48 protein-coding genes, 1 pseudogene and 1 riboswitch are annotated in these 50,273 nt (G+C 67.8%); of the genes and pseudogenes, 18 read left to right on the top strand and 31 right to left on the bottom strand.

Going from position 1 to position 50,273, the window contains the following annotated elements; genetic code table 11:
- Positions 1 to 65: 65 nt before the first annotated feature.
- Positions 66 to 1,475 carry a peptidylprolyl isomerase gene (locus tag PMI12_RS17080; protein ID WP_007834884.1) on the bottom strand — a complete coding sequence of 470 codons (1,410 nt, stop codon included), beginning with the start codon at positions 1,473 to 1,475 and terminating at the stop codon, positions 66 to 68.
- Positions 1,476 to 1,492: 17 nt separating this feature from the next.
- Positions 1,493 to 4,072, bottom strand: a complete 2,580-nt coding sequence (locus PMI12_RS17075) for an LPS-assembly protein LptD (RefSeq protein WP_007834882.1) — start codon at positions 4,070 to 4,072, stop codon at positions 1,493 to 1,495.
- Between the two features lie 238 nt (positions 4,073 to 4,310).
- Between PMI12_RS17075 and PMI12_RS17070 the strand changes: the two genes are divergently transcribed.
- The 6 genes from PMI12_RS17070 (at position 4,311) to PMI12_RS17045 (ending at position 12,366) form a co-directional block, all read left to right on the top strand.
- Positions 4,311 to 5,408 (top strand): aminoglycoside phosphotransferase family protein, encoded by a 1,098-nt coding sequence (locus PMI12_RS17070; protein WP_007834881.1) that lies wholly within the window; start codon positions 4,311 to 4,313, stop codon positions 5,406 to 5,408.
- Between the two features lie 35 nt (positions 5,409 to 5,443).
- Entirely contained in the window at positions 5,444 to 6,169 is a 726-nt protein-coding gene (locus PMI12_RS17065; protein ID WP_007834878.1) for a 16S rRNA (uracil(1498)-N(3))-methyltransferase, read from the top strand.
- 91 nt (positions 6,170 to 6,260) lie between these two features.
- The gene (locus tag PMI12_RS17060) at positions 6,261 to 7,619 is read left to right on the top strand and encodes a M20/M25/M40 family metallo-hydrolase (protein ID WP_007834877.1); all 1,359 of its coding nucleotides are present in this window, start codon (positions 6,261 to 6,263) and stop codon (positions 7,617 to 7,619) included.
- 100 nt (positions 7,620 to 7,719) lie between these two features.
- Positions 7,720 to 8,172, top strand: coding sequence for a YidB family protein (locus PMI12_RS17055; protein ID WP_007834874.1), 453 nt, complete (start codon positions 7,720 to 7,722; stop codon positions 8,170 to 8,172).
- A gap of 103 nt (positions 8,173 to 8,275) precedes the next feature.
- Positions 8,276 to 11,188, top strand: a complete 2,913-nt coding sequence (locus PMI12_RS17050; protein ID WP_007834872.1) for a DUF4132 domain-containing protein — start codon at positions 8,276 to 8,278, stop codon at positions 11,186 to 11,188.
- Positions 11,185 to 12,366: an MFS transporter gene (locus tag PMI12_RS17045; RefSeq protein WP_007834870.1), complete on the top strand. Its 1,182-nt coding sequence runs from the start codon at positions 11,185 to 11,187 to the stop codon at positions 12,364 to 12,366. The genes PMI12_RS17050 and PMI12_RS17045 overlap by 4 nt, the downstream gene beginning before the upstream one ends.
- On the opposite strand, the gene PMI12_RS17040 is transcribed toward PMI12_RS17045, so the two are convergent.
- Together PMI12_RS17040 and PMI12_RS17035 are read right to left on the bottom strand one after the other, a co-directional pair.
- Positions 12,338 to 13,195, bottom strand: coding sequence for an alpha/beta hydrolase (locus tag PMI12_RS17040; RefSeq protein WP_007834869.1), 858 nt, complete (start codon positions 13,193 to 13,195; stop codon positions 12,338 to 12,340). The two genes, PMI12_RS17045 and PMI12_RS17040, sit on opposite strands and share 29 nt — an antisense overlap.
- On the bottom strand, positions 13,192 to 14,703 hold the full coding sequence (locus PMI12_RS17035; protein ID WP_007834867.1) for a M20 family metallopeptidase: 1,512 nt from the start codon (positions 14,701 to 14,703) through the stop codon (positions 13,192 to 13,194). Before PMI12_RS17035 ends, PMI12_RS17040 begins: the two co-directional genes overlap by 4 nt.
- A 91-nt stretch (positions 14,704 to 14,794) precedes the next feature.
- Between PMI12_RS17035 and PMI12_RS17030 the strand changes: the two genes are divergently transcribed.
- Positions 14,795 to 15,580 carry a DUF72 domain-containing protein gene (locus tag PMI12_RS17030; RefSeq protein ID WP_007834864.1) on the top strand — a complete coding sequence of 262 codons (786 nt, stop codon included), beginning with the start codon at positions 14,795 to 14,797 and terminating at the stop codon, positions 15,578 to 15,580.
- Here the strand turns inward: PMI12_RS17030 and PMI12_RS17025 are convergent.
- On the bottom strand, positions 15,577 to 16,095 hold the full coding sequence (locus PMI12_RS17025; RefSeq protein WP_007834862.1) for a bactofilin family protein: 519 nt from the start codon (positions 16,093 to 16,095) through the stop codon (positions 15,577 to 15,579). The two genes, PMI12_RS17030 and PMI12_RS17025, sit on opposite strands and share 4 nt — an antisense overlap.
- 114 nt (positions 16,096 to 16,209) lie before the next feature.
- Here PMI12_RS17025 and PMI12_RS17020 point away from each other — a divergent pair, with 114 nt between their 5' ends.
- Positions 16,210 to 17,136: an ion transporter gene (locus tag PMI12_RS17020; RefSeq protein ID WP_007834860.1), complete on the top strand. Its 927-nt coding sequence runs from the start codon at positions 16,210 to 16,212 to the stop codon at positions 17,134 to 17,136.
- On the opposite strand, the gene PMI12_RS17015 is transcribed toward PMI12_RS17020, so the two are convergent.
- From PMI12_RS17015 to PMI12_RS17000, 4 genes are all read right to left on the bottom strand, one after another.
- Positions 17,081 to 17,668 (bottom strand): IMPACT family protein, encoded by a 588-nt coding sequence (locus PMI12_RS17015; protein ID WP_007834858.1) that lies wholly within the window; start codon positions 17,666 to 17,668, stop codon positions 17,081 to 17,083. The genes PMI12_RS17020 and PMI12_RS17015 overlap by 56 nt on opposite strands.
- A gap of 19 nt (positions 17,669 to 17,687) precedes the next feature.
- Entirely contained in the window at positions 17,688 to 18,278 is a 591-nt protein-coding gene (gene metW / locus PMI12_RS17010; RefSeq protein WP_007834857.1) for a methionine biosynthesis protein MetW, read from the bottom strand.
- Positions 18,275 to 19,438, bottom strand: a complete 1,164-nt coding sequence (gene metX, locus PMI12_RS17005; RefSeq protein ID WP_042673612.1) for a homoserine O-succinyltransferase MetX — start codon at positions 19,436 to 19,438, stop codon at positions 18,275 to 18,277. Before metX ends, metW begins: the two co-directional genes overlap by 4 nt.
- A gap of 224 nt (positions 19,439 to 19,662) precedes the next feature.
- Positions 19,663 to 20,226 (bottom strand): TMEM165/GDT1 family protein, encoded by a 564-nt coding sequence (locus tag PMI12_RS17000; RefSeq protein ID WP_007834845.1) that lies wholly within the window; start codon positions 20,224 to 20,226, stop codon positions 19,663 to 19,665.
- A gap of 7 nt (positions 20,227 to 20,233) precedes the next feature.
- A riboswitch (yybP-ykoY riboswitch) is annotated at positions 20,234 to 20,420 on the bottom strand.
- Between the two features lie 261 nt (positions 20,421 to 20,681).
- Between PMI12_RS17000 and PMI12_RS16995 the strand changes: the two genes are divergently transcribed.
- Positions 20,682 to 21,221, top strand: coding sequence for an RNA recognition motif domain-containing protein (locus PMI12_RS16995; RefSeq protein ID WP_007834844.1), 540 nt, complete (start codon positions 20,682 to 20,684; stop codon positions 21,219 to 21,221).
- Between the two features lie 83 nt (positions 21,222 to 21,304).
- On the opposite strand, the gene PMI12_RS16990 is transcribed toward PMI12_RS16995, so the two are convergent.
- From PMI12_RS16990 to PMI12_RS16975, 4 genes are read right to left on the bottom strand one after another with little or no spacing between them, the layout of a single operon-like run.
- Entirely contained in the window at positions 21,305 to 22,087 is a 783-nt protein-coding gene (locus tag PMI12_RS16990; protein WP_007834843.1) for an SDR family oxidoreductase, read from the bottom strand.
- A complete protein-coding gene (lptC, locus tag PMI12_RS16985; RefSeq protein ID WP_007834842.1) occupies positions 22,088 to 22,738 on the bottom strand; it encodes an LPS export ABC transporter periplasmic protein LptC in 651 nt (216 codons plus the stop codon).
- The gene (locus PMI12_RS16980) at positions 22,735 to 23,283 is read right to left on the bottom strand and encodes a KdsC family phosphatase (RefSeq protein WP_007834841.1); all 549 of its coding nucleotides are present in this window, start codon (positions 23,281 to 23,283) and stop codon (positions 22,735 to 22,737) included. The genes lptC and PMI12_RS16980 overlap by 4 nt, the downstream gene beginning before the upstream one ends.
- Entirely contained in the window at positions 23,283 to 24,284 is a 1,002-nt protein-coding gene (locus PMI12_RS16975) for a KpsF/GutQ family sugar-phosphate isomerase (protein ID WP_007834839.1), read from the bottom strand. The genes PMI12_RS16980 and PMI12_RS16975 overlap by 1 nt, the downstream gene beginning before the upstream one ends.
- Positions 24,285 to 24,461: 177 nt before the next feature.
- On the opposite strand from PMI12_RS16975, the gene PMI12_RS16970 reads away from it, so the two are divergent.
- Complete coding sequence (locus PMI12_RS16970) at positions 24,462 to 26,447, top strand: monovalent cation:proton antiporter family protein (RefSeq protein ID WP_007834837.1); 1,986 nt, start codon at positions 24,462 to 24,464, stop codon at positions 26,445 to 26,447.
- Positions 26,448 to 26,506: 59 nt separating this feature from the next.
- Here the strand turns inward: PMI12_RS16970 and PMI12_RS16965 are convergent, their stop codons facing one another.
- The 7 genes from PMI12_RS16965 to rpmH all read right to left on the bottom strand — a co-directional run bounded on the left by PMI12_RS16965 (position 26,507) and on the right by rpmH (position 32,222).
- The gene (locus PMI12_RS16965; RefSeq protein WP_007834836.1) at positions 26,507 to 27,466 is read right to left on the bottom strand and encodes a zinc ribbon domain-containing protein; all 960 of its coding nucleotides are present in this window, start codon (positions 27,464 to 27,466) and stop codon (positions 26,507 to 26,509) included.
- A gap of 93 nt (positions 27,467 to 27,559) precedes the next feature.
- Positions 27,560 to 28,021 carry a Crp/Fnr family transcriptional regulator gene (locus PMI12_RS16960; protein WP_007834835.1) on the bottom strand — a complete coding sequence of 154 codons (462 nt, stop codon included), beginning with the start codon at positions 28,019 to 28,021 and terminating at the stop codon, positions 27,560 to 27,562.
- A 90-nt stretch (positions 28,022 to 28,111) separates the two neighbouring features.
- Positions 28,112 to 29,518 (bottom strand): tRNA uridine-5-carboxymethylaminomethyl(34) synthesis GTPase MnmE, encoded by a 1,407-nt coding sequence (gene mnmE, locus PMI12_RS16955; RefSeq protein ID WP_007834834.1) that lies wholly within the window; start codon positions 29,516 to 29,518, stop codon positions 28,112 to 28,114.
- Between the two features lie 70 nt (positions 29,519 to 29,588).
- The gene (yidC, locus tag PMI12_RS16950; protein ID WP_007834833.1) at positions 29,589 to 31,298 is read right to left on the bottom strand and encodes a membrane protein insertase YidC; all 1,710 of its coding nucleotides are present in this window, start codon (positions 31,296 to 31,298) and stop codon (positions 29,589 to 29,591) included.
- On the bottom strand, positions 31,295 to 31,582 hold the full coding sequence (yidD, locus tag PMI12_RS16945) for a membrane protein insertion efficiency factor YidD (RefSeq protein ID WP_007834832.1): 288 nt from the start codon (positions 31,580 to 31,582) through the stop codon (positions 31,295 to 31,297). The genes yidC and yidD overlap by 4 nt, the downstream gene beginning before the upstream one ends.
- On the bottom strand, positions 31,579 to 32,001 hold the full coding sequence (locus PMI12_RS16940; protein ID WP_007834830.1) for a ribonuclease P protein component: 423 nt from the start codon (positions 31,999 to 32,001) through the stop codon (positions 31,579 to 31,581). The genes yidD and PMI12_RS16940 overlap by 4 nt, the downstream gene beginning before the upstream one ends.
- An 86-nt stretch (positions 32,002 to 32,087) precedes the next feature.
- Entirely contained in the window at positions 32,088 to 32,222 is a 135-nt protein-coding gene (gene rpmH, locus PMI12_RS16935; RefSeq protein WP_007834827.1) for a 50S ribosomal protein L34, read from the bottom strand.
- A 307-nt stretch (positions 32,223 to 32,529) separates the two neighbouring features.
- Here rpmH and dnaA point away from each other — a divergent pair, with 307 nt between their 5' ends.
- The 3 genes from dnaA to gyrB all read left to right on the top strand — a co-directional run bounded on the left by dnaA (position 32,530) and on the right by gyrB (position 37,862).
- Entirely contained in the window at positions 32,530 to 33,909 is a 1,380-nt protein-coding gene (dnaA, locus tag PMI12_RS16930; protein WP_007834823.1) for a chromosomal replication initiator protein DnaA, read from the top strand.
- 90 nt (positions 33,910 to 33,999) lie between these two features.
- On the top strand, positions 34,000 to 35,106 hold the full coding sequence (gene dnaN / locus PMI12_RS16925; RefSeq protein ID WP_007834821.1) for a DNA polymerase III subunit beta: 1,107 nt from the start codon (positions 34,000 to 34,002) through the stop codon (positions 35,104 to 35,106).
- Positions 35,107 to 35,240: 134 nt separating this feature from the next.
- A complete protein-coding gene (gene gyrB, locus PMI12_RS16920; RefSeq protein ID WP_007834820.1) occupies positions 35,241 to 37,862 on the top strand; it encodes a DNA topoisomerase (ATP-hydrolyzing) subunit B in 2,622 nt (873 codons plus the stop codon).
- A gap of 78 nt (positions 37,863 to 37,940) precedes the next feature.
- Here gyrB and PMI12_RS16915 read toward each other — a convergent pair whose 3' ends face one another.
- Together PMI12_RS16915 and PMI12_RS16910 are read right to left on the bottom strand one after the other, a co-directional pair.
- Positions 37,941 to 38,255, bottom strand: coding sequence for a hypothetical protein (locus PMI12_RS16915; protein WP_049965753.1), 315 nt, complete (start codon positions 38,253 to 38,255; stop codon positions 37,941 to 37,943).
- An 80-nt stretch (positions 38,256 to 38,335) separates the two neighbouring features.
- Positions 38,336 to 38,593, bottom strand: a complete 258-nt coding sequence (locus PMI12_RS16910) for a hypothetical protein (protein WP_007834816.1) — start codon at positions 38,591 to 38,593, stop codon at positions 38,336 to 38,338.
- Between the two features lie 310 nt (positions 38,594 to 38,903).
- Between PMI12_RS16910 and PMI12_RS16905 the strand changes: the two genes are divergently transcribed.
- From PMI12_RS16905 to PMI12_RS16895, 3 genes are all read left to right on the top strand, one after another.
- On the top strand, positions 38,904 to 39,422 hold the full coding sequence (locus tag PMI12_RS16905) for a hypothetical protein (protein WP_007834814.1): 519 nt from the start codon (positions 38,904 to 38,906) through the stop codon (positions 39,420 to 39,422).
- Positions 39,423 to 39,510: 88 nt separating this feature from the next.
- Positions 39,511 to 40,002 (top strand): hypothetical protein, encoded by a 492-nt coding sequence (locus PMI12_RS16900; protein ID WP_007834812.1) that lies wholly within the window; start codon positions 39,511 to 39,513, stop codon positions 40,000 to 40,002.
- Between the two features lie 134 nt (positions 40,003 to 40,136).
- Positions 40,137 to 41,384, top strand: a complete 1,248-nt coding sequence (locus PMI12_RS16895; RefSeq protein WP_007834810.1) for a metallophosphoesterase — start codon at positions 40,137 to 40,139, stop codon at positions 41,382 to 41,384.
- Between the two features lie 9 nt (positions 41,385 to 41,393).
- On the opposite strand, the gene PMI12_RS16890 is transcribed toward PMI12_RS16895, so the two are convergent.
- Complete coding sequence (locus PMI12_RS16890) at positions 41,394 to 41,891, bottom strand: polyhydroxyalkanoate granule-associated phasin (protein ID WP_007834809.1); 498 nt, start codon at positions 41,889 to 41,891, stop codon at positions 41,394 to 41,396.
- Positions 41,892 to 42,089: 198 nt separating this feature from the next.
- On the opposite strand from PMI12_RS16890, the gene PMI12_RS16885 reads away from it, so the two are divergent.
- On the top strand, positions 42,090 to 42,665 hold the full coding sequence (locus PMI12_RS16885; RefSeq protein ID WP_042673609.1) for an acyloxyacyl hydrolase: 576 nt from the start codon (positions 42,090 to 42,092) through the stop codon (positions 42,663 to 42,665).
- Here the strand turns inward: PMI12_RS16885 and PMI12_RS16880 are convergent.
- Genes PMI12_RS16880 through PMI12_RS16870 form a run of 3 tightly spaced genes read right to left on the bottom strand, consistent with a single transcriptional unit; the run spans position 42,662 to position 45,730 of the window.
- Positions 42,662 to 43,618, bottom strand: a complete 957-nt coding sequence (locus PMI12_RS16880) for a lysylphosphatidylglycerol synthase domain-containing protein (RefSeq protein WP_007834806.1) — start codon at positions 43,616 to 43,618, stop codon at positions 42,662 to 42,664. The genes PMI12_RS16885 and PMI12_RS16880 overlap by 4 nt on opposite strands.
- Positions 43,619 to 43,640: 22 nt before the next feature.
- On the bottom strand, positions 43,641 to 44,915 hold the full coding sequence (gene clsB, locus PMI12_RS16875) for a cardiolipin synthase ClsB (protein ID WP_007834804.1): 1,275 nt from the start codon (positions 44,913 to 44,915) through the stop codon (positions 43,641 to 43,643).
- Positions 44,916 to 44,935: 20 nt separating this feature from the next.
- The gene (locus PMI12_RS16870; protein WP_007834803.1) at positions 44,936 to 45,730 is read right to left on the bottom strand and encodes an endonuclease/exonuclease/phosphatase family protein; all 795 of its coding nucleotides are present in this window, start codon (positions 45,728 to 45,730) and stop codon (positions 44,936 to 44,938) included.
- 217 nt (positions 45,731 to 45,947) lie between these two features.
- Here PMI12_RS16870 and PMI12_RS16865 point away from each other — a divergent pair, with 217 nt between their 5' ends.
- On the top strand, positions 45,948 to 46,376 hold the full coding sequence (locus PMI12_RS16865; RefSeq protein WP_007834801.1) for a hypothetical protein: 429 nt from the start codon (positions 45,948 to 45,950) through the stop codon (positions 46,374 to 46,376).
- A gap of 88 nt (positions 46,377 to 46,464) precedes the next feature.
- Here PMI12_RS16865 and PMI12_RS16860 read toward each other — a convergent pair whose 3' ends face one another.
- From PMI12_RS16860 to PMI12_RS16840, 5 genes and pseudogenes are all read right to left on the bottom strand, one after another.
- Positions 46,465 to 47,037 carry a Spy/CpxP family protein refolding chaperone gene (locus PMI12_RS16860; RefSeq protein WP_007834800.1) on the bottom strand — a complete coding sequence of 191 codons (573 nt, stop codon included), beginning with the start codon at positions 47,035 to 47,037 and terminating at the stop codon, positions 46,465 to 46,467.
- 151 nt (positions 47,038 to 47,188) lie between these two features.
- Positions 47,189 to 48,262 (bottom strand): flavodoxin family protein, encoded by a 1,074-nt coding sequence (locus PMI12_RS16855; protein ID WP_007834799.1) that lies wholly within the window; start codon positions 48,260 to 48,262, stop codon positions 47,189 to 47,191.
- 77 nt (positions 48,263 to 48,339) lie between these two features.
- Complete coding sequence (locus PMI12_RS16850; RefSeq protein WP_007834798.1) at positions 48,340 to 49,236, bottom strand: pirin family protein; 897 nt, start codon at positions 49,234 to 49,236, stop codon at positions 48,340 to 48,342.
- 66 nt (positions 49,237 to 49,302) lie between these two features.
- Complete coding sequence (locus PMI12_RS16845) at positions 49,303 to 50,070, bottom strand: GNAT family N-acetyltransferase (protein ID WP_007834792.1); 768 nt, start codon at positions 50,068 to 50,070, stop codon at positions 49,303 to 49,305.
- Positions 50,067 to 50,273, bottom strand: a pseudogene (locus PMI12_RS16840) (biosynthetic peptidoglycan transglycosylase); the annotation flags it as partial. The gene PMI12_RS16845 and the pseudogene PMI12_RS16840, both read right to left, overlap by 4 nt.

Genomic DNA, 50,273 nt, shown 5'->3' with positions numbered 1-50,273 from the left:
GGTGTTGCCCCCTGCAAGGGGGTGGGCGAAGCGACACGAAGTGCGCGCAGCCTGGGGGTGTGCCATCAAGACTGGGGCGGATCGCGGTATTCGACGTAGGCGCGCGCACGCACTTCCTGTACCCAGGTGGTGAAGGCTTCGTCCACGCGCTGTTCGCGCAGCGCGGCGCGCGCGGCTTCGCGCTGCTCCGACTGGCTGAGCTTGGCATCGCGGCGGCCGACCACCTGGATCAGGTGCACGCCGAAGCGCGACACCACGGGGTCGCTGATCTGGCCCGGCGCGAGCCGGTCCATGGCTTCCTCGAATTCGGGCACGAACTGGCCCGGGCGCGACCAGCCGAGGTCGCCGCCTGCCTTGGCGCTGGCGTCCTGCGAGTTGTCGCGGGCCAGGCCGGCGAAGTCGGCGGTGCCGGCCTGCACGCGGCGCTTGAATTCGGCCAGTTGCGCCACCGCCTGCGCCGTGGTGCGCTTGGGATCGTTGAGCAGCAGGATGTGGCGCACCTGCGTCTGCGTGACCGTCGCGTCGCCCGAACCGATCTGCGCCTTGGCCAGCACCTTGAGCACGTGGAAGCCGGCGCTGGAGCGCACCGGCCCGGCGATGCCGTTTACCGCCGTCGATTGCGTGGCTTCGACGAACAGCGACGGATAGCGGTCGGCACTGCGCATGCCGATGGCGCCGCCATTGGCGCGGTCGGGCGAATCGGAGTTCTCGCGCACCAGCTTGGCGAAGTCTTCGCCGGAGCGGGCGCGCTGTGCGAGGTCCTGTGCCTTCTTCTGCGCCGCGGCCACCTGCGCGTCGGTGGCGTTCTCGGGAACGGCCACCAGTACCTGCGCGAGGTTGAGGTTTTCCAGCGCCGCATTCTTGACGGCGAGGTTGCGCTGGTCGCGCAGGTATTCGTCGGCCTCGGCGTCGCTGATCTTGATCTTCGATTCGACCTCGCGGTCGCGCAGGCGCGTGAGCAGCAGCTGATCGCGCAGGTCGTTGCGGAAATCCTGCAGCGCGATGCCCTCGTCGGCCACGCGGCGGCGCAGCTCGACGAGACTGATCTCGTTCTGGCGCGCCACGGTCTGCTCGGCCTGGTCGATGGCCACTTCGTCGACCTTGAGTCCGGCTTCCTTCGCGAGCTGAAGCTGCGCACGTTCCGTGATCAGCCGCTCGAGCACGAGCCGCGTGAGTTCGCCGCGGGGGACGCGTTCGGCGTCGGGGTTCTCCTTGATCAGCCGCGACACGCGCGTCTGCACGTCGGTGTTGGTGATCGGCTCCGAGTTGACCAGCGCAACGATGTATTCGGCCGAGCGCTGCACGGGCGCCGCAGCGGGCGCAGCCGCCGGCGCACGCGCTGCGGGCGGGCCCAGGCGCGGCCCGGCGCGCATGATGTCCGTGATGCCGCTGCCGGCTCGGTAGCCCTGCGCGCCCGAGCTTGCAGCGATTGCCGCGAGGCAGCCCAGGGTGATGATGGAACGGATGTATTTCATGGCGTCGCTCAGTCGTCTCAGTCGTAATTGGTGAAGCGGCTCGGCGCCTCGCCCGGTTGGCGCAAGGGTTCGTAGCGCTGGATGTTCTGCCGCAGGGCCTGCATGGGGCTGGAGCCGATGCTCGAGAAGCCGACGAATTCGAGCTGGAACATGATGCGGGTGTTCGCCGTCACCTGGCCCGTGGTGATGCGTTGCAGCACCACGCGCCCGATCCAGCAGCAGCCGTCGTACTCGAAACCGAGCACGCCGTCCGTGAGTTTCTTGTCCTGCAGGCTGTAGTTGAGCCGGCCGACCGCATACCAGCGGCCGCCGCCCTGGCCCTTGCCGGGGCCGAGGTTCTTGCCCTTGTCACCCCAGAGGTCGTTGATCGGCCATTGCCAGCCCACGTCGATCGATTTGTTGCCGTCGGTCGCGGTCGGGGTGCTGGGCGCCTGGTAGCGGAAGGCCGCGCTCAGGTTGTGGTACGGCTCGGGGTTGTAGCGCGCGCTGATGGCCGATCGCTCCGACTTGCGCGTGTCGGGGTTGTACTGCACGACGGTATCCAGGCTCCACTTGGGCGTCCAGTTGATCTGGGCGCCCACGAGCAGGTCGCTCTTGCGGTCGGTCACCGGCGTGCCGCCGGGCAGCGTGACCTTCTGGTCGCTGAAGCGCAGCCGCTGCGCGATGCCGAAGCGTGCGGCCTCGACGCCGGTTGCCGGATCGATCAGGCGCGAGGTCACGCCCAGCGTGAGGGCATTGGTGTCCGAGATGCGGTCGCCGCCCGAAAACGCGTTCTCGGTGTAGATGGTCGCGAAGCTGAAGTCGTTGGCCGCCGAGTCGTAGTTCGGCAGCATGCTCTGGTTGCGGTACGGCGTGTAGACGTAGTACGCGCGCGGCTCCAGCGTCTGGCGGAAGGCGCGGCCGAAGTAGCTGGCGTCGCGCTCGAAGATCAGGCCGCTGTCGAGGCTGAAGGTCGGAACCGTCCGGTTGCTGGAGGTCGGGAAGAAATACAGCGAGTTGGCGTTGTAGGGCACGCCATTGACGTACTGGACCCCGTTGAGCGTCAGCTTCGGAATGTCCGACTGCGGCAGGTAGTAGTTGTACGAGGCCGCGTTCAGCATCAGCTTGGGAATGACGAACGAACTCGGCGTGATGAACGGCCGGCTGATCGAGGCGACGGCCGAGGCGCGGTCGCCGTCGGGTTGCGACTGCTGGGTGGCGTCGTAGCCGGGCTGCCCCGCCAGGATCGTGTTCACGCGAAAGCGCGTGTAGTCCAGGTTGAGCGCCACGTCGAAGCCGTGCCAGTCGTACTTGTTGTAGTTGGCCGTGATCTGCGGCAGCCGGTCGTACGCGGGCACGATCGGTGACAGGTTGTACTGCAGGTTCTGGTACTTCAGAGTGCGGACCATGCCGCTCCAGTCGCCCTTGCTCCAGTTGAGCGATGCGTCGTTGGGCAATTGGCGCTGCGTGAGCGACGGCGTGCGCGTGAAGTCGCGCCAGTAGTCGTTGTCGCTCACCCTGTTGATGGCGATATTGGCGGACAACGAATCCAGGCCCAGCGCCTTGGCATCGAAGTCCTGGTGATGCGTGGCCCACAAGCCCCAGCGCTTGGTGCTGCCGGGCGCCGGGGTCAGGTCCTTGGCCTGAATCTCCCCTTTGGCCAGCTGCTGGAGCTGGCTGGCGCGCAGCTCGTTGTAGCGCTGACCCACGAGCCGGTCGCTGCCCATCAGGTCGAGGCGCATCGTTCCGCTGTAGCCCTTCTCGAGGTAGCGGAACTCGTTGCTGAAATCGACGCCGCGCTTGCTCATGACCGTCGGCGTGAACGTGGCGTCGCGGTTGGGCGCGATGTTCCAGTAGTACGGCTGCGCGATCTCGATGCCGTTGATGTTGTCGATGCCGATGGTGGGCGGCAGCAGGCCGCTCTTGCGCTCGTTCGACAGCGGGAAGCTCACGCTCGGAATCGGCGGCGTGGTGATGCCCATGAAGCTCAGCCGCGCATTCTTGGCCACGCCCTCGTTTTCCTCGGTGTCCGTGGTCATCGTGGTCGCGGTGAGCAGCCAGGCCGGCATCCAGCCCGGGAAGTCCTCGCGGCGGCAGGTGGTGTAGGTGGCTTCGCGGGCCACCGACACGTTGGCGTCGACGAAGTCGATGCGCTTGGCCTCGCCGTGCGCTTCGTTCGCGAGGAACTGGTAGCGCACGTTGTTGAAGAAACCCTCGAAGGTCTCGAGCTTGAGCTGCAGCTCGGGGCCTTCGTACACGTTGCCGGCCTGGTTGACCCGCACGTTGCCGGTGGCCTTGGCGCGGTCGTCCGGCTGGTAGTACTCGAGCCGGTCGGCAGTGATGGACACCGCGCCGCGCCGCAGCGTGGCGTTGCCTTCGACCACGGTCTCGAGGTCGGGCCGCCCGGAGATGCGGTCGCCGGTGATGATGCTGGGCATCTGGCTGCGGTCCGCGGGCGTCAGGGTTTCGGTCAGCAGCGGCGTGCGCTTCAGCGTGAGCGGCCCGTCGAGGTTGCCGGCCTGCTGCGCGGACGCGCCATGCGCGTGCATCAGGGCCAGCGACAGAACGGCCAGCGGCAGCGGCGGGGTGGAGCGCCGCAGGGCGACACGCCGGCGCATCAAGCCACCCGCCCCGCTGTTCCGAGGGAGGCCACCGACTCCCCGAGGGAGAGCGGCAGCGAGCGCACAAGGTGCCAAGCGTGGGGGCTTTGGGTCGTAGGCATCGGTTCGGAACGAAGGATCGTCGGGAGACGGCGCGGCAGGCCGGCGGGTTGCAGGGGCCGGCAGCAACCCGCATCGGCCGGAAGCTGGCCAAGGGGGATTGCCGCGCCAGGCGGATTTGTAGAATCGATTATCCATGACAGCACCCCCGCCCCCGGCCTCATTGGCCCCAAGCCCCGCCGAGACCATCCCCTGGACCGATCCGCAGCGGGCCGAAGCGTTCCGGGCCTGGGTGGCCGCCGTCGCGCCTGCCCACCGGCTGCTGCCCGACACGGTGCGGCTCGCCTCGGCCGACGCGAGCTTCCGCCGCTATTTCCGCCTCGACACCGCCGACCCCGCCGCGCCGACGCGGATCGTGATGGACGCCCCGCCGGACAAGGAAAACAGCGCCCCCTTCGTCCAGGTGGCGCAGCTGATGGCCGGCGCCGGCGTACTCGCCCCCACGGTGCTCGAATGGGACCAGCCCCGCGGCTTCCTGCTGCTCGACGACCTGGGCCGCCAGACCATGCTGGACGTGATCGATCCGGCCCGGCCCGACGCGAGCCGCCCGCTCTACGACCAGGCCATCGACGCATTGATCCGCTGGCAGCTGGCCTCCAAACCCGGCGTGCTGCCGCCCTACGACCGGGCGCTGCTGGAGCGCGAGCTGGCGCTGTTCCCCGAGTGGTACATCGGCCGCCACCGCGGCATCGCGGTCGAGGGCAAGCTGAAGGAGCGGCTGGAGCGCAGCTTCAAGCTGATCGTCGAGAGCAACCTCGCATCGCCCAGCGTCTACGTGCACCGCGACTTCATGCCGCGCAACCTCATGGCCGGCAACGGTCCCGCGCTCGGCGTGCTCGACTTCCAGGACGCGGTCTACGGCCCCATCACCTACGACGTCGCCAGCCTGATGCGCGACGCCTTCCTGAGCTGGGACGAGGAATTCGTGCTCGACGTCACCATCCGCTACTGGACGGCGGCGCGCAAGGCCGGCCTGCCGGTCGACGAGGACTTCGGCGCCTTCTACCGCGCAGTCGAGTGGATGGGGCTGCAGCGCCACCTGAAGGTGGCCGGCATCTTCGCGCGCCTCACGCTGCGCGACGGCAAGCCCAAGTACCTGGCCGACACGCCGCGCTTCATCGCCTACATCCGCGCCACCGCCAGCCGCTACATGGAGCTGACGCCGCTGCTGCGCGTGATCGACGAAGTCGAGGGCACCTCGGCCCTCACCGGCTTCGCCTACGGCCGCGTCTGAAGGAAAACGGCTGCCCACGCCATCGATTTCACAGCATGCCGCGTTTTCACTGTTCCGTGCCGCTGACCGCCGGCGCCAGCCTGGCGCTGCCGGCCGGCGCCGCACGCCATGTTCAGGTGCTGCGGATGCAGCCCGGCGATGCGCTCACGCTGTTCGACGGCGCAGGCGGCGAATACGCGGCGACGGTCGAGCGCATGGGCCGCAGCGAGGTCGCGGTGACGGTCGGCGCGCACCAGCCGGTGGAGCGTGAAGCCCCGCGCGCCGTGCATCTCGCGGTCGGGATGCCGGCGAACGAGCGCATGGACTGGCTGGTGGAGAAAGCCTCCGAGCTCGGCGTGGCGAGCATCCAGCCGCTGGCCACGGCCCACGGCGTGCTGCGCCTGTCGGGCGAGCGCGCCGAGAAGAAGCGGGCGCACTGGGAGGCGATCGCGGTCGCGGCCTGCGAGCAGTGCGGGCGCAACCGGGTGCCGGTGGTCCTTCCGGTGCAGTCCTTTTCGGGCTGGCTCGATGCGCAGCACGACACGGGATCGACCGCCGTGCGCCTCGTGCTGAGCCTCGCGGAGGGCACGCGCGCCCTTCCTGCGGTGCAGATCCCCGATGGCCATGGCGCGGTCGTCCTGAGCGGCCCCGAAGGCGGCCTGAGCAGCTCGGAAGAACAGCAGGCCATTGCCCGCGGCTTCGCTCCCGTCACCCTTGGCACGCGCGTGCTGCGCGCCGAAACCGCGGCGCTGGCCGCGCTGGTGTGCCTCGCCGGCCTCTAGGCAGGCCGCGCAAGGTGGTGTTTTCCGCAACGCGCGCGCGGAAAGCCTGAGAAACAATCGTTACTCTACTGAGACAAAAGAAGGACTTTCGATGTCCCGCTCGCCAGGTCCACTGCGCCTCGCCCCTCTCGTCCTTGCCGCGCTGGTGTGCGCCGCACAGGGCGCGCTCGCCCAGAGCCCGGCTGTCGCCCCCACGCCCGCGCAGGTCAGCCCCGATGTCGACAAGGCCTATGCCCAACTGATGGCAGCACCGGCCATCCAGAAGCTGCTCGACGCAGTCAGGGCCGACCACGAGCGCTCGGTCGAAGACCTGAAGATGCTCACCGAGATCGAGGCACCGCCCTTCAAGGAACAGAAGCGCGCCGAAGCCTTTCTCGCGCGCATGAAGGCGTTCGGCCTGACGCACGCGAAGATCGACGCCGAAGGCAACGTGGTCGGCCTGCGCAAGGGCACGGGCAACGGGCCGAAGCTGCTGATCTCCGCGCACCTCGACACCGTGTTTCCCGCCGGCACCGACGTGAAGGTCAAGGAGCGCGACGGCCGGCTCCACGCGCCGGGCATTGCGGACGACACCCGCGGGCTCGCCGTGCTGCTGTCGTGGCTCAAGGTGTTGAACGACAACAAGGTCCAGACCGTGGGCGACCTGCTGTTCGTCGGCAACGTCGGCGAGGAAGAGCTCGGCAACCTGCGTGGCATGAAGGCCGTCTTCAACGACCACCTCGACATCGACGGCATGGTGGGGCTGGAGCCGTCGCCGCCGGGCGCGGTGCTGGTGCTCGGCACCGCGAGCCACCGCTACGAGGTCACGTTCCAGGGCCCGGGCGGCCACAGCTTCGGCGCCTTCGGCCAGGTGCCCAGCGCCATCCACGGCATGGGCCGCGCCATCGCGAAGATCGCCGACGTGCACACGCCGAGTTTTCCCAAGACGACGTTCACCGTCGGCACCGTGGGCGGCGGGACCTCGGTCAACACCATCGCGCCGGACGCGCGCATGGCCATCGACATCCGCTCGGACGACATGGCCTCGCTGCTGGAGACCGAAAAGAAGATCCTCGCGGCCATCGACGAAGCCGTGGTCGAGGAAAACAAGCGCTGGAACGTCAACACGCTGAGCGTGAGCACCAAGCTCATCGGCAACCGCCCCGGCGGCCGCACGCCGCCCGACTCGGTGATCGTGGAGGCCGCCGTCCGCTCGAACAGCGCCTTCGGCCACAAGACCCTGCTGCGCGGCGGCAGCACCGACGCCAACGTGCCGATCTCGCTGGGCATTCCGGCCATCATCGTCGGCGGCGGCGGCAAGGGCTCGGGATTCCATTCGCTGAGCGAGTCCATCGACGTGACAGACGCGTGGAAAGGCGCGCAGAATTCGCTGCTCACCGTGCTGGGCCTGGTGGGAGTGCAAGGGGTCAGTCCCGCATTGCTCCCCAAACGGACAGCCCGTACCAAGTAATTTGTCACGTTGCCAGTTTGAAAGTGATGTTCCACTTTCAGCTTATGGCCCGCGGCGCCTAACAATGCTGTCGGTCTGTCACACACCAAAAGGAAAAGCCATGGGATTGCTCGATTCAGTACTCGGTCAGGTGCTCGGGGGCGCGGCCCAGCAGCAGCAACCGCAAAGCGGTGGACTGGGCGATCTGGGAGGCCTGGCCGGCGCGCTGGGCGGCCTGCTCGCCAACAACGGCGGGCAGGGCGGCCTGGGCGGTCTGGTCTCGAAGTTCGAGCAGGCTGGCATGGGCGACGTCATCGGCTCGTGGATCGGCAAGGGGGAAAACCAGCCGGTTTCGGGCGATCAGCTGCAAAACGCGCTGGGCAGCGACACCATCGCTGCCATCGCGTCCAAGCTCGGCATCAACGCGCAAACGCTGCTGCCGATGCTGGCCACCATGCTGCCAGCGCTGATCGACCAGCTCACGCCGCACGGCAAAGTCCCGGACCAGGGTCTGGGCAACCACGACGACCTGCTGGGTTCGCTCAGCGGCCTGCTGCAAGGCAGGCAGTCCTGACCGAAGGACTGTCTTCTCCTGAATTCATGCGCCCGCGAGGGCGCTTTTTTTTGGCCGCGCGTGTTGGCCGACAATCCCGCTGGCATCAATCGAGGGAAATGGCATGGCGGGCAGTCGCAAGTCGAAGGAAGAAGGTCTGGACGCGCAGCCCGATGGCACCGTGCGGTGGTCCAAGGGCATGCGCGAGGCGCTCGCGCAATTCAACGACCGGCCCTGCGGCCACTGCGGCGGCCTGCTCTGCGACGAACGCCGCCTCTGCGACAGCCTCGACTTCTTTCGCCGCCACCGCTCCCGCTTCTACCCCCCGCGCGCCGCGCGGCTGCGCATGCTCGACATGCACGGCGCCGCGGCGGCGGAACTGTTCTTCGAGCCGTCCCCGCACAAGGAAGCCGTGACCGACCTGCTGGCCATCCACGATCCGGCGGTCGTTGGCTTCTTCGTGGCCCAGGTCAAGCAGATCGACTGCAAGAACGCCCTCGTCAAGCAGGCGGGCCGCTGGCCGTTGTTCGTGCTGCGCGAGTTGCTGTCGGCGAACCCGGCGCGGCACCAGGCCGGCGCCGCGCTGGTCCTGGAGCTGCTGGCCGCGAACCCCGACTGGCAGAAACCGCTGGAGGCCTCTTGCGACGACGCCCAGCGCAAGACGCTCGCGCGCCTGCAGGAAGACAGCTCCGTCGGAGTGACCGATGCCGCTGTCGATGCCTGGCCCGCGCTGCTGCGGCGCCCGCCGTGGAAGAACCGGCAGGCGCTGCCCGTCATCCCGACGCTGGCCTTGCAGCCCCTGCCGCCGACGGCGCGGCTGCACTGGAGCGATCTGCCGCCACCGCAATACCTGCAGGCCACGGGCGAATCGTCCGACTGGCTGGCCCGCGAACTCCGGGTCTCGCGCGAAAGCGCCGACCGGTGGATGAACGAGTTCGCGCGCAACCAACCCGACGCGCCTGCAGAGGTGCGCGAGGGCGGCACGGTTCACAAGGCCTTGTGGATGCTGGGCCTGCGCCCCGAGCTCATCGAGGCCGTCGCAGCGAACGGCCGCGAGATCGGTCCGGAAGACTTCGGCACGCTGCCGGGCAGCCGCTGGGGCGTCGCCGAATGCATCTGGCACCTGCCCCTGCCGCTGGCTGTCGCGGTATTCATGCATGGGCCACCCCCCATCCTGTACTCGGGCGATGTCTCGCGCGTGCGGCCCATCCTCCATGCGTTCGGCGCTGCCGCGCTGCCGGGGCTGCCGCGCTTTCTCAAGCAGGGCTCTCGCGCAATGTTCGAGCTGGCCTCGGTCATCGAATGGGATCCGCTCGCCGGCTGGATCGCCAGGGGCTTTCACACCAACCGCTGGGTCCGGCGCGAAGCCGGCGAGTGGCTGGCGCGCTATCCCGACACGGCCGCGCGCGGCCTTGTTCCCGTCGCGCTGGGCGAACCCGGCCCCGCGCGCGAGGCGGCGCAGGCCGCGCTGCGCTGGCTGCACGGCGCCAGCCACGCCGGAGCGGTGCGCAAGCAAGCCCACGCCTACGGCGCCGAAGCCGCCAATGCGGTGGCGCAGCTGCTGGCCATCGCGCCCGAAGAACTCCTGCCCGACAACCTGCCCGTGGTGCCGAAGGCCTTGCCGCTGGCAGCGCTTCCCCGCCTGATCCTCAAGGCAGGCGGCCACGCGCTACCGCAGGCGGTGGTGCCCGACGTGCTGATGGCGATGATGCTCGGCAAGCCCGACGCCCCCTATCCTGGGCTGGCCGGGCTGCTGGATGCACTCACGCCCGATTCCCTCGCGCGCTTCGGCCGCGCGCTGCTGGCCTGGTGGATCGGCAACGGCCGCCCGGCCAAGGAGCGCTGGATGTTCACGCTGCAGGGCCGCCTCGGCGACGGCGAGACCGCGCGCCAGCTCTACGGCCTGCTGCGCCAGTGGCGCGTTGCGCTCGACCGCGTGCGCGCCTACGACGCGATGGCGATGCTCGGCGAGATCGGCAGCGATGCCGCGCTGATGCACCTGGCCGAACTCGCGCGCCAGACCCGCCACGACGACCTGCGCACGCGCGCCGACCGCATGCTCGGCGAAGTGGCCGAACAGCGCGGCCTCAGCCTCGACCAGCTGGCCGATCGCACTGTCCCCGACCTCGGCCTCGACACGCGCGCCCGGCTGACGCTCGACTTCGGCCCGCGCAGCTTCGAAGTGCGCATGGACGACAACTTCCAGCCTGTGGTGCACGACGCCAGGGGCAAGGTGCTCAAGACGCTGCCCAAGCCGGGCGCCAACGACGACGCCGGCAAGGCCGCCGCTGCGACCACGCAGCTGAAGGAGCTGCGCAAGCTCGCGAAGACCGTGGCCACCACGCAGGTCAAGCGCCTCGAGGCCGCGATGTGCGCGCAGCGCCGCTGGAGCCCCGACGAATTCATTCCCTTCTTTGCCAACCATCCGGTGCTGCGGGTCTTCAGCCGGCCGCTGGTCTGGGGCCTGTTCGACGCATCGGGCAGGCAGCTCGAAGGCATCTTCCGCATCAGCGCCGAAGGCGAGCTGACCGACCTGCAGGACGACGCCGTCAAGCTGCCCGAGACCGCGCGCATCGGCCTGCCGCATCCGCTCGAAGTCGCGGCCCTCGACCCGTCGCTGGCAACTGCCTGGGCCGCCGTGCTGGCCGACTACGAAATCGTGCAGCCCTTCGAACAGCTGATGCGCCCGGTCTTCGTGCTCGACGAAGCGCTGCGCCCGCGCCGCGAGCTGCCGCACTGGGCCGGCCGCGCCATATCGAACGCCGCCCTCATGGGCCTGGAAACGCGCGGCTGGCAACGCGAGGTGGGCGACGGCGGCATGGTCGACAGCTTCAACAAGGCCGTGCCCGGCGGACGCCGCATCTGTCTGCAAATCGAAGAAGGCTGGTTCGTGCAGGACAGCCCCGACGGCAAGGAACTTCAGACCGTGCGCGCGGTGGCGCTCGACGGCACCGAAGGCACGCTGGGCGACCTGCCGCCTGTCGTTTTCAGTGAAATCGAACGCGACCTGCAACGCGCGATACGGGACACACCATGAACCGCAACCTCTGGCTGCTCGCCATCTGCCAGGGCTTGCTCCTGACCAACAACGTCACCTTCATCGCCATCAATGGGCTGGTGGGCCTGAGCATCGCGCCGCGCGGCTGGATGGCGACGCTTCCGGTGATGAGCTACGTGATCGGCGGCGCGCTCAGCACCGGGCTGGTGGCCCGCACGCAGCAACGCCTCGGCCGGCGCGGCTCGTTCCAGACCGGGTTGGCGGTGGCGCTGGTGTCGGCCTTGCTGTGCTGCTACGCGGCTGCCACGAAGAATTTCTGGCTGCTGTGCTTCGCCACGGTGGTCGCGGGCTACTACAACGCCAATGCGGGGCTCTACCGTTTTGCCGCGGCCGAGCTCGCGGCGCCGGCGTGGCGCGAGAAGGCGGTGTCGGTGGTGATGGCGGGCGGGCTGATCGGCGCGGTCGCGGGGCCCAACCTCGCGACGGCCACGCGAGAGGTCTTTGCCGTGCCGTTCGCGGGTGCCTATATCGCGCTGGCCGCGGTGGCGCTGCTGTCGATGGCGGTGATGCACTTCATCGAATTCCCCGCCGCGCCCACGCGCACGGGGCTCGCCGGGGGCCGGCCATTGGGCGAGATCATGCGGCAGCCGGTGTTCATCGTGGCCGCCGCCGCGGGCGCGCTGGGCTACGGCGTGATGAACCTGCTGATGGCCGCAACGCCCATCGCGATGCAGATCTGCAGCCTGCCGTTCTCCGACGCCGCGCTGGTGCTCGAATGGCATGTGATCGGCATGTTCGCGCCGGGCTTCTTCACCGGCCATTTGATCCGCCGCTTCGGCGCGCTGCCGGTGATGGGCGTGGGGCTGGTACTCAACCTCGGGTGCATCGCGATCGCGCTTTCGGGCGTCGAGCTGCACCACTTCGTCGTGGCGCTGTGCCTGCTGGGCGTGGGCTGGAATTTCCTGTTCACCGGCAGCACCACGCTCTCGCTCACGACCTACACCGCCGAGGAGCGCGACCGTGCACAGGGTGCGCTGAACTTCTGCGTGTTCGCCACGCTGGCGGTGACTTCGTTCGCCTCCGGCGTGCTGGTCACCACGCAGGGCTGGCGGCTGCTGAACCTCGGTTCACTGGTGCCGGTGGTGCTGACGGGCGCGGCGCTGGTCTGGCTGGCGCGCAGGCGCACCGTCAGGCCGGCGACGGAAAGCGCCGGTTGAGCCAACGCTGCAGCGCCTCGAAGACAGGGTCGGCTTCGAGCTCGTTGAAGATCTCGTGGTACAGCGTGTCGAAGCAGTGCGCCTCGACCTTGCCGCCGGGCGCAGCGGCCGCGGCAAAGGCGCGGCTGGCGGCGGGCACCACGAGGCGGTCGTCGCCCGCGTAGAGCAGCAGTGTCGGCACGGGCCAGCTGGCGGCCCGCTGCTGCACCGTCGCGCCTTCGTACGCCAGGAAGCGCGCGAGCCGGCCGCCGATGCGGTCGTGCGTGAGCGGGTCGTCGCGGTAGGCCTGCACCACGGCCGGGTCGTGCGAGAGGTAGTTGTCGTCGAGCCCGTTGCCCACGCGCAGGTTGGGCGCAATGCGCGGCAGCACCGCGAGCAGCGCCTTCTGTAAACCGCCCAGGCCCGGATCGAGCCCTGGCGATGAAAGCACCAGCCCATCGACCGGCCGCACCCCGCGCGCCACCAGGCTCGCGGCCACCAGCCCGCCCAGGCTGTGACCCAGCAGCACGAGCGGCAGGCCGGGGTTCTCGCGGCGCGCATCGTCGATCACGAGGGCGAGGTCGTCGACCAGCCGCAACTCGCCGGGCAGGCCGCCGCGCGCGCCGGTCGATTCGCCATGTCCGTGGTGGTCGTGCGCCCACACGGCGAAGTCCCATTCGTGCAGGCATTCCGCAAGCGCGTGGTAGCGGCCCGCGTGCTCGCCGAGCCCATGGACCACCACGATCACGGCGCGCGCCGGACCGGGCGCCGGCAGCCGGCGCAAGGCGAGCGTCTCGCCGTCCGGCGTGGACAGCGACACGCGCTGCGGCAAAGGCAGCGCCTCGCTCAAGCGGCGGCCGGCTCCGATGCAGCGGCGCGGTGCGCGGCCGGCAGCGCGGCGATCACCTCGGCCACGGCGGCGGTGAGCTTCTTGGCGTAGGGCACATGCAGGAACTCGTTCGGGCCGTGCGCGTTGCTCTTCGGACCGAGCACGCCGCAGACCATCATCTGCGCCTTGGGGAAGCCGGCGCTGAGCATGTTCATCAGCGGGATCGTGCCGCCCTGGCCGATGTAGCCGCATGAGGCGCCGAAGTGCGCCTGCGAGGCCTTGTTGAGCGCGTCCTCGAACCACGGCGTGATCGTCGGCGCGTTCCAGCCGGTGGCTCCGCCGCCGCTTTCGAACGTGACGCGCGCCTGGTAGGGCGCGTTGTCCTCGAGCAGCGCCTTGAGCTTCTGCACCGCTTCGGCCGCATCGACCAGCGGCGGCAGGCGCAGCGAGAGCTTGAACGCGGTGTACGGGCGCAGCACGTTGCCCGCGTCCTTCAGCGCCGGGAAGCCTTCGGCGCCGGTCACCGAAAGCGTCGGCTTCCAGGTGCGGTTGAGCAGCGCTTCCACCGGGTCGGTGGTGGTCGGCAGCGCGAACATGGTGGAGCCACCGCAGTCGTAGTGCGCCCACGGGAAGCGCTTGTAGACCTCTTCGCCGAGGATCGCCGCAGTGGCCTTCGCCTGCGCCAGCCGGTCGGCCGGCACCTCGCAGTGGAAGCTCGCGGGCAGCAGGCGGCCGGTGGCGCTGTCTTCCAGGCGGTCGAGCACCTGCCGCATGATGCGAAAGCTCGAGGGCACGAGGCCCGAGGCGTCGCCCGAGTGGATGCCTTCGGTCAGCACCTCGACCTTGAGCGTGCCGCTGGCCATGCCGCGCAGCGAGGTGGTGAGCCAGAGCTGGTCGTAGTTGCCGGCGCCGGAGTCGAGGCAGATCACCAGCTCGACATTGCCCAGGCGCGGTCGCAACGCGTCGACGTAGGGCAGCAGGTCGTAGGAGCCGCTTTCCTCGCAGGTCTCGATCAGGCCGACGATGCGCGGATGCGCCGCGCCCTGGTTCTTGAGCGCCTGCAACGCGGCGATGCTGGCGTACACCGCATAGCCGTCGTCGGCGCCGCCGCGGCCGTAGAGCAGGCCGTTCTCGTACTTGGGCGTCCACGGGCCGAGGTCGTTGCGCCAGCCGGTGAATTCGGGCTGCTTGTCGAGGTGGCCGTACATCAGCACGGTCTCGCCCATGTCGGTGCCGGTGGCAGCCACTTCGAAGAACAGCACGGGGGTGCGGCCTTCGAGGCGCACGATCTCCAGCTTCAGGCCCTCGACCTTCTGCGCCTCGACCCAGGCCGCGGCGTTGCGCAGCACGGTCTCGAGGTGGCCATTGGCCGACCAGTCCTTGTCGAAGCCGGGCGACTTGGCGGGAATGGCGATGTAGTCGGTAAGCTGCTTGAGGATGTCGCCGTCCCATCGGGCGGTGACGTCGGACAGGGCACGCTCGGCGTCGAGCGTGCCGGTGGGCATTTCGCGGTGCAGGGGGGCGTTCATCGAAGGGTTCTCCGCGGGTGACGAAAAAACGCATTTTGCGCCCGGCGGCGAGCCCGCGTAGAGTGCGGGCGATCTCAACCCGGAGCGCAATGTGAGCAAGGCAGCATCGACTCGGATCAAAGTGGGCATAGGAGGCTGGACCTACGAACCCTGGCGCGACAACTTCTATCCCAAGGGCCTCGCGCACGCGAAGGAGTTGAACTACGCAAGCCGACAGGTCAGCGCCATCGAGATCAACGGCACCTACTACAGCACCTTCAAGCCCGAGACTTTCCGCAAGTGGCACGACGAAGCGCCCGAAGGCTTCGTGTTCTCGATGAAGGCCTCGCGCTTCACCACCAATCGCAAGGTGCTTGCCACCGCGGGAGACTCGATCAAGCGCTTCATCGACAGCGGCGTGAGCGAGCTCGGCGACAAGCTCGGACCGATCGTGTGGCAGTTCATGCCGACCAAGCAGTTCGACGCGGAAGACTTCGAGGCTTTTCTAGAGCTGCTGCCCAAGAAGGAGGGCAGCCGCGTGCTGCGGCACGTGATGGACGTGCGGCACGAAAGCTTCATCGTGCCCGCCTACAAGGCACTCGCGAAGAAGCACAAGGTCTCGACCGTGTTCACGGACGCCGACAAGTTTCCATCGTTCGAGGAGCCCGAGGGCGATGTCGCCTACGCACGGCTCATGATGGCCGACGCCGGGCTCAAGACCGGCTACGCCCCCAAGGCGCTCGACACCTGGGCCGCACGCGCGCAGGGCTGGGCCGAGTCGCCCAGGAAGCGCGACGTGTTCGTCTACTTCATCAACGGCGCCAAAGAAAAGGCACCGGCCGCGGCCGGTGCCTTGCTGGAGCGCCTGGGATGGAAGCCTCCCGTGGTGGAGGCTTAAGCCGCCGCGTGCAGCGACGGCTTGGCGCCGAAGCTGATCTCGCCCGACAGCTGGCCGCCTTCTTCGATCACGATCTTGCCGTAGCGGATCTTGCCGGTGACCTTGCCGGTCGAGTGGATCACGAGCTTTTCGCGCACCGTGAGGCTGCCGTCGAACACGCCGCGGATTTCGGCGATGTCGATCTCGGCCGAGCCCTTGAACTCGCCCTGCTCGGCGATCTGCATCAGGCGCGAGTCCATGGTGGCCTCGACGAGGCCTTCGACCACGAGCGTGTCGCAATCGGTGATCTCGACGCCCTTGAGCTTGATGTTCGGGCCGACGGTGAGCTTGCTGCCGCCTTCCTTGGCGGCAGGTGCGGCGGCCGCGTTCAGGCCGCCTTGCTGTGCGGTCAGCGACGAGGGATTGACGGGGGTTCCGGAGAGATTGGTGCCCGAACCGACGAGCGGTGCAGGGCGCGATGTCAACGAATCGGTGTCACGATCACGCTTGCCGAAGAAGGGGGACTGTGTAGCCAAGGGGGAGCTCCTCAAGAAAGGGACTATCGTAAGAACGCGCTCACGGCCTGCGGCACTTCATTGCGCAATAAGCGTAACCGAATAAGTCGGCCATGGACATGACAATGTGGCGCCATGAGCCGCTCGAACACCGACAACCTCTCCGCCGCGCACGCCTCGCGCGCCATGTCGTCCGCCACCGATTCACGCTTCGACAAGCCCACGCACGGCTGGCGGCGCACGCTGTTCACGGTGATCTTCGAGGCCGACACGCGCGCCGGTCTGATGTTCGACCTGGCGCTGATCGCGGTGATCGTGACCAGCGTGCTGGTGGTGATCCTCGACAGCGTGCAGCCGATCCGAGAGCAGTGGCGGCCGCTGTTCAATGTGCTCGAGTGGGTGTTCACCATTCTCTTCACGCTGGAGTACCTCGCGCGGCTGAGCTGCGTGAACAAGCCGCTGCGCTATGCAACGAGCTTCTATGGCGTGATCGACCTGCTGGCGCTGCTGCCGACTTTTCTCGTGGCCTTCGCGCCCGAGATGGCCTACCTGATCGACGTGCGCATCCTGCGGCTGTTGCGCGTGTTCCGCATCTTCAAGCTGTCGCGCTACTCGGTGGAGTACCGCGCGCTGGTGTCGGCGGTGGCATCGAGCCGGCGCAAGATCACCGTGTTCGTCGGCTTCGTGATGCTGGTGGTGCTGGTGATGGGCACACTGATGTACGTGGTCGAAGGGCCGGTGCATGGCTTCACCAGCATCCCGGTGGCGATCTACTGGGCCATCTCGACGATGGCCACGGTGGGCTTCGGCGACCTCGTGCCCAAGACCGACCTGGGCCGCGCGATCGCCTCCGTCATGATGCTGCTGGGCTGGGGCGTGCTCGCGGTGCCGACCGGCATCGTGACCGCGGAGATGGCGCGGCGCGGACCCGATGACGAAGCAATGCCATTGGCGCCGCGCGGCATCCTCGCGATGACGGCGCCGCTCAGCGTGCCGCCGAAGCGCGTTACGCCTGCGGCCAGACGACGCGCCCTTGCGCAGCATCGCCGAGGCGGGCGATGAAGGCATCGGCATCGGGCTCGGGGAGCGAGAAGGCGAAGGCGACGTCGTCGCCATGCTGCACGCCGTCGAGCACCGCCCCGGCCGCGGCGAGTTCGCGCCGCACGAGTCCTTCGAGCGCATAGGGCACCGAGCAGCGCAGGCTGCGCTGGCGCAGCAACGGCACGAGCGTGGCGCCGAGCAGGGCCTGCGCGACCGCGTCGGTGTAGGCCCGCACGAGGCCGCCCGCGCCGAGCTTCACGCCGCCGAAGTAGCGCACCACGGTCGCGAGCGCGCCTTCGACCTGCTGGTGGCGCAGCACCTCCAGCATCGGTCGGCCGGCCGTGCCGCCGGGTTCGCCGTCGTCGTTCGCGGCCGACTGGCCGCCGGCCATCAGGGCCCAGCACACATGTGCGGCCGCGGGGTGTTCGGCGCGCAGCGAGGCGACCACGGCCAGCGCGGCCGCTCGGTCGGCCACCGGCTGAACGCAGCCGATGAAGCGGCTTTTCTTGATGAGCAGCTCGCTGTGGACCGGCTGTGCAAGCGTGAAGCTCATCCGGCGTTCTTCGTGGCGTTCAGCCGCCGCCGCGCTCGAACTTGAAGACCGCCGTGCTGGCGCGCGCGTTGGGCAGCCAGCGCACGTCGCGCCCGTTCTGCAGGCCGAAGGCGTCGAGCACGCGCAGGTTGTTCTTCCCGGCCAGCACCTCGAAATCCTTGAAGGTGCCGACGCGGATATTGGGCGTGTCGTACCACTGGTAGGGCAGGCGGCGCGTCACCGGCATGCGGCCGCGCGCCACGCTCAGGCGGTTGGGCCAGTGCGCGAAGTTGGGAAATGCGACGACGCCGATGCGGCCCACGCGCGCGGTCTCGCGCAGCATCACCTCGGCATTGCGCAGGTGCTGCAGAGTGTCGATCTGAAGCACCACGTCGAAGGAGGCGTCGTCGAACATCGCGAGGCCTTCGTCGAGGTTGAGCTGGATCACGTCGACGCCGCGGCGGATGCACTGCAGCACGTTGCCGTCGGCGATCTCCACGCCGTAGCCGGTACAGCCGCGCTCGCGCTGCAGCAGATCGAGCAGGGCGCCGTCGCCGCAGCCCAGGTCGAGCACGCGCGCGCCTCGCGGCACCAGCTCGGCGATCAATCGTTGATGCTCGAGGTCGCTCATTGCAGGAACTCCTTGGCGACGCGCTCGAAGTAGGAGCGCACCACGCCCATGTAGCGCACGTCGTCGAGCAGGAAGGCGTCGTGGCCGTGCGGCGCATCGATCTCGGCGTAGCTGACGTTGCGGCGGTTGTCGAGCAGCGCCTTCACCAGTTCGCGGCTGCGCGCGGGCGAGAAGCGCCAGTCGGTCTTGAAGCTCACGAGCAGGAACTGGGCGGTGGCCTGGGCCAGCGCGGTGCTGAGCTTGCCGCCGTGGCTGCGTGCGGGGTCGAAGTAGTCGAGTGCGCGGGTGATCAGCAGGTAGGTGTTGGCGTCGAAGTACTCGCTGAACTTGTCGCCCTGGTAGCGCAGGTAGCTTTCGATCTGGAACTCGACATCCTGCGTGGAGTAGCGGTAGTCGAGCCCCGCGGCCTCGCCCTCCACGGCGCTGCGCAGGATGCGGCCGAACTTGGCGTTCATCACGTCGTCGCTGAGGTAGGTGATGTGGCCGATCATCCGCGCGATGCGCAGGCCGCGCTTGGGGATCACGCCGTGTTCGTAGAAGTGGCCGCCGTGGAAATCGGGGTCGGTCACGATCGCGCGGCGCGCAACCTCGTTGAAGGCGATGTTCTCGGCCGTGAGGTTGGGCGCGCTCGCCACGACGACGGCGTGGCGCACGCGGTCGGGATACTGCAGCGTCCACGAGAGCGCCTGCATGCCGCCGAGGCTGCCGCCCATCACAGCCGCGAGCGTGCGGATGCCGAGCGCGTCGAGCAGCACGGCCTGGGCGTCCACCCAGTCCTCGACCGTGACCACCGGGAAGTCGGCGCCGTAGACACGGCCAGTGGCGGGGTTGGCGTGCATCGGTCCGGTCGAGCCGAAGCAGGAGCCGAGGTTGTTCACACCGATGACGAAGAAGCGATCGGTGTCGACCGGCTTGCCCGGACCGACCATGTTGTCCCACCAGCCTTCGGAACGGGCCTGGCCTTCGTAGACGCCCGCGACGTGGTGCGACGCATTGAGCGCGTGGCAGACCAGCACCGCATTGCTGCGCTCGGCGTTCAGGGTGCCGTAGGTTTCGTAGGCGAGCGTGTAGTCGCTGATCGACGCGCCGCTGCGCAGGGCCAGGGGGCCTGCGAACTGCATCGACTGCGAGGTGACGACCAAGGATGGTGACGACGACATGAATGAAAAAAACCCGGCCTCGCCAAAAACGAGCCGGGTCTGCCGCGCCTGTCTTTAGCTGGATTTATAAAGCGCCCGCAAGCTGAAGCAAATCGGCGCAAGGCAAAGTATATCCCCCAGGCTGCGCGCACTTCGTGTCGCTTCGCCAACCCCCTTCGGGGGCAACACCTGCGGCCCGGCAAAGCCGGTTCCGCGGTGTTTCTGGAAGGGCCCCTGCCTTTTTCTTACCAGCCGATGATCATGATGATGCCCAGCACCAGGAAGATCGCGGCCGAGATGCCGTGCACGAGCTTGATCGGCACGCGCCGCACGATCTTCTCGCCGAGCCATACCACCGGCGCGTTGGCCAGCATCATGCCCAGCGTGGTGCCCGCCACCACCCAGAAATAATCGTGCGTGAAGCGGGCGGCGAGCATGACGGTGGCGATCTGGGTCTTGTCGCCCATCTCGGCGAGGAAGAACGCGATCACGGTGGTGCCGAAGACCCCGAACTTCGACGCGCCCGGGGCGTCATCGTCGTCGAGCTTGTCTGGAATCAGCATCCACGCGGCCATCGCGATGAACGAGCCGCCCAGGATCCAGCGCAGCACGTCGGGCCCAAGCCAGCGCGTGATGTAGTTGCCGACCGCGCCGGCCAGCGCGTGGTTGATAAGGGTGGCGGCGAAGATGCCGAGGACGATCGGCCAGGGTTTCCTGAAGCGGGCTGCGAGCAGGAGGGCCAGGAGTTGGGTCTTGTCGCCCATTTCGGCGAGCGCAACCACGCCGGTTGCAACCAGAAAAGCTTCCATGATGAAGAGGGGTTCCTTGGGCCGAAGGACACAATTGACCGTGCAACACCTTCGGCCATATTCCCGAAGTTGCACGGTCAAAGGTCTCGCCAGGTGTGTTCACTGCACGCGCCATGTCCTGTGGGGCAGGACAAGTCTGTTGACGCGGGCCCCTCTCGCAAATCGGAAGGCGGCTACTCCCCAATGACGGGCGGATTGTACATGTAGCACCAAGGACCTCGCCTCACCGCGCAAGTAGGCGCTAGCTCCCAGGAGTTTTGACAGGTGCTACCTCAAGACGCAAATTCCTGCTTGCATTTCGGCTATTTCACCCATAATGCACGAGCCTCCCTCTTCATTTTGGTCGGGGGGCAAGTTCGGTGATCGGTCAGTTTCGCGCGGCTCGACGGCTCTCGTTTGAGTGATGCTTTCCGGGACTCCATCGCTTTTCTTGATGTGTTTATAGGAGTCCCTTGATGGGCAACAAACTGTACGTCGGCAACCTGCCTTACTCGGTGCGCGACGGAGATCTCGAACAGGCCTTCGGGCAGTTCGGCGCAGTGACCAGCGCCAAGGTCATGATGGAACGCGACACGGGCCGCTCGAAGGGCTTCGGCTTCGTCGAGATGGGCAGTGACGCGGAAGCACAAGCCGCCATCAACGGCATGAACGGCCAGCCCCTGGGCGGCCGCAGCGTCGTCGTCAATGAAGCGCGTCCGATGGAAGCACGTCCCCCGCGCAGCGGTGGTGGCGGCGGTTACGGCGGCGGCGGTGGTGGTTATGGCGGCGGTGGTGGCGGTGGCTACGGCGGCGGTGGTGGCGGCTACGGTGGTGGTGGCGGTGGCCGCTCCGGCGGTGGCGGCGGCTACGGCGGTGGTGGTGGCCGCAGCGGCGGCGGTGGTGGTGGCGATGGCGGTTTCCGCAGCCCCTACGGCGCCGGCCCCCGTGGCGGTGGCGGCGGTGGCCGTTCCGGCGGTGGCGGCGGTGGCTACGGCGGCGGCAACAGCGGCTACTGAGCCCTGCACTGCAAGGCGCACACAGACAAAAGGCTCCCTCGGGAGCCTTTTTCAATGGCCGATCGCTCGGCGCGTGCGGCTCGTCAGGCCTCGCCGCTGCGCTTCTTGCGCGCGCGCCCCTGCACCGCCCGGTCCAGCACGGCGTTGGGCAGCATGCGCATGATCTTGGCAACCACGCCCATCTGCCACGGGATCACGCGATAGCTCGTACCGGCCTCGATGGCGCGCAGCGCCTGGGCGGCGAAATCCTCGGCCTTCATGAGGAAGGGCATGCCGTAGCGGTTGCCCTGCGTCAGCGGCGTATCGATGTAGCCCGGGCACAGGGTGACGACTTTGACGCCGCTGCCGTGCAGCTCGCCGCGCAGGCTCTCGCAGTACGCCACCACGCCGGCCTTGCTGGCGCAGTACGCGCCGTGCCCCGGCAACCCGCGGATGGACGCCACGCTGCCGATGCCCACCAGCCGCCCGCTGCCGCGCTGCACCATCGCGCGCACGAATGGATGGAAGGTGGCGGCCAGGCCGACGTTGTTGGTGGCGAAGGTCTGCGCCAGCACGTCGAGGTCGGAACGCTCGGCCGTGTCGATGCCGACACTGATGCCTGCATTGGCGATCACCACGTCGGGCAGCCCCTGTTGCGCGATGCAGGCATTGCCGGCAGCGACGATGCTGTCGGTCTGCGCCACGTCGGCACTGTAGATCCGGTAGCGGTCTGCGCTCAGCTGGCGCGCCGCAGCCCACGATTCGATCTCGCCCGTGCGCCGGGCGACCAGCGCCAGGCGGTAGCCCGCATCGTAGAAGCTCGCAGCCAGCGCCTGGCCGATGCCGCTCGAGGCGCCGGTGATGAAGACAAGCGGGGATGGAGTCATTCAGCGCTTCCCTGAAGGAGCGGCCGCTGAAGGAATCAGCACACCGCGCACCCGGCCGTTCAGATTCGCCACGCCGCTCAGGTTGTCGTAGTCGAGCGTGTCGCCGGTGAACTGGTCGGTGCCGCGGATCAGCGTGACCGGCTTGTTCGACGTGACGCGCTCGGTGTCGACGTAGGCGTGCAGGAAGTCGCCACGGAACTCGAGGCGCGGCGCAGGCTTGCCACCGGGCCCCACGGACGGATCGCGGATGACGATCGCATTGCCGAACAGCTGGATCTCGCTGCCGTCGGAGTTCGACACGCCCCGGTCGGCCGTTGCGCGCGTCACGAGGCCTTCGGGCGACACCGTTCGCATGCGCACCTTGTCGACCTCCATGGTGTCCGAATCCGGGTAGTGCCGGCCTTCGGTGCCATGCAGTTCGCTGCGCAGGTCGCCGTTGGGCAGGAAGTTCTTGATGACGAAATCGCGCATGAAGTAGTCGGGCTCGTGCGTGGGCGCGGCCTTGGCCGTGGGCTCCAGCAGCTTGGGCGCGTTGCGCACCAGCCAGTAGGTGCCGAGCGCGACGGCCGCCGTCAGGATGATCGGCAGGTAGATCGTTGCGCGGTCGAGGACGTCGCGCACCATGCCCCATGCGCGTTTGACATTGTTCATGTATTCGGGCCCCGGGCTGCGTCGAGCATGACGCGGTACTGGCCACAGGCCGTGAGCAGCAGGTCGCAGAACTCGCGCGCCGCGCCTTCGCCGCCCCGCGCGCGGGTGACGTAGCGCGCGATGCCGCGCACTTCCGCGTGGGCATTGGCCGGCGCCGCGGCGAAGCCCACGCGCAGGAGCACCGGCAGGTCGGGCCAGTCGTCGCCGATGGCCGCGGCCTGCGCCCAGGTGAAGCCGAGCTGGTCGAGCATGGCCTGCGCGGCGGGCAGCTTGTCTTCGGTGCCGTAGCGCACGTGCTCGATGCCCAGCGCCTCGAGCCGCACGCGCAGCGGCTTGGAGTCGCGTCCCGTGATCACGGCCGGCACGATGCCCGCCTTGCGCAGCAGCTTCAGGCCGTAGCCGTCGAGGATGCTGAAGCGCTTGAGCGTCTCGCCGTGCTCGGTGAAGTACACGCCGCCGTCGGTCAGCACGCCGTCGATGTCGAAGAAGACGATGCGCACGTCCTGCGCGGCGAGCAATGTCTCGGCCTGGAACTCGAGCGGCATCAGATGACCTTCGCGCGCATCAGGTCGTTGGTATTGATGGCGCCGACGATCACGCCCTCGCCGTCGATCACGAACAGGCGGGTGATGCCGCACTGCTCCATGAGCTCGGCCGCTTCCACCGCCAGCGCGTCGACGCGGATGGTGCGCGGGTTGTGGTGCATCACTTCGGCCGCCTTGGGGCTGCGCAGGTCGGCACCGGCTTCGATCAGGCGGCGCAGGTCGCCGTCGGTGAAGATGCCGAGCGCGCGGCCGTCGGGCGCGATCACCGCCGCGGCGCCGAAGCCCTTGTTGCTCATGGCGCGCATCAGCTCGCCGATGCCGGCGTCGGGTGCCACGCGCGGCACATCGTCGTCGGAGCGCATGACGTCGCTCACGTGGGTGAGCAGCTTGCGCCCGAGCGCGCCGCCCGGGTGCGAGCGCGCGAAGTCTTCCGAACCGAAGCCGCGCGCGTCGAGCAGCGCCACGGCCAGCGCGTCGCCCATCGCCATCTGGGCGGTGGTGCTCGCGGTGGGGGCGAGGTTGAGCGGACAGGCCTCCTTGGACACGCCGGCGTCGATCACGATGTCGGCATGGCGCGCGAGGGTGGATTCAGGGCGGCCGGTCATGGCGATCAGGGGCACGCCCTGGCGCTTGACGACCGGCAGGATGACGGTGAGTTCTTCGACCTCGCCGCTGTTGGAAATGGCGAGCACCAGGTCGACGGCCTTGATCATGCCAAGGTCGCCGTGGCTGGCCTCGGCCGGGTGCACGAACATCGCGGGCGTGCCGGTGGAGGCGAGGGTGGCGGCGATCTTGCGGCCGACGTGGCCGCTCTTGCCCATGCCCATCACGACCACGCGGCCGCGCACTTCGAGGATCTTGCGCACGGCCTCGACGAAGCTCGGGCCGACGCGGGTCTTCAGACCGGTGACGGCTTCGGCTTCGATGTCGAAGGTGAGACGTGCCCGAGCGAGGATGGCTTCGGGGTCGACCACGGGGGCCGGGACGGGACGGGAGCTCATTGCCGGATTTTACGGGTCGGAGGGTTGCCCCCACGCCCGGCACTGTGTGTCCTCGCTGCCCCCCCGAGGGGGCGCTCGCGCCTTGGGGCGGCCCGGCGGCGCTCGATGCCCCCACGCTCGGCACTGCGTGTCCTCCCCGACGCGCTGCGCACGGGTCTTGCTCTAGCATCGCCGCCTATGTCTTCGTTCGATCTCACGCTGTTGTATCTCCTCGCCGCAGTGATCGGCGTGGTGGCGTGCCGCTCCCTCAAGCTGCCGCCGATGCTGGGCTATCTCTCGGCCGGCGTGCTGATCGGGCCGCATGCCTTCGCGCTGGCGCAGAACACCGAAGGCATCCAGCACCTGGGCGAATTCGGCGTGGTGTTCCTCATGTTCGTGATCGGGCTGGAGTTCAGCCTGCCCAAGCTGCGCGCGATGCGAAAACACGTTTTCGGCCTCGGCCTGCTGCAGGTGCTGCTGACGATGGCCATCGCCACGGCCGGCGCGCTGCTGATTGCCCACTGGCTGCCGCCGTCGTGGCGGCTCGGCTGGCAGACCGCGCTGGCGCTGTCGGGCGCGCTCACCATGAGCAGCACGGCCATCGTGGTCAAGCTGATGGCCGAGCGGCTCGAACTCGAGAGCGAACACGGCAAGCGGGTGATGGGCGTGCTGCTGTTCCAGGACCTGGCCGTGGTGCCGCTGCTGGTGCTGATTCCCGCACTGGGCGCGCCGCCCGAGGCGCTGGCCAAGGCGCTGGGCTTCGCGCTGCTGAAGGCGAGCTTCCTGATCGGCGTGCTGCTGTACGGCGGCCCGCGCATCATGCGCTGGTGGCTCACGCTGGTGGCGCGGCGGCGCAGCGAAGAACTCTTCATCCTGAACGTGCTGCTGATCACGCTGGGCCTGGCCTGGCTCACCGAACTGGCCGGCCTGAGCCTGGCGTTGGGCGCCTTCATCGCGGGCATGCTGGTGTCGGAGACCGAATACAAGCACCAGGTCGAGACCGACATCCGTCCTTTCCACGACGTGCTGCTGGGGCTGTTCTTCATCACCGTGGGCATGTCGCTCGACTGGCACATCGTGGTCGAACGCTGGCTGCTGGTGGCCGTGCTGCTGCTGATGCCGCTGGCGTTCAAGCTGGGGCTGGTGACGGTGCTGGCGCGGGTGCTGGGCGCCACCTCGGGCGTGTCGCTGCGCACCGGCCTCTACCTGGCGCAGGCCGGCGAGTTCGGCTTCGTGCTGCTGACGCTGGCGCAGGAGCGCAGCCTGTTGCCGCCATGGCTGGCCAACCCGGTGCTGGCGTCGATGGTGCTGTCGATGCTCACGACGCCGTTCATCATCATGTACAGCAACGCCATCGTGCGAAAGCTCGTGGCCAGCGACTGGCTGCAGCAGTCGCTGCAGATGACGACCATCGCGCGCAAGACCATCAACACGGCGCAGCACGTGATCATCTGCGGCTACGGGCGCTGCGGCCAGAACCTGGCGCGCATCCTCGAACGCGAGGGCATCCCGTACATGGCGCTCGACCTCGACCCCGACCGCGTGCGGCAGGCCGCCGCCGCCGGCGACTCGGTGGTGTTCGGCGATGCGGCGCGGCTGCAGGCCTTGATGGCGGCCGGCTTGGCGCGCGCGAGTGCCGTGGTCGTCACCTACCTCGACGTGCCCGGCGCGATGAAGGTGCTGGCCAACACGCGCGCCCATGCGCCGCACGTGCCGGTGATCGTGCGCACGCAGGACGATCACGACCTGGAAAAACTGCAGGCGGCCGGAGCGACGGAAGTGGTACCCGAGGCCATCGAAGGCTCGCTCATGCTCGCGAGCCATGCGCTGGCGCTGGTCGGCGTGCCGATGCGCCGCGTGATCCGCGTGGTGCAGGATCAGCGCGACGCCCGCTACAACCTGCTGCGCGGCTACTTCCACGGCGCCGATGACGACAACGCCGACGAACTCGATCACGAGCGCCTCAACAGCTTCACGCTCAACGCCGGCGCGCGCGCGGTGGGCCAGCCGCTGGAACGGCTGGCGCTGTCCGCGCTCGGCGTGCGTGTGGCCAGCCTGCGCCGGCACGACGGCCAGCCGCGTGCGCTGGCCGACGGCACGGTGCTGTCGGAGGGCGATACGCTGGTGCTGTCCGGCAAGCCGGCCGCGCTGGCGATCGCCATCGACCGCCTGCAAAAAGGCTAGTTTCTTGTTCGGGAACGCCGCGGAACCCGCTTCGCACGGTGTCCCCGGTAGAGGCGAGCTCAGTTGATCAGCGTCGGGTTGCGCTTTTCTTCTTCGATGCGCTGCTGGCGGCGCACCGCTTCGCACTGCGCGTGGGCCTTGAATTCGGGCTTCAGGCACTGGGCCGCCATGCATTGCGCCTTGGCAATGAAGTTGCGGTCGCCGCACATGGCCTGGGGCTCGGCCGTAGCGACAGGTGCCGGCGCCGGGGCGGGGGCAGCGACCACGGCAGCGGGTTCGGGCGCGTTCGACGGTAGTGCGGCAGTGGTCGCCTGCTTGTTGCGCGGCTTGGCAGCGGGCTTGGGCGCCGCGGCGGCAGCCGGTGCGGTTTCAGCGGCAGGCGGCATCGCGGCCGGCTCGGCGGGCTGGGGTTCGGGCGCCGCCGGCGAAGGTTCGGCGAGCGGCGGCGACGATGGGGCCACGGGCGCGGGAGTTTCGGTGGCTGGGGCGGTGGCCTCTTCAGCGGCCGCAGGCGCCTTTCGCGTCCCGTTGCCGGACCAACCGGCGACGATCATTGCCACCGCGACCACCAGCAGACCGAGCCACAGCAGGATCACGCGCTTGCGCGGCGGCCGTTCGGCCGGCACGGATTGCCGGACCTTGGCCCGGCTTCTCCTTTTCGTTCCGGACTTCGGGGCCCAGGTCGACTCCAGGCCCGGCGGCGAAGCGGGCGGCGCGGGTGTCCGCGGCAGTTCGTCGTCGTGCACCATGAGCACGGTCTGTTCATGCTCGTCGCTCTGCCGCGCGGCCGACCTGCCGAAAAAAGATCCGCGCGCAGGCAGCGGCTCGTCCGGATCGAACAGCGGCGCCGGAATGGTCGGCGCGCGCAACTGGGCGGGCGCGGTGGTGGCCCATTCGCGTTCGGGGCTCGGCGGCGGGGGAATCCGGTCTCCTGCGGCAGGCAGCTTGACGCCGCAGCTCCTGCAGAACTTCGCGCCGCCGCGGTTTTCCGTGCTGCAGACCGGACAGATCAAGGCCATGGATTGCTTACTGACTACTCTCGGGGGTCAAAACGAAAAGCTGGCTGGCCTGCCCGCATGTGGCAGATCGATCCGCCGGCGGACAGCGCAGCCTCAGGTCACGGCGACGCGCTTGGAGCGGTGCGCCATGCGCTTGGCGATCACGGCGCCGAGCGCCATCGCGATTTCCAGCGCCATGTTGGGCTGGCGGTTCGACATTTCCGCAAAGCGGATCGCCGTGAGCCGCCACACGCGGCCTGCGCCGGTGACCACCACGTTGGCCGAATGCGGCTGGCGCGAGAAGAACGAGCCTTCGCCGACCACCGAGCCGGGCGTGAGCACGGCCAGCCGCATCTGCTCCTTGCTGCTGACGCGGTGCACGCTGATGGCACCGCTCTCGATGAAGAAAACCGAGCGGTCCGGCGTGCCCTGTTCGATCAGCACGTCGCCAACGCCGGTATCGATGGGCTGCAGATAGCCCGCCAGTGTTTCCCACTGCTGGACGTTGAACGTCAACGCAAACGCGTCGGTGCTCGTGTTCTCCGCGATGGCGCGGCTCAGGTTCTGGATGGACATGTTTTCTTCGGCCCCCGCATGTGAGCCGAAGTATCAGCGATGCTCAGGAGATTCGGCTACAACTGTTTACGTTTTTCAAACCGGCTGTCGCTATTTACCAATGCAGAAGCGCGAAAAGATGACGCCCAGCAGGTCGTCCGCGCCGAACTCGCCGGTGATCTCGTTCAGGGCGTTCTGCGCCAGCCGCAGTTCTTCGGCCAGCAGGTCGAGCAACTGGGCCTGCGCCGCCAGATGGCTGGCCGCCAGCGCCAGGTGCGTTTCGACCCGGGCCAGCGCCTGCACGTGGCGCGCCCGCGCGAGGTACACGCCCTCGGGCACGGCCTGCCAGCCGGCCATGGCCAGCAGTTGTTCACGCAGGGCCTCGATGCCCAGGCCGGTCTTGGCGGACAGGGCGATGCCATGCCCGGCATGGGCGTCAGGCGCAGCGTCCTGCTTGTTCCAGACGTCGAGCACCGGCACGCTCGCAGGCAGCTTCTGGCGCAGGCCGGCCAGGATGTCGGCATCAGCGGCGGCGTAGTCGGCCAGATGGGCGCGCGTCAGGTCGTGCAGGAACAGCACGGCGTCGGCGCTTTCGATCTGGCCCCAGGCACGCGCCACGCCGATCTGCTCGACCTCGTCGCTGCTCTCGCGCAGGCCGGCGGTGTCGGCCACGTGCAGCGGCACGCCGTGGATCTGGATGGTCTGCGAGACCACGTCGCGCGTGGTGCCCGCCACTGCGCTTACGATGGCCAGTTCGGCACCGGCCAGCGCATTGAGCAGCGAGCTCTTGCCCGCGTTGGGCTGGCCTGCGATCACGACCTTGATGCCTTCGCGCAGCAGCGCACCCTGTTTCGCGCGCTGCTGCACGGCTGCGAGCTGCGACTGCAGCTTTGCCAGTTGCCCGGTGGCATCGGCTTTCTGGAGGAAATCGATCTCTTCTTCCGGAAAGTCGAGCGTCGCTTCGACCAGCATGCGCAGGTGGATCAACGCATCGCGCAGCGTGTGGATCTCGCGCGAGAACGCGCCCGATAGCGAACGCCCGGCGCTGCGCGCAGCCGCCTCGGTGCTGGCGTCGATCAGGTCGGCAATGGCCTCGGCCTGTGCCAGGTCGACCTTGCCGTTGAGAAAGGCCCGCTGGCTGAATTCGCCGGGCTCGGCCACGCGCAAGCCGGGCAGGCGAGCGCGGCCGGTGACGGGATCAGGCTCGGCCGCGGCTTCGAGGCAGCGCGCCAGCAGCAGCTGCAACACGACCGCGCCGCCGTGGGCCTGCAGTTCGAGCACGTCCTCGCCGGTGAAGGAATTCGGCGAGGGAAAGTGAACGGCCAGGCCATGGTCGACCGGCTCGCCGTGCGCATCGCGAAACGGCAGGTAGGTGGCTTCGCGCGGCTTGAGCACGCGGCCGCAGATGGCATCGATCAGCGGTGCCAGCCTGGCCCCCGACACCCGCACGATGCCGACCGCGCCGCGTCCCGAGGCAGTGGCGATGGCGACGATGGGATCGGTGGTGCGGGCAAGCATGGTACGGATTCTTTCAGCAAAAAGGGCCGCTTTCGCGGCCCTTTCGGGGGATGACTGGGGCGTCGTGCGGCTACTTCTTGGCGCCGAGCACGCCCAGGCGCTTGTTGATGAACCACTGCTGTGCGATCGACAGCGTGTTGTTCGTGATCCAGTACAGCACCAGGCCGGCCGGGAAGAAGATGAACATCACGCTGAACGCGAGCGGCATGATCCACATCAGCTTGGCCTGCATCGGATCGGGCGGCGTCGGGTTGAGCCAGGTCTGGAACAGCGAGGTGGCCGTCATCACGATCGGCAGGATGTACCAGGGGTCCGGTGCCGACAGGTCGGTGATCCAGCCGATCCACGGGGCGTGGCGCATTTCGACCGACGACAGCAGCACCCAGTAGAGCGCGATGAACACCGGGATCTGGATCACGATGGGGAAGCAGCCACCCATCGGATTGACCTTCTCGGTCTTGTAGATCCGCATCATCTCCTGCTGCATCTCTTGCGGCTTGTCCTTGAGCCGCTCGCGCATCTCCATGATCTTCGGGTTGATGGCCTTCATCTTGGCCATGCTGGCGTAGGCCTTGGCGTTGAGCCAGTAGAAGGCCGCCTTCAGCAGCACCACCAGCGCGACGATCGACCAGCCCCAGTTGCCCAGGATGCCGTGCAGCTGGTTCAGCAGCCAGTACAGCGGCTTGGAGATGATCGCGAAGATGCCGTAGTCCTTCACCAGGTCCAGGCCGGGTGCGATGGCTTCGAGCTTCTTTTCTTCCTCGGGGCCGGCGAACAGCGTGCTGTTCACGACCTGCGTGGCGCCGGGGGCGATCTTGGGCAGCGTGGCCACCATGGCCACGGTGAACAGGTTGTCGCCCAGGTCCTTCACGCGGAACTCGCGGCGCAGCTGTTCGCTCGCCGGGTCGCCCTTGAGCAGCCAGGCCGACACGAAGTAGTGCTGCACCATCGCGATCCAGCCGTCGTTGGCCGGCGGGGGCGGTTCGATCTTGCCCTTGGCGATGTCCTTGAAGTCGAGCTTGTGGAACTTCTTCTCGTTGGTGTACGCGGCGGGACCGGTGAAGGTGTTGGTGCCGAACATCGTGCCGGCGGCCACGGTGCCATGGCGCAGCAGCTGCATGTAGAGCTGGGCGTCGCGCGGCTGGTCGCTCGTGTTGACCACCTCGTGGCGCACGCCGATGGCGTAGTCGCCGCGGTGGAACACGTAGGTCTTGACGTACTTCAGGCCGCCGACGGGGGCACTTTCGAAGCCCACTTCCAGCGTGTTCTGGCCATCGGCCATCTCGCGCGGGCCGGCCTTCGGCGTCATCTGCGTCAGGTGGTTGGGAAAGCGCTCACCCGAGTCGACGGGATTCAGCAGGCCGGTCTGCGCCACATAGCGCGTGGCCGGCGAGCCGTTTTCGAACAGCACGACGCGCTTGGTGCGGTCGGCTTCGTCGTACTTCAGCAGCTCGAGGTGGTTGACCGTGCCGCCTTCGCTGTCGATCGTGGCCTTGAACAGGTCGGTGGTCACGCTGACCTGCTCGCGCGGCGCGGCTGCAGCGGCTTGCGTGGGCACGGCACCGGCGCTGCCGCCGCTCGCGCCCGACGAAGATGCAGCCGGCACGCCGTTGCTGGCAGCGGGTGCGCTGCCCGCGGCCGGGGCGGAGGCCACCGCGGCCGGCTTGCTCGACGGCAGGAAGGTCGGCTTGTTGCCGTTGAAGACCTGCCATTGGTCCCACAGCAGCACCAGCGAGAACCCAAAAATCACCCACAGGATCGTGCGGCGTATATCGTTCATGACGAAGACTTCTTGTCGGAGGAGAGAAGAGACGAAAACAGCGAGCCTGACTTGTCAGTGCGACGCTGTGATTTCGGTGGAACCGGATCGTGCCCGCCATCGCACCATGGCTGGCAGCGCGCGATGCGGTGCAGAGTGAGGTAACTGCCCTTGAGCGCGCCATGCACTTCCAGCGCCTCGATCGAATACACCGAGCAGGTCGGCGTGAAGCGGCACGACTGGCCGAGCCAGGGGCTCAGCAGCAGGCGGTAGCCCTTCACAAGGCCGATCAGCAGGCGTTTCATGACGAGGAGGAAGCGGGCGGAGGCGCCGAAGCGGGAGCGGAAGAACGCGCCGCCCGCGCCAGCAGCTGCCGGAGCTCGGCGCGCACCGCTGCCTTGAGCTTGTCCGAAGTGGCGCTCACGAATTCCTTGCGGTCGAAACCGGCGCGCAGCCGCACCACGTGCGCAGCACGTGGCAAGCCGACGCCGGGTGCGGCGCTCACCGTATAGATCTGGCGCTTGATGGCATTGCGCGTGACCGCGCGACGCGCCCAGCGCTTGGGCACCATGGCGCCCAGCCAGACATCGTCGGACGCGAACAACGGCGGTGCGCCCGATGCGAGATCGAGCGCACAGCGATGCAATGCGAAATGAGCAGTGCGCGCCACGGTGGCACCTGCGAGGACGGCCTGGAATTGCGCGCGGGTCTTGAGCCGCTGCATGGAAGCCGGACCGGATACGCCGGAAGCGCTGGCTGTGGAAGCCTGCGCTGACGTGTCGGCTGCTGGCAACGGCAGGTGGGCTGCCGTCAGACGGCCAGGCGCTTGCGGCCCTTGGCGCGGCGTGCGTTGATGACGGCGCGGCCGCCGCGGGTCTTCATGCGGACCAGGAAGCCGTGGGTACGGGCGCGGCGGACTTTGGATGCTTGATAAGTGCGTTTCATGGTGATTTCCTATTTCCCTGTTCGCGCCGGTTCTTCGCACAAAAAGCATGAAGTACCTGCGGGCCGCCGGGGGAGCGTGTTTCGGATGGTCCCCGAAAGACGCAAGAGGTTTTCAGGGAAACCCGCAATTATCGCAAACATTGGCCGCCGGAACAATCTTCGAGTGGATTTGCGGGCCTTTCGATCGGCCCGGCGGCGTGTGGATAAGGTTTTGACAAGTTAGAATGCCGGGCGCCTTCCAGCAGAGAATATCCACAATACCTATACCAAAAAATGCCCGAGGGTCTCATCACTTTTTCAAGCGCCCATGTCGACTGACGGCATCGGCGAAAGCCTCTGGCAGGCCTGCGTCGACCAACTCGCGCAGGAGCTGTCAGAGCAGCAATTCAACACCTGGATCAAGCCCCTGACTGCGCAGGTCGCCGACGACCTCTCGCGCATGACGGTGTTCGTCGCCAACCGCTTCAAGCTCGACTGGATCCGGGCTCAGTACGCCGGCAAGATCGCCGCCATGGCCGAGAAGATGTACGGCCAGCCGGTCGCCATTGAGTTAGCGCTTGCTCCTCGCGAAGCGGCCGTACGCCCTGCACCTGTGGCCGTCATGGCCGAAACCGACGTGCCGCGCGACGTGGCCGGCCCGGGCGAGGAGCCGGCCGCCGCGGGCTTCAAGAACAGGCTGAATTCCGGTCTCACCTTCGACACCCTGGTCGAGGGCACGGCCAACCGCATGGCGCGCGCCGCGGCCATGCACGTGGCCGGCATGCCGGGCCATCTTTACAACCCGCTTTTCATCTACGGCGGCGTCGGCTTGGGCAAGACCCACCTGATGCACGCTGTGGGTAACCGGCTGCTGGCCGACAAGGCGGATTCCAAAGTTCTCTACATCCATGCCGAGCAGTTCGTCTCGGATGTGGTCAAAGCCTATCAGCGCAAGACTTTCGATGAGTTCAAGGAGCGCTATCACTCGCTCGATCTGTTGCTGATCGACGATGTGCAGTTCTTCGCCAACAAGGACCGGACGCAGGAAGAATTCTTCAATGCGTTCGAGGCCCTGCTCGCCAAGAAGTCGCACATCGTGATGACCAGCGACACCTACCCGAAGGGCCTGGCCGACATCCACGAACGCCTGGTGTCGCGCTTCGATTCGGGCCTCACGGTGGCCATCGAGCCGCCCGAGCTCGAGATGCGCGTGGCCATCCTGATCAACAAGGCGCGCGCCGAATCGGCCGAAATGCCGGAAGAAGTGGCCTTCTTCGTCGCCAAGAACGTGCGCTCCAACGTGCGTGAACTCGAAGGCGCGCTGCGCAAGATCCTGGCTTACTCGCGCTTCAACCAGAAGGAGATCTCGATCGCCCTGGCGCGCGAGGCGCTGCGCGACCTGCTGTCGATCCAGAACCGTCAGATCTCGGTCGAAAATATCCAGAAGACGGTGGCCGACTACTACAAGATCAAGGTCGCCGACATGTACAGCAAGAAGCGTCCGGCCAGCATTGCGCGGCCGCGGCAGATCGCGATGTACCTGGCCAAGGAGCTCACGCAGAAAAGCCTGCCCGAAATCGGCGAGCTGTTCGGCGGGCGTGACCACACGACGGTGCTGCACGCGGTGCGCAAGATCTCGGGCGAGCGCCAGCAGCTCACCGAACTCAACCAGCAGCTTCACGTGCTCGAGCAGACGCTCAAGGGCTGACCGCCGAATGTCATCAAGAAAGCCCCTCGCGACAGCGGAGAATGGCGCCCTTACAAGCTGATTCAAAGAGATAGAGAAGAGGAAGAAGACATGATCGTTTTGAAGGCAAACCAAGACAAAGTCCTCGCCGCGCTGCAGTCGGTGGCGGGCATCGTGGAGCGGCGTCACACCTTGCCGATCCTGGCGAACGTGCTGATCCGCAAGACCGGTGGCCAGCTGCAGCTGACCACCAGCGACCTCGAAATCCAGATCCGCACCACCGCCGAGCTCGGCGGCGACGAAGGCAGCTTCACAACCACCATCGGCGCGCGCAAGCTGATCGACATCCTGCGCACCATGCCGGCCGACCAGACCGTGAGCCTCGAGTCGAGCGCCAGCAAGCTGGTGCTCAAGGGCGGCAAGAGCCGCTTCACGCTGCAGTCGCTGCCCGCCGAAGACTTCCCGCTGGTGCAGGAAGCCGCCAATTTCGGCCCTGTGTTCAGCGTGCCGCAGAAGACGCTGAAGGACCTGCTCTCGCAGGTTTCGTTCGCGATGGCCGTGCACGACATCCGCTACTACCTGAACGGCATCCTGTTCGTGGCCGAAGGCAAGCAGTTGAGCCTGGTTGCCACCGACGGCCACCGCCTGGCGTTTTCCTCCGCCATGCTCGACGTCGAGGTGCCGCGCCAGGAAGTCATTCTTCCGCGCAAGACCGTCATCGAAATGCAGCGCCTGCTGTCGGACGCCGAAGGCGCCATCGAGATGCAGTTCGCGAACAACCAGGCCAAGTTCAGCTTTGGCGGCATGGAGTTCGTCACCAAGCTGGTCGAGGGCAAGTTCCCCGACTACAACCGCGTGATCCCGAAGAACCACAAGAACAGCGTCACGCTGGGCCGCGCGCCGCTGCTGGCCAGCCTGCAGCGCACCGCTATCCTGACGAGCGAGAAGTTCAAGGGCGTGCGCCTGAACATCGAGCCGGGCACGCTGCGCATCGCGTCGAACAACGCCGAGCAGGAAGAAGCGCAGGACGAACTCGACATCGACTACGGCGGCGACGCCATCGAAATCGGCTTCAACGTCACCTACCTGATCGACGCGCTGTCGAACATGGACCAGGACATGGTCAAGCTGGAGCTTGCCGACTCCAACAGCTCGGCGTTACTGACCATCCCCGAGAACGCATCCTTCAAGTACGTCGTGATGCCGATGCGTATCTAGCAGACAGACCCCGAAGCGCCTTGCGCACACAGCCCGCGGCCCTCCGCGGGTTTGCGCTTTCAAGAGGCGGCGAATTGAGCTTTTGAGAGCCCGAAAAATCACGTGAATGCCGTGAGAGACAGAGGAATATCCGAATGAGTGCTGAAGAAAACAAGCCCGAAGTGCCGCACACCGAACCGGTCTACACGCCTGAAGTTCAGGTCGTGCCGCCCGAGGCCATAGCCGCCGACACCAGCTACGGCGAAGGCTCGATCACGATCCTCGAAGGGCTCGAGGCCGTGCGCAAGCGCCCCGGCATGTACATCGGCGACACCTCCGACGGCACCGGGCTGCACCACCTGGTGTTCGAAGTCGTGGACAACTCCATCGACGAGGCGCTGGCCGGCCATTGCGACGACATCGTCGTGACCATCCACTCCGACAACTCGATCTCCGTCACCGACAACGGCCGCGGCATCCCGACCGGCGTGAAGATGGACGACAAGCACGAGCCCAAGCGCTCGGCCGCCGAGATCGCGCTGACCGAACTGCATGCCGGCGGCAAGTTCAACCAGAACAGCTACAAGGTGTCGGGCGGCCTGCACGGCGTGGGCGTGAGCTGCGTGAACGCGCTGAGCGTGATGCTGCGCCTCGTGGTGCGCCGCGAAGGCAAGATCCACGAGCTCGAATTCAGCCGCGGCTTCGTGCAGGACCGCCTGCTCGAAACGGTGAACGGCGTCGAAGTCTCGCCCATGAAGATCATCGGCGACACCGACAAGCGCGGCACCGAGGTGCATTTTCTGCCCGACACCCAGATCTTCAAGGAGAACTCGGACTTCCACTACGAAATCCTCAGCAAGCGCCTGCGCGAACTGAGCTTCCTGAACAACGGCGTGCGCATCCGCCTGAAGGACGAGCGCACCGGCAAGGAAGACGACTTCTCCGGCGCCGGCGGCGTGCGCGGCTTCGTGGAGTTCATCAACAAGGGCAAGACCGTCCTGCACCCGAACTCGTTCTACGCCGAGGGAGAGCGCCCGGCCGACACCTACGGCGGCATCCCCGGCACGCACATCGGCGTCGAAGTGGCGATGCAGTGGAACAGCGGCTACAACGAGCAGGTTCTCTGCTTCACCAACAACATCCCGCAGCGTGACGGCGGCACCCACCTCACGGGCCTGCGCGCCGCGATGACCCGCGTCATCAACAAGTACATCGAAGAGAACGAGTTCGCGAAGAAGGCGAAGGTCGAAGTCACCGGCGACGACATGCGCGAAGGCCTGTGCTGCGTGCTGAGCGTGAAGGTGCCCGAGCCCAAGTTCTCCAGCCAGACCAAGGACAAGCTGGTGTCCAGCGAAGTGCGCGCGCCGGTGGAAGACATCGTCGGCAAGCTGCTGACCGACTACCTGCAGGAACGCCCGAACGACGCCAAGATCATCTGCGGCAAGATCGTCGAGGCCGCCCGCGCCCGCGAAGCCGCCCGCAAGGCCCGCGAAATGACGCGCCGCAAGGGCGTGCTCGACGGCATGGGCCTGCCCGGCAAGCTGGCCGACTGCCAGGAGAAAGATCCGGCGCTTTGCGAGGTCTACCTGGTGGAGGGCGACTCCGCCGGCGGCTCCGCCAAGCAGGGCCGCGACCGGAAGTTCCAGGCCATCCTGCCGCTGCGCGGCAAGATCCTGAACGTCGAGAAGGCGCGCTACGAGAAGCTGCTGACCAGCAACGAAATTCTCACGATGATCACCGCGCTGGGCACCGGCATCGGCCGCGCCGGCGCCACCACCGCGGGCGGCGGCGCGGACGACTTCAACGTCGCCAAGCTGCGCTACCACCGCATCATCATCATGACCGACGCCGACGTCGACGGCGCCCACATCCGCACGCTGCTGCTCACCTTCTTCTACCGGCAGATGCCGGAGCTGGTGGAGCGCGGCCACATCTACATCGCGCAGCCGCCGCTGTACAAGGTGAAGGTCGGCAAGGAAGAGCAATACCTGAAGGACGGCCCCGCGCTGGACGCCTTCCTGCTCAAGGTGGCATTGAAGGACGCGAGCCTGCAGACCGGCGGCGCGAACTCCACCACGCTCGCCGGCGATACCCTGGCCGAGCTGGCGCGCAAGCACCAGGTGGCCGAGGCCGTCATTGCGCGCCTGCGCAACTTCATGGACGCCGAGGCGCTGCGCGCGATTGCCGACGGCGTGGCGCTCGACCTCGACACCACGCCCGCCGCCGAGGCTTCGGCCGTCGCGCTGCAGGCCAAGCTGCGCGAGCTCAACACGACCGGTGTGCCGGCCGAGGTGAGCAGCGAATTCGACGCCCGCACCGACAAGCCGCTGCTGCGCATCAGCCGCCGCCACCACGGCAACATCAAGAGCAGCGTGCTCACGCAGGACTTCGTCCACGGCGCCGACTACGCAGCGCTCGCCGAAGCCGCCAACACCTTCCGCGGCCTGCTGAGTCCCGAAGGCGCGCTGGTCAAGCGCGGCGAAGGCGAACGCGCCAAGGAAGAAAAAGTCGACGACTTCCGCCAGGCCATGAAGTGGCTGATCAGCGAAGCCGAGCGCGCCACCTCGCGCCAGCGCTACAAGGGCCTGGGCGAGATGAACCCCGAGCAGCTGTGGGAAACCACCATGGACCCGACCGTGCGGCGCCTGCTCAGGGTGCAGATCGACGACGCGATCGAAGCCGACCGCGTGTTCACCATGCTCATGGGCGATGAGGTGGAGCCGCGCCGGGAGTTCATCGAGCAGAACGCGCTGCGGGCGGCGAATATCGACGTGTGATGATGGTCGTCACCCACATCCACGGCCCCGTGCCGCACCGCTGAAGAGCCTGAAAACGCCCGGTCACCCGGGCGTTTCTTATTGCAGGCGCAAGGTTGTGGCGAGCCCGCCGTTCGAGCACGGGCCGTCGGAGTATTCGGCTTCGCCGGACGGGCCGATGCACTTGGTCACCTTGACGGTGGGCGTTGCCACGCGGGGAGGCTCGACAGGGGCACCCTCCAGCGGAACGAGAGACGCGACGGGGAGGGCGGCCGGCCTCACAGGCCGCGCAGCTTCCTCGCGATCGCTCGTCACGGGCGGCTGGACGAACGCAGCCGGGATGCTCGCCTGAACCGGCGCGCGTGCCGCGCTTTCCCGTACCAGCCCCTGGAGGGTCGCATAGAACAGGAACATCGCCACGAGTGCCACCCCGAGGCACGGTGCCCAATACTGCGGCGGCCCCCAAGGCCCAAAGGACCGGCCAGGCCGTCCTCTCAGCGCCGCAGCCATGGCCAGCCCCCGGCCTGCAATGCGCCCGCCAACCGGGCGATCCCTCCGGTGCCGCTCGCCGCGCGCCCGATCAGCGCACCGCCGGCCGCACCGACGGCGATGCGCGCCAGCAACGAGCGGCTGCGGCCCGCCGCCAGCAGCAGCAAAACGCCGGCGCCCAGCACAGCGAGATGCTCACCGGGATAGTCGGCGCGCGCGGCATCCACTTTCCTGAAGTCGTCGATGGTCGATTGGAATGTCATGGCCGAAGCTCCTTGTTTGCGTTCAGCCGTTCTTAACCCGCACCGCCATGTGCGGCTGTAGGCGCGCGCCATGCCCGCCGGCGGAATCCGTCCCGAAAACGCCGCAGACCGAGGCACATCAGGGTTTCCCTCAGGCTTGTCAGTAAAAGCACCGGCAATGCACGTCACAAGGCCGTCATCAGCTATGAAAACAATAGCATTCACCTTCAATCCGAAGATCGTTCCTCGTAAACGCTATATCTAGCCCGACTCTTGCTAAGCAAAATCCCCGACGGATTTCACGTCACGCAAGATCGAGGACCACACAGCAATGAACCCTACGCGTCTCCGCCGGCCCCTGGCCGCGCTGGTATTGGGCGGTACAGCAGCATTCCTCGGGGCCGTGACTTCAGCCCACGCGTTCTCGAACCCGCCCATCCAGGTGGCGCAGGGCATCGAGTACATGTGCGGCGGCGCCGCCAAGGACGAAGCCGCGTTCATGGAAATGGTGTCGCCGCGCTGGGCCGCGACCATCGATTTCGGCGTCAGCGACGGCAAGGGGACAGGGGTGCCCGGCTTTCCCGCCAAGGCCCTTATTGAAGTACGCCAGAAATACACCGGCCAGGTCGTGATGGACGTGCAGTCGCAAGGCCCCTACATGCTGGCGCGCCTCAATCCGGGCGCCTATGACGTGAACGTGACGCTCGGCGGCCTCACGCTGACGCAGTCGCTGGTGGTGATTGCCGGCATGCCGGCGCGTGCGTCGTTCGTGTGGCCCTCGAATTTCGACATGGCCTCGGTCGCGCCGTCGCTGCCACAGGCGCTGGCGCAGACGTCCACCGCCCGCTGAGCTTTTTTCCGGTCAGCCTTTCCTAAGCCGCGAACCGCACAGTGACGTCGTGGCTTCTCGCCACGACGACAAGGAAAGGATTCAGACCATGGGCACCCGTTTTCCATCATCGCGCGCGATGCGGCCGCTGGCGGCCGCCCTGTGCTGCGCCGCCGTTGTGCTCGGCGCGCTTTCGCCCGCCCAGGCGGCGGTGAACCCGCCGATCTACATGGCGCACGGTGTCGAATACATGAGCGGCGGCATCGGCAGCGACGAGGCCCGGCTGATGGAGACGGTGTCGCCGCGCTGGCCCGCCACCTTCGAATTCGCGGTCAAGGACAGCAAGGGCGCCGACTTCGCGGCCAACGTGCACGTGACGGTGCGCGACAGCAGCGGCACCGCGCTGCTCGACAACGTGGTGTCGGGCGGCCCGTTCATGGTGGCGCGCCTCGATCCGGGCGCCTATGAGGTCGAGGCACGCATCGGCAGCCAGGTGCTGAAGCAGCAGCTGCACGTGCTGCAGGGCGCGCCGGCCAAGGCGAGCTTCATCTGGCCGGCAGGCACCGACATGGCTTCGGCCGGCACGCGCACGGTGCAGTAACACGGCGAAAGTGGGCGCCGGCACCGCGGCGGACCGGTACCGTTCTTGTGGGTCCGGCAGAGCCATGAAGCCTGCTATCCGGGCGCATTGCGCTATAGAAAAAATAGCTATCGCCGCACTTCCCGGCGCCTTGAATGCGCGGCATGCGCCTTGCAGATGAGGTGTCCCGGGCAGTGCCCGATCCCATTGCCTCGATGCCGATCCGTCCCCTGAGCGCCCTGACCGCGCTATTGCACGTCTATATCGCGCTGCGCCTGCTGCCCGCGCTGGCCGTGCTCACGCCCGCGTGGCCGCTGGCGCTGTTCGCGCTCGCGGTGTCGGCGGTCACGATTCCGCTGCCTTTCGTGTCGCGCCGCATCGGACGCGACGCCGCCACGGGCGATGTGCTCAAGTGGATCGGCCTGATCGGCATGGGCTGGTTCTCGTCGATGTTCGTGCTCACGCTGCTGCGCGACGCTGGCCTGCTGCTCGCCTGGCTCGCAAGCGCGTTGGGCGGTGTGCCGGTGCAGTGGAATGTGCTGCAGCCATGGAGCGCGCTGGCCGTGCTGGCGATGGCCACGGCCACGTCGGCGATCGGTTTCCTCAATGCGCGCCGCACGGCCGGCGTGAAGCGGGTGGACGTGCCCATCCGCGGCCTGCCGCAGGCACTCGAAGGCTTCACGATCGCGCAGCTCAGCGACATCCACGTGGGTCCGACGATCCGGAACGCGTACATCCAGCGCATCGTCGATGCGGTGAATCGCCTGGGCGCGGACGCCATCGCGATCACCGGCGATCTGGTCGACGGCACAGTGCCGGAACTGCGCGAGCACATCGCGCCGCTGGCCGGTCTGCGTGCGCGCCACGGCACCTTCGTGGTCACGGGCAACCACGAGTACTACGCGGGCGCGCATGCCTGGATCGACGAGCTGCGCCGGCTCGGCCTGAAGGTGCTGCTCAACGAGCACGTGGTGCTGCAGACGCGCAACGTGCGCGGCGCGCAGACCGATGAAGAGCTCTTCGAAAGCGCGCTCGTACTCGCCGGCGTGACCGACTTCACTGCCGGGCATTTCGACGCGGCGCACGCCAGCGATCCGCACCTGGCGCTGCACGATGCGCCGCCGCTGGTGCACACGCGCGTGCTGCTTGCGCACCAGCCGCGCAGCGCGCCGCTGGCTGCGGCGGCCGGCTACCAGCTGCAGCTGTCTGGCCACACGCACGGCGGCCAGTTCTTTCCCTGGAACCTGTTCGTGCCGATGCAGCAGCCTTTCACGGCCGGCCTGCACCGGCTGCAGGACATGTGGGTGTACGTGAGCCGGGGTACCGGCTACTGGGGCCCGCCGAAGCGCTTTGGCGCGCCTTCCGAAATCACGCTGCTGACGCTGGTGCCGGCGAAGTCCTGAAGAGCCTGCTCAGGATTCGAGTTCGGCCAGCCGGCGTGCGTTGGAGGTAGCCGCCGCGTGGATCGGCTCCAGGCACTCGCGTGCGACGCGCGCCGCGATTTCCGGCAGCTGGCTCGCGGCATCGACCGTGCCTGCGGCCGATTGCACGAACGCATCGCCATGCGCGGCCGCCTGGGCCGGCGTGACGCTGCCCGCCAGCAAGAAGAAGGCCGTCGTGCCCTGGACCCATTGCTGCAGCACCCGGCTGGCGAGCGAGAAATGGCTGCTGTGCCACTGCTTCGCCATCGCGATGCCAGCCTCGTTTGCAGCCGCCAGCTTTTCCTGCCCCATGAGCTGGAATTCCGCGAGGTCGGCCGCACTGGGCGTGAGTCCGGCCTTGGCGATGCGCTCGGTGCGCATGCGGATCACGGAGCCGGACGACAGCAGCATCTCATGGGTCTTGAAGGCCAGGTCGAACCACTGCATGAGCGGATTGGCCAGGCGGGCGGCGGAGGTGAGGGAGGGCATGAGGGCAGTGCGCTGGAGGAGGTCGGACCACTATAGGCTTCGCCGGCCCGAAAATGCTGCAGTGCAACAAATCCGGCACTGCATTTTTATTGATCGGGTCCTACTTCCCGATGTGGAAATTACGTGCCGAGCGAATGCTGAACAGGGTTGAGATTGATGATGTCTTCCTGTTTCACGTCACGCGTCACGGGCCGCAGCATGAGATTTCGCGTCGCCACACCTCTTCGGGCCGCCCTGTTCGCGGCCCTTTCGGCCTTGCCGGGCGCGGCGGCCCATGCATTCGAAGACAGCGCAACGGGCATGTACGTCGAGGGAGGCCGCGCCCCGCACGGGCAAATGGGCAGCGCCGATTCAGCGACGGTGGGCATGACCTTCCCGTGGTCACCGCGCCAGCCGGTGCGCGAAGGCGCACTCTCGGGCTACTGGGATGTGTACCTGAGCAACTGGCATGCGCCGGCCCTCGGCAACGGCCCGCGCAACTACACGCAGATCGGCGCCATCTACACCTGGCGCTACCGCTTCGACCATGGCGACTCGCCCTGGTTTGCCGAAGGTGGCGTCGGCGGCAGCGTGATGGATCACGTCTACAGGACGCCCGACCGCAGCTTCAGCACCGCCTTCCAGTTCACCGAGGTGCTGGGCATCGGAGGCAGCTTCGGCGAGCACGGCACGCATGAACTGTCGTTGCGCGTGCAGCACTTCTCGAATGGCGGCATCAAGAAGCCGAACCCGGGCGAGACCTTCGTCCGGCTGCGCTACGCCTACCGCTTCTAGCGCCCCGCCATCCCCGGCCGCTTCGCTCTCGCCTCCGTCACCAGATAGCCCAGCGCGGCCACCATCAGCGGCAGCAGGTAGTACAGGCCGCGATAAGCCAGCAGCGCGCCGAGCAGCTGGGCTTCCGGCACCTCGTGCGACAGCAGCGCCACGAACACCGCCTCGAGCACGCCGAGCCCCGCCGGCACGTGCGTGACGACTCCGGCCACCGCCGCCACCAGCAGCACCGCGAGCACCTGCGGATAGCCGACCTGACCCTGCAGCAGGAACCAGATCACGCCGCCGATCAGCGACCAGTTGGTGCACGACATGGCGAGCTGCAGCAGCGCCATGGCCAGCCCCGGGATCCTGAACGCATGGCCGCGCACGCGCCAGACGCGCCCCTTCGCCGCTGCGCACAGCACCAGGTAGGCCAGGGCCACCATCAGCAGCACCGCGCCGAGCATGCGCAGGTCCTCGTGGTCGATTTTCCAGCCGGGCGGCAGCCTCATCGGCCAGAAAAGGAATGCTGCGCCGGCCACCACGAGGTAGCCGAGCCAGTTGGTCAGCATGCTGAAGCCGAGCACGCGAGTGATGGTCTCGTTCGCGAGGCCCAGGCGCGAATAGAGCCGGTAGCGGAAGGCCACGCCGCCCACCAGCGACCCGAGGTTGAGGTTGAAGGCGTAGCTGATGAAAGTCACGCCCATCACCGTGCCCGTGCCGAGCCGGTGCCGCGTCAGGTGCCGGCCCAGCAGGTCGTAGGTGCTGTAGAGCGCGAAGCTGCTTGCCGCCAGCACGCCGGCCGCAAGCAGCACGGCGGCAGGCAGCAAGCGGATCGCGTCGAACACCTCGTCCCAGTGGATGGTGCGCGCCTGCCGCACGAGCAGCCACGCGATCAGCGCGAAGAAGCCCCACGTCGCCGCGCGGCGAATCCAGGGCCACCAGCCGTGGTGGGAGAGAGCCATGGTGCTCATCGATTCGATGCGGCGCTTCCGCTCAGGCGGCTTCCGTCCGGGTGGCGCCGCCGGCCGGGTCACTGCGGCCGCTGCCGCGCCGGCTCGCGAGGTCGGTGGCCTCGGCCGGCGTCAGGCGCGGCGCGTGTCGCGGCAGGCGGCCCAGCAGGGCCGGGTACCAGCGCAGGATGTGGAAGACGAAGAAGCTGCGCACCAGCCGCCAGCCGCTCCATTCGCTGGCGAGATCGGCCGCCTCCACCTGTTTGCAGCTGTGCTGCATCAGCCGGTCCATGCGCTCCCACAGCACCTGGTTGAAGGCCGCGTCGCGCACGATCACGTTGGCCTCGAGGTTCAGCGACAGGCTCAGCGGGTCGAGGTTGCTCGACCCCACGGTGCTCCACCTGTCGTCCATGAGCGCGACCTTGCCATGCAGCGGACGGTCGCAGTATTCGTAGATGCGCACGCCGGCATGCAGCAGGTGGTGGTAGAGCATGCTCGCGGCAGTCTTGACGATCGGCATGTCGGGCTCGCCCTGCAGGACGAGCCGCACGTCCACGCCGCGCCGCGCCGCGCGCCGCAATTCCTTGATGAGCAGGTAGCCCGGAAAGAAATACGCATTGGCGATCACGATGCGCTTGCGCGCCGCGCGGATGGCCGCACGGTACTGCCGCTCGATGTCGTTGGTGTGGCGCCGGTTGTCGCGCGTGACGAACATCGCATCGGCCTCGCCGGCACGGACCTGGTTCACGGGCGGCGCCAGCTTCAGCCGGCGGCGGAACCAGCCCGCGCCCTTGCCGCCAAGCGCGATGGCGCGCAGCACGAACTGGTGGATCTCTCCCACGATCGGGCCCGCGAGTTCCACTGCATAGTCCTGCTTGGCCTTGGATCCGAAATCGAGCAGGTGGTCCGCCGAATAGTTGATGCCGCCGACGAAGGCGCGCTCGCCGTCGACCACCACGATCTTGCGGTGCATGCGGCGGAACACGTTCAGCCGCTGGCCCATGAAGCGCTGGCCCGGATCGAACACCCGCACCTTCACGCCGGCCGAGGTCAGGCCCTCGATGAACTCGCGCGAGAGATCCGGCGAACCGAAGCCGTCGATCATCAGGTCGATCTTCACGCCACGCTGCGCCGCCTCGCGCATGGCGGCGTGCAGCTGCAGGCCGACCTTGTCCTCGAACAGGATGAAGGTCTCGGCGATCACCTCGCGCCGTGCCTTGCGGATGGCGTCGAACACGCGCGGGAAGAACTGCTCGCCGTTCTCCAGCAGCTCGATGCGGTTGCCGCCGGTCCAGTGGTTGTTGTTCCCGCTGCTCATGGCTCGCGCGCTCACTGCGCTCACAGGTCGATATCCGCCACCAGCGGGGCGTGGTCCGACAGGTGCGACCACGGCCGGCGCGGCAGCACCACGGGCGCGTGCACGCCGGCATTGCGCACGTAGATGCGGTCCAGCGGCAGCACGGGGAAGCGGGCGGGAAAGGTCCTGGCCGCGCGGCCGTTGGCATGCACGAACACTTCGCGCAGAGCGGCGCCTTTTTCCAGGATCTCGTGCGCGCGGCCGCGCCAGTCGTTGAAGTCGCCCGCCACGATCAGCGGCGCGTCGGCCGGCACCTCGTCGCGCACGATGTGGCAGAGCAGCTCGAGCTGCTGCTGCCGGTGCGCCTCGGCCAGCCCGAGGTGGGCGCAGACCGCGTGCACGTCGACGACGCGGCCCGGCAGCCGCAGCACGCAATGCAGCAGCCCGCGCTTCTCGGGACCGCTCACGGACACGTCGTGGTTGCGGAAATGCACGATCGGGAATTTCGAGAGCAGCGCATTGCCGTGGTGGCCTTTCGGATACACCGCATTGCGCCCGTAGGCGAACTGCGGCCACATGGTGTCGGCCAGGAATTCGTAGTGCGGCGCTTCGGGCCAGTTGCTCACCCTGCGCGAATGGCGCGAATGGGTGCCGAGCACTTCCTGCAGGAACACCACGTCGGCGCCCACGGTGCGCACGGCGTCGCGCAGCTCCGGCAGGATGAACCTGCGGTTGAGCGCGGTGAAGCCCTTGTGGGTGTTCACCGTCATGACCTTGAGCGAGGTCGGCGAGGCCTGCGCGGACGCCGCGGCGTCTGGAATGGGAGAGGAGGACATCGTTGTGCAAGTTGTACGTTGCCGCGCCCCTCCTGACTGTAGGAACTCGCCACCTCCTTCCGCCCCCTTTCACGCGTGGGCGGCCGGCTCCTACAGGCAGGCCTGCCGCACCCCCACATGGTGGGAATTTCGCTGCTTCTACGGTGATTTTCGAGGGCTCGGAAAGCAGCCCGCGTTTCATCCTCGACACCGACACAAAGCCACAAGGAGCACATCCATGAAGCAAATCACTTTTCACGCCACGGTTCTCGCCGCGTTGCTGGGCATGGCCGGCATCGCGTCGGCACAGGCCACGTCCATTCCCGCCCAGCCCGACCCGTCGGTGGGCGGCGAAGCCAGCACCATGACGCCTGCCGGCGTTGCAAATCCGCCGCAGCGCCCCGACGCCTCGATGCCCATATCGCGCGAGGCGGTGAAGGCCGAGGCCCGTGTGCAAAACCGCAACAATGCCAACAGCGTGGTGCCCAAGGGCGAGGCGTCCACCACCGTCAACCACCAGCCCAACGCCATGCCGCAGCCGACCGGCGAGATGTCCCGCGCGGAGGTCAGCCAGACGGGGCGCAAGGTCAAGCCGCAGTTCGGCCAGAAGGGCGAACGCCCCGACGTGGTGACCAATCCGACGGACAAGACGGGCACGCCGCAGTAAAACCCGCCCGTCGATGAAAAAAGCCCGCAGCGCTTTCGCGTTGCGGGCTTTCATTCGATGGCGCCGTCACCGGCGCAGCGGGTGTGGATCAGCCCTTGGCAGGTGCCGGCGCACCGCGCTGGCCTTCATGGCCGCGATGGCCGTCGTGGTCACCCCGGTGGCCGCCGAAGTGCACGGTCTCGGCGTCGAAGGTCTTCTGCTGCTCGGGCGTCAGCGCGGCGTAGAAAGTCTTCGTGGCTTCGGCGCGCTTGGCGAACATCGCGCTGCGTTCGGCACGGCGAGCCTCCATGCGCTCCAGGCGCTGCGGCGTGGTCAGCTTGGCGAACTCGGCACGGTCCATGTGCGGACGCGGACCGCCGGGCGGCTGCGTCGCGGCGGTGAAGGTGCTCCATGCGCCTTCCTGGGCCGCGGTGAGCTTGAGCTTGTCCTTCAGGGCGGCAAGACGCTTGGTGCGGCGCTCCTGCATGCGCTCCATGCGCTGGGCGGGGTCCATGCGCTTGTGCTGCGCCTTGGGCGCCGCGGCGTTGTCGGCCTGGGCCACCGCGGCGGTGGGTGCGGCTGGGGTGGAGGCGGCCGGCGCTTGAGCGAACGCGCCCGAAGAGGCGAGGGCGGCCGAACCCAGCAGGCTGGCCCAGACGATGCGTTGGCGAAGAGAAATCATGAGAAGTGCTTCCTTTCGAAGAAGCCCGCCACCGATGGGCAGCAGGTGAGACGAAGTGTGGAAGCGCTCTGTATCGCCTCCGTTAGGCCGGCGTGAGCTTGCGTAAAGAATGATGTACAGCGAGCGCGAAAGCGGCCTGTGGCGTGACTTTTTACTTGGGCCGGGGCCGCTTCAGCCCGCGGTCTGGCACCTGCAGCCTGCCGGCGCGCAGGTCGCCGACCGCCCGGGCGACGGCGCGCGCCACGTTGCGCACTTCTTCCTGCACGTCGGCATCGGCATCGAGCGCGTCGTGGCTGGTGGCGTAGGGTTCGTAGTAGCCGATGTAGCGATCGAGCAGCGCCTGCGTGCCGGCGTCGACCAGCCCCATCCAGTCGAGCCAGTCGACGAGGCTTCGGCGCACGCTTTCCACGCCTGCCACGTCGCCGTGCACCACCACGCCGTAGACGCGGCCGTCGAGGTGCTTGGGATAGCCCCAGCCTTCGAGTTCGAGCGCCTTGGCTTCCTCGGGATTCTTGCCATGCGTGCTGGTGGGGTCCGGGTTGCCGCCGTCGGCGCAGACGAGGCGGTCGATCATGAGCTTCAGCGGACTCGCCGCCTGGTACCAGTGCGTGGGCGTGAGCAGGATCACGCCATGCGCGGACACCCAGCGTTCGTAGATCTCGTTCATCCAGTCGCCGGTCTGGCGCAGCGAATGGTTGGGATAGCAGCTGCAGGGCCAGTGGCACAGCGGCATGGCGGTGGAGACGCAGCCCTTGCAGGGGTGGATCTGCCGGCCGTATTCGGAAGCGAGCAGGCTCAGGTCGAGCAGGTCGGTCTCGATGCCGCTGCCGTCGAGCACCTCGCGCGCCAGTTCGGCCAGCCGCCATGTCTTGGAGACTTCGCCGGGGCAGGTGCCGTCGTTGCGCGGCGAGCCGTTCACCAGCAGCACGCGCGAAGGCGTCTGCGGCAGGCTCCAGGCGAGCTGCGCCGCGTCGATGCGGGCCTTGGCTTCGAGCCAGTCGACGGACAGTTCGTAGTCCGGGTCCGCATAGCCGGGCCCCGCCCTGCGGGTGACGGGCGCCTTGCGGCCTTGCTCATAAGCTTCCCAGGCGATGAGTTCGATGCGCCGCAGCGACTCGGCCTCGGCCTGGAAGGCCGGGTCCTGGAAGGGCTGCATGAAGCGTTCGTGGAACTGGGCGCGTTGCAGCGTGGCGGGCGCCTGTCCTTTTCGGATCGTGGTGGGCATGAGCGCAATCTAGGGGGCCCATGCGGTGGCCGGAACCCTGGCCGATGCCGACTTTCGGTAGGCGGGCGACTACAGGTTCAGCCCAGCTTGCCGTTCTGGAAGTCGTGCACCGCCTGCTGGACCTGCTCCTGCGTGTTCATCACGAAAGGGCCGTACTGCGCGATGGGCTCGTGCAGCGGCTTGCCGGCAATGAGCAGCGCACGCGCGGGGCTGTGGTTGGTCGCGCCGGCACGCAGCACCACGCCGTCGCTGCCCGCGTCGTTGGCCAGGATCGCCATGCGCCGCGTCGGGACTTCGCTGCCCGCGATCCACAGCGATTCGCGGAACACGTAGACCAGCGCGTTGTGGTCGTGCGGCAGCGGCTGCGCGAACTCCGCGCCCGGCGGCAGCGTGACGTCGAGGTACAGCGGCTCGGTGTGCTCGCGCCGCACCGCACCCTCGATGCCATGGCTGGCGCCCGCGATCACGCGCACGTGCGCGCCGCCGGTGGTGGTGAATTCCGGGATCTCCTCGCTCTGGATGTCGCGATACCAGGGCTCGCGCATCTTGTCCCTGGCCGGCAGGTTGAGCCACAGCTGAAAGCCTTCCATCAGGCCTTCTTCCTGCTCGGGCAGTTCGCTGTGCACGAGGCCGCGGCCGGCGGTCATCCACTGCACGCCGCCGTTCTCCAGCAGGCCTTCGTGGCCGGCGCTGTCGCGGTGGCGCATGCGGCCGGCGATCATGTACGTGACGGTCTCGAATCCGCGGTGCGGATGGTTGGGAAAGCCGCCGATGTAGTCGCCCGGGTTGTCGCTGCCGAAGGCATCGAGCATCAGATAAGGGTCGAGCCGCTTCTGCAGCGGCTGCTGAAGCACGCGGGTGAGCTTGACGCCGTCGCCGTCGCTGGTGGAAACACCGGCCACGATGTGGTCGATGCCGCGCGGCGTGGCGACGGGATCGGTGGGATGGTTGGCGTGGTGGTTGGCGTTCGTCATCCGTCCATGGTGGCACTAACGCGCCCACCGCGCCACCCGCGGCCTGTCAGCGGGCGGCTTGACATGTCACGGCCACTGCTGGCGCTGCCAGTAGCAGTATTTCCACTGCGTTTCGAAGCCGGCGCGGCGATACAGCGACAGCGCCGCATGGTTTTGCGCATCGACCTGCAGGAACACCCGCTCGAAGCCACGTGCCGACGCGGCTTGCGCCAGCCCGGCCAGCACGCGCGCCGCCAGGCCCCGCCCCCGCTGCGCCCGCTCGGTGCGCATGCCGTGCACGCTGGCCCAGCCGTGCCCGAACGCCATCGCCCCCGCCGCCACCGTGCGGCCGCCTTCGCGCACGCTCGCATAGAGCGAGCCTTTGGCCCGCGACAGCATCCGCACGCGATGGGCCCCGTCCACCGGATCGAAGCCCTCGCCGAGGAACAGCGCCGACCAGGCGGCGTCGGGCGCATGATCGACGTCGGCCAGCGCGCCGCCTGCGACCACCTGCCGCATGCGCTGCGCCGAGCCGACCTGCACGCAGGTCGGGCTGTCGTCGATGTAGTGGCGCCGCTCCAGCTCGGCGCGCAGGCCCTCGAAGCACGGTGCTTCGGCCAGCCGCAGCGCGGGCGTGACCTGGCGGCTGTCGTAGCGGTCCTCGATGCGGTCGAGCGTGCTGTGGTCGACCTCGCTGCGGTGCAGCGGCACGGCCGACCTGGCGCGTTTCACGGTGCCGCCGGCAAAGGGCAGCAGCCAGCCGTCGAGCTCCTCGGTCAGGTCGGGCGACACCGCCGCGATGGTGGCGCGCTCGATGGCTTCGATATCCGGGATGCCCAGGGGTGTGGTGTTCATTGTTTCGTGGCCTCCGGCGCCGTGAACTTCGCCGCGGCCACGCCCTTGAGCAGCGCTTCGCGCTGGTTCCGGCTGATCCCGCGGATACCCTCGGCAATCCACTTGATGCGGTCGGCGTCGACGTGGCCATCCTGCCGCCATTGTTCGAGCACGGCCTGCGGCTTGTGCAGCATGGCGGCGAGCCACACTGCCTGTGCCGGCTC

Origin of the sequence: Variovorax sp. CF313 (assembly GCF_000282635.1) — a bacterium.
In the GTDB taxonomy this organism is placed as follows: Bacteria; Pseudomonadota; Gammaproteobacteria; order Burkholderiales; family Burkholderiaceae_C; genus Variovorax.
Note: the sequence above shows the minus strand (reverse complement) of the source record. Positions and strands in the feature narration are given on the sequence as shown.

Bases quoted from the DNA above. Each gene is read 5' to 3' on its own strand.
- PMI12_RS17080 (WP_007834884.1), bottom strand. From the start codon at position 1,475: ATGAAATACATCCGTTCCATCATCACCCTGGGCTGCCTCGCGGCAATC.
- PMI12_RS17075 (WP_007834882.1), bottom strand. From the start codon at position 4,072: ATGCGCCGGCGTGTCGCCCTGCGGCGCTCCACCCCGCCGCTGCCGCTG.
- PMI12_RS17070 (WP_007834881.1), top strand. From the start codon at position 4,311: ATGACAGCACCCCCGCCCCCGGCCTCATTGGCCCCAAGCCCCGCCGAG.
- PMI12_RS17065 (WP_007834878.1), top strand. From the start codon at position 5,444: ATGCCGCGTTTTCACTGTTCCGTGCCGCTGACCGCCGGCGCCAGCCTG.
- PMI12_RS17060 (WP_007834877.1), top strand. From the start codon at position 6,261: ATGTCCCGCTCGCCAGGTCCACTGCGCCTCGCCCCTCTCGTCCTTGCC.
- PMI12_RS17055 (WP_007834874.1), top strand. From the start codon at position 7,720: ATGGGATTGCTCGATTCAGTACTCGGTCAGGTGCTCGGGGGCGCGGCC.
- PMI12_RS17050 (WP_007834872.1), top strand. From the start codon at position 8,276: ATGGCGGGCAGTCGCAAGTCGAAGGAAGAAGGTCTGGACGCGCAGCCC.
- PMI12_RS17045 (WP_007834870.1), top strand. From the start codon at position 11,185: ATGAACCGCAACCTCTGGCTGCTCGCCATCTGCCAGGGCTTGCTCCTG.
- PMI12_RS17035 (WP_007834867.1), bottom strand. From the start codon at position 14,703: ATGAACGCCCCCCTGCACCGCGAAATGCCCACCGGCACGCTCGACGCC.
- PMI12_RS17020 (WP_007834860.1), top strand. From the start codon at position 16,210: ATGAGCCGCTCGAACACCGACAACCTCTCCGCCGCGCACGCCTCGCGC.
- PMI12_RS17015 (WP_007834858.1), bottom strand. From the start codon at position 17,668: ATGAGCTTCACGCTTGCACAGCCGGTCCACAGCGAGCTGCTCATCAAG.
- metW (WP_007834857.1), bottom strand. From the start codon at position 18,278: ATGAGCGACCTCGAGCATCAACGATTGATCGCCGAGCTGGTGCCGCGA.
- metX (WP_042673612.1), bottom strand. From the start codon at position 19,438: ATGTCGTCGTCACCATCCTTGGTCGTCACCTCGCAGTCGATGCAGTTC.
- PMI12_RS17000 (WP_007834845.1), bottom strand. From the start codon at position 20,226: ATGGAAGCTTTTCTGGTTGCAACCGGCGTGGTTGCGCTCGCCGAAATG.
- PMI12_RS16995 (WP_007834844.1), top strand. From the start codon at position 20,682: ATGGGCAACAAACTGTACGTCGGCAACCTGCCTTACTCGGTGCGCGAC.
- PMI12_RS16990 (WP_007834843.1), bottom strand. From the start codon at position 22,087: ATGACTCCATCCCCGCTTGTCTTCATCACCGGCGCCTCGAGCGGCATC.
- lptC (WP_007834842.1), bottom strand. From the start codon at position 22,738: ATGAACAATGTCAAACGCGCATGGGGCATGGTGCGCGACGTCCTCGAC.
- PMI12_RS16980 (WP_007834841.1), bottom strand. From the start codon at position 23,283: ATGCCGCTCGAGTTCCAGGCCGAGACATTGCTCGCCGCGCAGGACGTG.
- PMI12_RS16975 (WP_007834839.1), bottom strand. From the start codon at position 24,284: ATGAGCTCCCGTCCCGTCCCGGCCCCCGTGGTCGACCCCGAAGCCATC.
- PMI12_RS16970 (WP_007834837.1), top strand. From the start codon at position 24,462: ATGTCTTCGTTCGATCTCACGCTGTTGTATCTCCTCGCCGCAGTGATC.
- PMI12_RS16965 (WP_007834836.1), bottom strand. From the start codon at position 27,466: ATGGCCTTGATCTGTCCGGTCTGCAGCACGGAAAACCGCGGCGGCGCG.
- PMI12_RS16960 (WP_007834835.1), bottom strand. From the start codon at position 28,021: ATGTCCATCCAGAACCTGAGCCGCGCCATCGCGGAGAACACGAGCACC.
- mnmE (WP_007834834.1), bottom strand. From the start codon at position 29,518: ATGCTTGCCCGCACCACCGATCCCATCGTCGCCATCGCCACTGCCTCG.
- yidC (WP_007834833.1), bottom strand. From the start codon at position 31,298: ATGAACGATATACGCCGCACGATCCTGTGGGTGATTTTTGGGTTCTCG.
- yidD (WP_007834832.1), bottom strand. From the start codon at position 31,582: ATGAAACGCCTGCTGATCGGCCTTGTGAAGGGCTACCGCCTGCTGCTG.
- PMI12_RS16940 (WP_007834830.1), bottom strand. From the start codon at position 32,001: ATGCAGCGGCTCAAGACCCGCGCGCAATTCCAGGCCGTCCTCGCAGGT.
- rpmH (WP_007834827.1), bottom strand. From the start codon at position 32,222: ATGAAACGCACTTATCAAGCATCCAAAGTCCGCCGCGCCCGTACCCAC.
- dnaA (WP_007834823.1), top strand. From the start codon at position 32,530: ATGTCGACTGACGGCATCGGCGAAAGCCTCTGGCAGGCCTGCGTCGAC.
- dnaN (WP_007834821.1), top strand. From the start codon at position 34,000: ATGATCGTTTTGAAGGCAAACCAAGACAAAGTCCTCGCCGCGCTGCAG.
- gyrB (WP_007834820.1), top strand. From the start codon at position 35,241: ATGAGTGCTGAAGAAAACAAGCCCGAAGTGCCGCACACCGAACCGGTC.
- PMI12_RS16915 (WP_049965753.1), bottom strand. From the start codon at position 38,255: ATGTTCCTGTTCTATGCGACCCTCCAGGGGCTGGTACGGGAAAGCGCG.
- PMI12_RS16910 (WP_007834816.1), bottom strand. From the start codon at position 38,593: ATGACATTCCAATCGACCATCGACGACTTCAGGAAAGTGGATGCCGCG.
- PMI12_RS16905 (WP_007834814.1), top strand. From the start codon at position 38,904: ATGAACCCTACGCGTCTCCGCCGGCCCCTGGCCGCGCTGGTATTGGGC.
- PMI12_RS16900 (WP_007834812.1), top strand. From the start codon at position 39,511: ATGGGCACCCGTTTTCCATCATCGCGCGCGATGCGGCCGCTGGCGGCC.
- PMI12_RS16895 (WP_007834810.1), top strand. From the start codon at position 40,137: ATGCGCGGCATGCGCCTTGCAGATGAGGTGTCCCGGGCAGTGCCCGAT.
- PMI12_RS16890 (WP_007834809.1), bottom strand. From the start codon at position 41,891: ATGCCCTCCCTCACCTCCGCCGCCCGCCTGGCCAATCCGCTCATGCAG.
- PMI12_RS16885 (WP_042673609.1), top strand. From the start codon at position 42,090: ATGAGATTTCGCGTCGCCACACCTCTTCGGGCCGCCCTGTTCGCGGCC.
- PMI12_RS16880 (WP_007834806.1), bottom strand. From the start codon at position 43,618: ATGAGCACCATGGCTCTCTCCCACCACGGCTGGTGGCCCTGGATTCGC.
- clsB (WP_007834804.1), bottom strand. From the start codon at position 44,915: ATGAGCAGCGGGAACAACAACCACTGGACCGGCGGCAACCGCATCGAG.
- PMI12_RS16870 (WP_007834803.1), bottom strand. From the start codon at position 45,730: ATGTCCTCCTCTCCCATTCCAGACGCCGCGGCGTCCGCGCAGGCCTCG.
- PMI12_RS16865 (WP_007834801.1), top strand. From the start codon at position 45,948: ATGAAGCAAATCACTTTTCACGCCACGGTTCTCGCCGCGTTGCTGGGC.
- PMI12_RS16860 (WP_007834800.1), bottom strand. From the start codon at position 47,037: ATGATTTCTCTTCGCCAACGCATCGTCTGGGCCAGCCTGCTGGGTTCG.
- PMI12_RS16855 (WP_007834799.1), bottom strand. From the start codon at position 48,262: ATGCCCACCACGATCCGAAAAGGACAGGCGCCCGCCACGCTGCAACGC.
- PMI12_RS16850 (WP_007834798.1), bottom strand. From the start codon at position 49,236: ATGACGAACGCCAACCACCACGCCAACCATCCCACCGATCCCGTCGCC.
- PMI12_RS16845 (WP_007834792.1), bottom strand. From the start codon at position 50,070: ATGAACACCACACCCCTGGGCATCCCGGATATCGAAGCCATCGAGCGC.